Genomic DNA, 57,671 nt, shown 5'->3' with positions numbered 1-57,671 from the left:
TCTGATCACCACCGCCGTGGTCTATGCGTTGTCGCGGTCGAACGGCCGCACCGAGGTCGTCACGGTGATTCTCACCGGTGTCGCCGTGAACGCGGTCGCGGGTGGACTCATCGCGCTGTTCACCTTCGTCGCCGATCCGGCGGCCCGCGATCAGATCGTGTTCTGGCAGCTCGGCAGCCTCGGCGGCGCCACCTGGGAGATCGTGTCGATCGTCGCACCGCTGGCGCTCGCCGGGATCGCCGCGGCGATCGTGCTCGCCCCGAAGCTGGATCTGCTGTCGCTGGGCGAATCCGTGGCCCGGCATCTGGGTGTCGACGTCGAGCGTGTACGGCAGGCCGCGATCGTGATCGTCGCGGTGCTGGTCTCGGCGGCGGTCGCGTTCACCGGCATCATCCTGTTCGTGGGGCTCGTCGTGCCACACCTGATGCGCATGGTCCTCGGGCCCGCGCATCGGCGCCTGATCTGCGCGAGCGCCCTGTGTGGCGCGGCGACGCTGCTCGCCGCCGATCTCGGTGCCCGCACCCTGGTCCCCAACGCCGATCTGCCGCTGGGCATGCTCACTGCGCTGGTCGGCGGTCCGGTGTTCTTCTGGATGCTGCGCCGCACCCGCGCGAGCCAGGGAGGGTGGGCGTGAGCGGGCCTCGCCTGTTCGGCCGGTGGCGCGACGACCGGCAGGTCCCGGAACGGTCCGGTCCGGGCTCGGTGACGACGCGCGCGACCCGTGTGCGGCTGCAACGCGGCGACCGGCAGATCCTGCACGATGTCGATCTCGAGGTGCGGGTCGGCGAGGTGCTCGCGCTGGTCGGACCGAACGGCGCCGGCAAATCCACGCTGCTGGCCGCCCTCACCGGTGATCATCCGATCTCGGCCGGGCGTGTCGAGGTCGACGGGCGGCCGCTCGACGACTGGGTACCGGTCGCGCTGGCCCGCCGCCGCGCCGTGCTCCCGCAGCAACACACGGTCGGCTTCCCGTTCACCGCCGGTGAGGTGGTGCGGATGGGACGCGCGGCGTGGGCACGGACCGCGCGGCAGAGCGACGACGACGCCCTGGTGGCCTCCGCCCTGGCCGAATGCGACGTCGCGCACCTGGAGGACCGCCCGTTCCCGGCCCTGTCCGGGGGTGAACGTGCCCGGGTCGCGTTGGCGCGGGTGCTCGCGCAGGACACCGAGACTCTGCTGCTCGACGAGCCGACCGCCGCTCTGGATCTGGGGCATCAGGAAGCGGTGATGCAGGTGGTGCGGGCACGCGCCGATCACGGGCACGCCGTCGTCGTGGTGCTGCACGACCTGGGGCTCGCCGCGGCGTACGCCGACCGGGTGTGTGTGCTCGAGCACGGCCGGGTCGTCGCGGACGGGCTCGCAGGCGAGGTGCTCACCGAGGAGCTGCTCAGCCGCGTCTACGCGTATCCGGTGCAGGTGAGCACCGACCCCGCCACGGGCACTCCCCTGGTGCTGCCTCGGCGGGATCGGCCGGGCCCGTCGATCGCGGTCACCGGCTGAACCCCGGCTCGCGTCGCCTCCGTCACATTCGACGGGGCCGCGCCGAGGCGGCTTCGGTGCCCGCGAGCCGATCAGGAACACTGGAGCGAGGCGCGTCTCCCGTCGGGGTGGCGCGCGTCGGGTCGACGGTGACAGCGAGGAGCAACATGATGGGTAGACCGGCAGTGCGTGCGACCGCGGTGGCGGTGGGACTTGCGGTCGCGCTGGTCACCGGTTGTTCCTCGGACACCGACACGGAGAAGGTGCCGACCCGCGAGCCGGCGACCCCGCTGGTCGCGCCCGTGCCCACCGCACCGCCGGCGGGCGCCGTGCAGCAGGTGGGCACCGGTGTCGCTGCGCTCGCACTGGCACCCGGCACCGATGTCGTCGCCCTGCTCGTCGACGAGGGCACGCGGCTGCTGCTCACATCCTCCGCGACCGACAGCGAGCCGCGCCCGGTGACGCTGCCGCGGAACGCGGTGACGGTGGTCCCGGGGCCGGACGGTCAGGTCCTCGCTCCCGCTGCGGGGGCGGTGCTGCGCATCGACGCCGAGTCGGGTGAGGTCACCGAGGTCCCGGTCGAGGGCGCCGCCCAGGCGGTCACGGTTCTGCCGGACGGTCGCTGGGTCGTCGGCACCGCCGACGGCACCGTCCGCATCCTCGATCCGGAATCCGGGACCGTCGAGTCCACGATCACCGGTCTCGTTTCCGTCGACGTGCTCGTCGCCGCCGGTGACGACGTGGCGGCGCTGGACCGGCATCAGACCTCGATCACCGAACTGAACCTGGCCGACGAGCGACTACGGTTGGCGCTGCGGGCCGGTGAGGGTGCCACCCAGATGGTGTCCGACCCGTTCGGCCGGGTCGTGGTCACCGACACCGAGGACGACGAACTGCTCGTCTACACACTGGACACGCTCGTGTTGCGGCAACGCTATCCGGCCGGCGCCGGCGTCTACGGCGTCGCGTACGACGAGGCGCGCGATCTGGTGTGGGTGACGTTGACCGGAACCAACGAGGTCGTGGGCTACGATCTGTCGACCGGGATCCCGAGGGAGAAGCAGCGCTATGCGACGGTGCGGCAGCCCGACTCGGTATCCGTCGATCCGGACGATGCGGTGTTGGTGATCGGCTCGGCGACCGGTGACGGTGTGCAGCGGATCCCGATCGGGGGCGAGTCATGACAGTTGCCGGACGCCGGTTCACCCGGCTTCCCGTCGATTGGGACACCAGCAACGACACCTACGAGTACGTTCCGTTGCTGTTGCCGCCGGACGTGTCGAGGGTCAGTGCATCCATGCGGTTGGCGATCTCGGCCGAGTTCCACGGCTGGGAGTTGAGCCGGGTGCGGTTGTACCCGGACGGGAGCCGCCGGGTGCTGCTGCGCCGCCGCAAGACCGATCATCACGTTCCCGAACCGACCGTTCGTTGACACCGACCCCGGACCGTGCCGGCCGGGTTTGCAGGGAGTTTTCGTGTATCGCTATGTCCTGAAACTGATGTTCCTGGTGCCGCCGGAACGCATTCACCATCTCGCGTTTCTCGCGATGCAACTGGTGACGCGTTTCGCGCCGCTGCGGACGCTGGTGTCGAAGGTCCTCGTCGTGAACGACCCGGTGCTGCGCAACACCGTGTTCGGTGTGCCGTTCCCGGCACCGCTGGGTCTGGCCGCGGGATTCGACAAGGACGCCACCGGCGCCGACGTGTGGGGTCCGCTCGGGTTCGGATTCGCCGAGATCGGCACCGTCACCGCGCAGGCGCAGCCGGGCAATCCGGCGCCGCGGCTGTTCCGGGTGCCCGAGGACCGCGGTCTCATCAACCGGATGGGCTTCAACAATCACGGCGCCGGGGAGGCCGCCAACCAGCTGCGGCAGCGTCTGCGGACCGTGCCGATCGGCGCGAACATCGGCAAGACCAAGATCGTGCCCGCCGACGAGGCCGTGGCCGACTACACGGAGAGCGCGCAACTGCTGGGTCCGCTCGCGGACTTCGTCGTCGTCAACGTGTCCTCTCCCAACACCCCCGGTCTGCGGGATCTGCAGGCGGTCGAGTCGTTGCGTCCGCTGCTCTCGGCGGTGCTGGCCACCGTGACCGTGCCGGTGCTGGTGAAGATCGCGCCCGACCTGTCGGACGAGGACGTCGACGCCGTCGCCGATCTGGCGGTCGAGCTGGGCCTGGCCGGCATCGTCGCGACCAACACCACGATCCGCCGTGACGGGCTGCGCACAGACGCCGCACGGATCGAGGAGATCGGCGCGGGCGGGCTGTCCGGGGCGCCGGTCGCGGAGCGCTCCCTCGAGGTACTGCGCCGCCTGCACGCCCGCGTCGGTGACCGGCTGGTGCTGGTGTCGGTCGGTGGTATCGAAACGGTCGAGCAGGCGTGGGAGCGAATCCTGGCCGGGGCGTCGCTGATCCAGGGCTACACCGGATTCATCTACGGCGGCCCTTTCTGGACACGCCGCATCCACAAGGGCCTGGCCCGCAAGCTCCGGGCCTCGGGCTACGGGTCGATCGCCGAGGCGGTCGGCGCGGGGCGCTGATCCCTGCCGCGTGCGCCGTGGCGACCTCGTCGACACGTGGTCGCCACGGCGCCGCGCCGGAGACGAATCGGCCGGCGACGAGACCGGGAGCAGGGACACTGTCCCCATGCTGCACCTACGGATCCTCTCGCCGACCGATCTGACCGAGGACACGGTTCGTATCCTCCGCGACGACACCGGGGTCAGCGGCCTCGCGGTGTTGCACGGCGCTGCGCTGCGCCCGGCCGGCGACGTCGTGCACGCAGACGTTGCGCGGGAGGCGGCCAACGACCTGATCGAGCAGTTCCGGGCGATCGGGCTGCATCGCCTCGGCACGATCGAGATCGAACCGGTGCATGCCTGGCTTTCGCGCAGCGGGTTCGACGCGGAGTTGCGCACTCCGGGGAGCAGTGCCGACGCCGTCGTGTGGGCGGAGGTCGCGCAGCGTTCCTACGAAGACGTCGAGCTGAACTGGACCTATCTCAGCTTCATGACCATGGCCACGCTCCTGGCCGGCATCGCGATCATCACCGATTCGCAGATCCTGGTCATCGGTGCGATGGTGCTCGGACCCGAGTTCGGTGCGATCGCCGCTCTCGGCGTCGCTCTGGTCAAGCGCCGCTTCGTCCTGCTGGCCACGGCAGTACGCACCCTGGTGGCCGGGTTCGTGGTGGCGATCGCCATCACCGCGCTGGCCGCCCTGGCCGGACGATTACTGGGCTGGGTGACGCTCGAGGACATCACGGGACCGCGACCCGAGACGGCCTTCATCTACACCCCGGACAAGTGGTCGTTCATCGTCGCGATGATCGCGGCGGCGGCAGGGGTGCTGTCGCTGACCTCGTCCAAGCTCGGTGGGTTGTCCGGTGTGTTCATCTCGGTGACGACGGTCCCGGCGGCGGGCAACGTCGGCCTGGGTCTCGCGTTCGGCGCCGGCGAGGAAATCTGGGGCAGCACGCTGCAGCTCGGTCTCAACCTGTCCGGAATGGCGCTGGCCGGCTGGGCCACTCTGGCCGTTCAGCAGGCCGCATGGTCGCGGGTGTCCGTGCGCCGCTTCCATGCCCTCGATCGCCGACGCCGAATGTTGTGACCCGCCCGGCCGGTGGCCCGGCCGGGCCGGGTCGTGCTCTGTTCGACACAGAGCACGACCCGTCATCACGGCCGTGCCGTCTGTCGCGGACGGCCCGGTAAACGGGCTACTTCACCTCGTAGGTGCCCGTCAGCAACGCGCGCGCGACGGCGTGCCCGAAGACGTTGAAACCGAGGAACGCCGGGCTCGAGTCGGCGGTCAGCCCGTCGATCGTCTCGACGTCCAGAGCGTGCACGGCGACGATGTAACGGTGATGGCCGTGACCGGCCGGCGGGGCGGCACCGATGAAACCGGGGGCGCCGCCGTCGTGGCGGAGCGTGACCGCCTCGGCCGGCAGCCCCTTCCCCTCGGCGCTGCCGGCGCCCGCAGGCAGCGCGGTGACCGTTGTGGGGATGTTCGCGACGGCCCAGTGCCAGAAGCCCGACGCGGTCGGCGCATCGGGATCGAACACCGTCACCGCGAAGCTCTTCGTCTCGGCGGGGAACCCGGACCACGACAGCTGCGGCGACACGTCGCCGCCGCCCGGGATCCCGAACGCGCCGCTGGCCTGTGCGAGCTTCCACTCCTCACCTTCGGCGAAGTCCTCGCTGGTCACCTGGAACGTGGGCAGCTTCGGGAGAAACTCGTACGGGTCGTAATCGAACGCCATCGGGGGTCCTTTCCTTGTGGGGCGGGGTCTTCAGGAATGCAACAGGAAGTGTTCCATGACGCGGGTGCCGAACCGCAGAGCTTCGACCGGGACACGCTCGTCGACTCCGTGGAACAGCGCCGCGAAGTCGAGATCCGGCGGCAACTGCAGCGGCGCGAACCCGAAGCACCGGATGCCGAGTTTCGCGAACGCCTTGGCGTCGGTGCCTGCGGACAGCATGTACGGCACGGTCCGGCCCAGCGGGTCGTGCGCCAGGATCGCCGCATTCATGGCGTCGACGAGATCGCCGTCGAAGCTCGTCTCGTAGGAGTCGAGGCTTGTGATCCACTCGCGTGTCACGTCCGGGCCGATCAGTTCGTCGACGGCGCGTTCGAACTCTGCGAGCCGGCCGGGGAGGATGCGGCAGTCGACGACGGCCTGCGCGGTCTGCGGAATCACGTTGGCCTTGTAACCGGCCTGCAGCATCGTCGGGTTGGCGGTGTCGCGGAAGGTCGCGCCGATGATGCGGGCGATGGAGCCGAGCTTGGCGAGGGTGCCTTCGATGTCCGGGGAGTTCGGGTCGAAGTCGAGGCCGGTCTCCTCCGACGCGGCGGCAAGGAACTCGGCGACCGAATCGGAGATCACCAGCGGGAACGTGTGGCTGCCCAGGCGTGCGACGGCCTGAGACAGGATAGTCACCGCGTTCTCCTCGTGCAGGAACGATCCGTGCCCGGCCCGCCCCTTGGCGGTCAGCCGCATCCAGCCCAGCCCCTTCTCCGCGGTTTCCACGAGGTAGAAGCGGCGCTCCCCGCCGTCTCGCCGGGGCACGGTCAGAGAGAAACCACCGACCTCCCCGACGGCCTCGGTGATGCCGTCGAACAGGTCGGGGCGGTGCTCGACGAGCCACTGGCAGCCCCAGGTGCCGCCGGCCTCCTCGTCCGCGACGAAGGCGAACACGAGATCGCGGGGCGGGACGATGTTCTCGGCCTTGAAACGGCGTGCCACGGCCAGCATCATGCCGACCATGTCCTTCATGTCGACGGCGCCGCGTCCCCACACGTAACCGTCCTCGACGGCTCCGGAGAACGGGTGCACGCTCCAGTCGGCGGGTTCGGCGGGCACGACGTCGAGGTGACCGTGCAGCATGAGAGCGCCGCGGCTACGGTCCGCCCCGGCCAGGCGTGCGAACACGTTGCCCCGGCCGGGTTGCCCGGACTCGACGTATTCGGTTTCGTAGCCCACTTCCTCGAGTTGCGCCGCGACCCACTCGGCACAGGCACGTTCGCCGCGGGTGGTCGCCGGGTCACCGGTGTTCGAGGTGTCGAACCGGATGAGCTGCGAGACCAGGTCGACGACCTCGTTCTCGGCTCGGGACGGAAGGTGGGCGCTCACGTGTTCGGCCATGTCTGCATGTCTACCACCGGCGGTTCGCATCTGCGCAGGTGAAGGGGACGATTTGGGCGCGTGGACGCCGTGGGTTACTCTTTCACAGCACCCACGGAAGCGGGTGCGAACAATTCAGTCCGAGTGGCGGAATGGCAGACGCGCTAGCTTGAGGTGCTAGTGTCCTATTAACGGACGTGGGGGTTCAAGTCCCCCCTCGGACACTCTGAGTTGAGACAGACGACGAAGGCCCCGAACCGACAGGTCCGGGGCCTTCGTCGTTCTCGGCTTCCTTCCGCTCGTGCGCGCTTTCGGTAGCGGCCGTTGCCGGAACCGCGCACGAGTCCCGGGGTATCGCGCGACATCGGCACCCGAATTGGGGAATTGCGCATCCATGCGCTACTGTTCTCGTCAGCGCCCGCGGGAGCGGGAGCTACCGGCATGTCCACGCACATCCCGGTCCGAGTGGCGGAATGGCAGACGCGCTAGCTTGAGGTGCTAGTGTCCTATTAACGGACGTGGGGGTTCAAGTCCCCCCTCGGACACATCGGCGGTTCCCGGAACTGCACATGCGAGGTCACGAACCCGACAGGGAATGTGACCTCGTTTCTCGTTGCGGCACAAATCATTACACTCGCGAGACGATCGTCTGGATCAACGGCGCATTCGGTGCGGGCAAGACGCTTCCCGCGTCCCCTCAGTTCTGTGTGGATTCATGTTCGCCGGACGGATGAAAATCCACACAGAACACAAAATTCCGTTGCCCGGATGTCGTGCGCGCGCTCCACTGTGACGTTCACTTCGACAGAGCGAAGGGGGGAGAAATGACCGCAACGATCCAACGCGCCGACGGCACCAGCATCTACGGGCCCGGCAAGTTGCCGGACGATCGCCTGCAACACGAATTGGCGTTGCGCCGCCGCGCGCAGCGCATTCCGTCACGTCGCCGCCACGACGGCAAGGGTGGGCGACGCCAGCAACGGCGCGCCGCCGCGCAGTCCTGGTGACGTCAGTTCAGTCGCGTGTGGTGAGGCCGGGAGCCAGCCGACGATCGCGACAGCCGTGTCCACGGTGGAGACGCGGACAGCACGCCCTGGGCGGTGCCGCCGATCGCGGCGAGGACGGGTTCGGCGTCGAGTTCCGGATCTCCGACGCGGGCGGTAAGTGCCGCGCGGATCCGCGACCGACTTGCGGCGGCGGAGATCGGATCCAACCCGAGGTCGGGCACGACCTGCTCTGGACGAATACGGAGCAGGACGTGCCACGGTTCCTCGCCTTCGTCGATCGTCACGACGCGGGGTGAGGACTCAACGACGGGCCTTCTTCCGGGACTTCCTCCCGGCCGGGTGCGCGCCCGGTTTCGGGGCAGCTGCCTGCCGCATTTCCTCCCGGCGGAGATGCTCGGCCGCGTCCTCCCGGTCGAGGCGGGCGTGGACGATCCGCTGCTGCACGTAGGTCCAGATGTTGTTGCTCACCCAGTACAGCAGGATCGCGATCATCAGGAACGGTCCGCCGACGAGGGCACCGAGCGGGAACACCCAGAGCATGATCTTGTTCATCACGGCGCTCTGCGGATTCGCCGCGGGGTCCGGGTTCCCCTGTGGCAGCGCCGCGCGCGCGTTGAAGTGGGTCGCGAGACCCGCGATCACCATCAACGGAACTGCGACGGCCGCGATCGTGCCGAGCGCCGGGATGCCGCCGAAATGCACGAACGACACCAGTGTGTTCTCCGGCGTGGTGATCGCGGCGGAGATCGGGGCACCGAACAGGCGGGCACCGAGGAACGATTGCACGTCGGCCGCGCCGAAGAGGTAGTTCGCGGTGTTCGCGTTCTCGTCCGGTGTCATTCCGGGCCGGCCGAGTCCGGTGCCGGTGCGGTTGAACGATCGCAGGACGTGGAACAGGCCGAGGAAGACCGGGATCTGCACCAGCGCAGGCAGGCAGCCCATCAGCGGGTTGAATCCGTGTTCCTTCTGGAGTTGCTGCATCTCGAGCGCCATGCGGGAACGGTCGCCGGCGTACTTGCGTTGCAGGGCCGCGATCTGCGGTTGCAGCTTCTGCATCCGGCGGGTGGTGCGGATCTGCCGGATCGCGGGGGTCAGCAGGACGAGCCGCACGGTGAAGACGAGGAAGATCACGGCGAGCGCCCACGCGACGCCGTTGTCGGGGCCGAGCACGGCGCCGAACGCCTTGTGCCAGAACCACAGGATCGCGGAGACGGGATAGTAGACGAAGTCGAGCATCGAGCACCTTCCGGCACGATGCGGCGGCAGGCGCGGCATCGTGCGGGTGACGGGCGCGGCCGGTCCTGTCGGGACGGCGGCGCTTCGGGTAGGGCTGCGCGTGCCGCGGGCTCTCGGGAGCGTTACGCGGCGAGCAGGTCCCGCCCGGGTGCTCGTGGGCGCCGGGGGCGCCCGGGGGTGTTCGGGGCGCTCTGCCTGCGGAACGCGCCGCGCAGGCGGCGTTCCTCCCGGGGCGGCCCGGCCGACGATGCCGTCAGCGCACGCAACGCCGGCAGAACGCTGTGCCCGGCGACCGCGACGATCAGGACGATCGCGACTGCCGCCGCGGCCACCGCCGTCGGGGCGTCGATCGCGGCGGTGACCGTGACGAGGATCGCGAGCACCGACAGCCACGCGAGCTGAACGACGTTCAGCCGCTGCGCGAGTCCGTCCACGATGCGTGCCACAGAGGCAAGAGTACCGGGCTCATCCGCGGAATCGGTCGGCGTGTGCGGTGAGATGCTCGTGCAGTCGCGCCGCCGGGGGCGACAACTCGCGGGTGCCCGTCGCCAGTCCGATGATGCGGTCGACGACGCCGCGCACCGGCACGGTGGCAGTGCCCGCGACCGGGGTTTCGGCGGGTGGCAGCAGCGCGACACCGAGTCCGTGGGCGACGAGGACGCGGACCGTTTCGAACTCGCTGATCTCGAAGGCGATGTGTGGGGCGAACCCGGCTTCCGCACAGCAGGTTTCGAGGACCTCACGGATGTGATAGCTGGGCGGGCCGGCGATGAAGTGTTCGTCGGCCAGGTCGGTGAGGTCGACGGTGTCCCGGCCGGCGAGACGGTGCGCCGTCGCCACGTGCAACCGCAGCGGCTGGCGGCCGAGGACGGTGGCGGGCAGATCGACGGGAGGCGGAATCATCACGGCGAGGTCGAGACGGCCGTCCCGGACCATGTCGGCCAGGGCCGCGCCGTGCGCCTGGACGAGATGCAGCCGGATCCGCGGTGCGGCGCGGTGGAAGTCGGCGAGCAGGGACGGAACGCTCACCGGCCCCAGTGTCAGCGGGAATCCGAATCGGACCACGCCGCTGTCGGGGTCGGCGTGCCTGCGGACGGCGCCGATCGCGTCGTCGAGGTCCCGGATCAGGTCACGGGTGCGGTCGTGGAGTTCGCGGCCCGCGGGGGTGAGGGCAACGCCGCGGCCGACCGGCTGGAACAGCGACAGCCCGACGGTGTTCTCGAGGGTTTTGATCCGCCGGCTGACCGACGACTGCGGCACTCCGAGCCGGTCGGCGGCGTGGGTGATGTGTCCTTCCCGGGCGGCGGCGTCGAATGCGGCCAGCAGCGGCGCGACTGCGGCGGCTTCCTCGGACAAAAACCATTCCATATTCGGATCATATAGACCCTGTTTCATCGTTGGACGGATCGAATTCCGGGGTGGACGCTGAGGAGACATCCACACGGGAGAAGGTGAACTGTCGTGAACGACTTCGAAACCGACAGCGGGACAGAAGTTCTCGATCGTGAGTACGACGCCGTCCTGATCGGCGCCGGCATCATGTCCGCAACCCTGGGAGCTCTGCTGGCCCGGTTGCAGCCCGACTGGTCGATCGTCGTCCTCGAACGCCTCGACCGGGTCGCGCAGGAGAGCAGCGCCGCCTGGAACAACGCCGGCACGGGGCACGCCGGGATGTGCGAACTCAACTACATGCCCGACCCCGCCGACCCGTGCCGCGCGGAGCAGATCGGTCGGCAGTTCGAGCTCACCCGCCGGTTCTGGGACTCGCTCGTGGACTCCGGCGACCTGGCCGGAACGTCGTTCGTGAACCCGACACCGCACATGAACGTCGTGTTCGGCGATCGCGACGTGGCCTACCTGCGGCAACGATTCGAGACGTTGCGGCGGTCACCGCGGTTCGCCGAGATGGAGTACAGCGAGGACCCGCGAGTGATCGCCACCTGGGCGCCGCTGCTGATGGCGGGCCGCACGGGCGACGAAACGGTCGCCGCGACCCGCCAGCCTGGCGGGACCGATGTCGACTTCGGCGGCGTGACTCGCGCGTTGCTGAGTGGGGTGCGCGCTCGTGGTGCCCGGGTGGTCACCGGTCACGAGGTGCGGAGGCTGCGCCGCGAACCGGACGGACGGTGGATCGTCGGCGGACGTGCAGGCGGCGAACGGTTCTCGATGCGGACACGCTTCGTCTTCGTCGGTGCCGGCGGACACGCGCTCACGCTTCTGCAGAAGGCGCGGATCCCCGAGGTGCGCGGCTACGGCGTGTTCCCGATCGGCGCGCAGTTCCTGCGCACCGACGACCCGGACATCGTGGCCGCACACCGCGCGAAGGTCTACAGCCAGGCCGACGTGGGTGCGCCGCCGATGTCCGTCCCGCACCTCGACACCCGAATCGTCGACGGGAAGGCCTCGTTGATGTTCGGCCCCTACGCGACGTTCAGCACCCGGCTGCTGAAGCACGGACGCCTCACCGACCTGTTCGCGACGATCCGGCCGCACAACATCGCGCCGCTGGTCGCGGTCGCTGTGCAGAATCTGCCCCTGCTCGGCTACCTGATAGGGCAACTCGCGGCGTCGCGCGGCCGGAAGCTGCAGCAGCTGCGGCGGTTCGTGCCCACCGCCCGCGACGGCGACTGGGAGCTGGTCGACGCCGGGCAGCGCGCCCAGCTGATCGTCCCGCACCCGCGGAAGATCGGTGTCCTCACGTTCGGCACCGAGGTCGTCGTCGGCGCGGACGGCACCATCGCGGGTCTGCTCGGCGCCTCCCCCGGCGCTTCGATCGCGCCCGCCGTCATGATCGATCTGCTCGGCGCGTGTTTCCCGCAGCACCGCGCGCGGTGGGCGCCGATCCTGGATCGGTTCTGTGTGGATTCGTGATCGCCGGGCGGACACGAATCCACACCGAACGCGATCGTTCAGGCGCGGCGGCCCTTGCGGAAGTACCAGACGGGACCCACGAAGTTGATGAGGGTGATGAGCGCCCACTTGCCCTTGCTGCCGTTGACCTTGTCGGCGGGCCGGGTGGCGAGGTCCGCCCACGCCGAAGCCGCCAGCGACAACTGCACACTCGCGAGTGTGAGGACCACGGCCTTCTGCCACGGGGCGAGGTCGGCGAACTTCTTCTTGGCGGCGCTCATGGTCCGGTGCTCCTCGGGTGTGTGGACGGACGCACCTGCTGCGCCCGATACCATCTATTGCTACCGCACGACTTCCGGAAAAGGTTCATGAACTCCCACTGCGACACCCCGGCCGCGGATGCCGCCGCCGTCCCGACGAGCGCGATCGACCCGGCCGACCTCGAAACCTGCCTGCGGGTTCTCGATCTCGCGGCCGGTCTGGACGCCGACGATCCCGACGCGATCGCCGTACAGCGGGCCGTCGGCCACATGTTCAAGAAGTTCAAGCGGCTGCGCCGCAACGAGGCGCGGACACGGAAGGTCGAGGCCGACCGCGACGTGCTGGCCGCGACCGCGACCGGCTCCCCGACCCGCATCGACGACGAGACCGCCGGGCTGACGCTGACGTCGACGACGCGCGGCGCGTCCGCGGGCACGCTGCTGCGTCCCCGGCACTGCTACGTGTGCAAGGACAAGTACACCCGGGTCGACGCGTTCTACCACCAGCTGTGCCCGAACTGCGCGAGCGAGAACCACGCCAAGCGCGACGCCCGGACCGATCTGTCGGGTCGCCGTGCGCTTCTCACCGGTGGTCGCGCGAAGATCGGCATGTACATCGCGTTGCGTCTGCTGCGCGACGGGGCGCACACGACCGTGACCACCCGGTTCCCGCACGACGCGATCCGCCGGTTCTCGGCGATGGAGGACAGCGCCGACTGGATCCACCGGCTGCGGATCGTGGGGATCGACCTGCGTGATCCGGCGCAGGTGGTCGCCCTCGCCGACGACGTCGCCGCGCAGGGGCCTCTCGACATTCTCATCAACAACGCCGCGCAGACGGTGCGCCGCTCCCCCGGTGCCTATTCGGCGCTGGCCGACGCCGAGTCGGGGCCGCTGCCCGCCGGTCCCCGGCCCGAGATGATCACCTTCGGCAAACCGTCGGACGCGCACCCGGCGGCGCTGGCCGGGTCGCTCCCGACCGAACTCGCCGCACACGCTCTGACACCGGAGTCGGTGACGGCGCTGGCGATGGTCGCCGGGTCCGCGACCCCGGAGCGGATCGCTGCGGGTGTCGCGGTCGACGCGGGCGGATTGCTTCCGGATCTCGTGCACACCAACAGCTGGGTGCAGGCGGTCGGCGAGGTCGAGCCCCTCGAACTGCTCGAGGTGCAGCTGTGCAACTCGGTGGCGCCGTTCATCCTGGTCAACCGGCTGCGGCCAGCGATGGCCGCGGCCCCCGCGCGCCGCAAGTACGTGGTGAACGTCTCCGCGATGGAAGGGCAGTTCGCCGGTCGCCGCTACAAGGGCGCGGGCCATCCGCACACCAACATGGCCAAGGCTGCGCTCAACATGCTCACCCGCACCAGTTCGGAGGAAATGCTCTCCGACGGCATCCTCATGACGGCGGTGGATACGGGGTGGATCACCGATGAGCGCCCACACCACACCAAGATGCGGCTGGCCGAGGAGGGCTTCCACGCTCCGCTCGACCTGGTCGACGGCGCGGCACGGGTCTACGACCCGATCGTGCAGGGCGAGGCGGGTGTCGACCTGTACGGCTGCTTCCTGAAGGACTACAAACCGGCACCGTGGTGAACCACAAATGACATCCGTGGTGAGCCACGACTGAGACGCATCCGACACGAAAGAGCAGGTCGAGACCGGTTCCACACCTGCTCGACGGTGCCCCGCCGGGTCGGTGCCGGGATACTGGAGGCAGCCCCGTCGACCCGTCCAGGAGCAGCACATGACCGTCGCAGTAGTTCATGCCGAGACCCCCGAGGGGCGCGCCGCGCTCGTCGCCGCCGTCGACGAGGCTGCCCGGCGGCACGAGAATCTGCTGGTGTTGCACGTGCTCGACGACGACGGTCCGGCGGCCGCGGCGGAGGCCGAATCGGTGCGCACCGCGGTGCGGCGGATCGCCGGGGACGGGGACTGGGAGGTGCGCTCCGCCGTGCACGACGGCGATCCGGTGGGCACTCTCGTCGAACTCGTCGTCGACAGCGGCGCCGACCGGGTGGTGGTCGGCAGCCGGGGCCGTAATGCTCTCGGTAAGTTCCTGCTGGAACGTCCGTTGCAGCGGCTGCTGATCGAGGTTCCGGTACCGGTTCTCGTCGTCAAGGATCCCGAGGACCGGTAGTCGACCTACGCTGGAGCCATGCCTTATCGGGTACTGGCCGACGGCATCGCGGTCACCCACCTGATTTTCCTGCTGTACGTCATGTTCGGCGGGTTCGTGGCGTGGCGGTGGCCGCGCACGATCGCGTTGCACGTGTGCGCGGTCGCGTGGGGGCTCGCGTCGGTGCTCGTCGGTTTCGACTGCCCGCTCACGCATGCCGAGAACTGGGCGCGGCATCGTGCCGGTGAGGCCGGTCTGCCGCCGGCGGGGTTCATCGACCACTATCTGACCGGGGTCGTCTACCCGGAGTCCGCGCTCGGTCCGGTCCGCGTGCTCGTGGCCGTCTGCGTCCTGGTCTCGTGGGTGGGCCTGTGGCGACGGCTGCGTCGTGTGAGTTACGTCGCATCCGGAGTTACCCGACAGTAGGGTGGGCGGCATGACTGCTGCCCCACGCGAGTTCGACATCGTCGTCTACGGAGCCACCGGGTTCGTCGGCCGGCTCACCGCCGCCTATCTGGCCGAGCATCTCCCCTCCGGCCTGAAGGTCGCCCTGGCCGGGCGGTCCCGCACCCGCCTCGAGCAGGTCCGCGCGGAGCTCGGCGCCGCGGCCGCGGACTGGCCGCTGGTCGAGGCCGACGCCGGACGACCCGAGTCCCTGGCCGCGCTGGCCGCGTCGACCCGAATCGTGCTCACCACCGTCGGTCCCTACGCCAAGTTCGGGTTGCCGCTGGTGCAGGCGTGCGCCGAGGCGGGCACCGACTACGTGGACCTCACCGGGGAGGTTCTGTTCCACCGCGAGAGCATCGACCGGTTCGACGAGGTCGCCCACCGCACCGGCGCCCGCATCGTGCATTCGTGCGGCTTCGACTCGATCCCGTCCGATCTGGGTGTGCACGCGTTGTATCGGGCGGCGCAGGCCGACGACGCGGGTGAGCTCACCGACACCACGCTGGTCGTCACCGCGTTCCGGGGCGGCATCAGCGGCGGCACCATCGATTCGCTGCGCAATCAGATCGATGTGGTGCGCAAGGACCCCGCCCAGCGGAAGGTCGCGGCACGGCCGTATTCGCTCAGCCCCGATGTGTCGCAGGAACCGCAGCTCGGCCGGCAGAACGATCTCGCCCTCGTCGACGGCAAGACCATCGCCCCGGAACTGTCCGGCTGGAAGGCTCCGTTCGTCATGGCGTCGTACAACACCCGGATCGTGCGCCGCAGCAATGCCCTGACCGGCTGGGACTACGGCAAGTCCTTCCGATACCGGGAGGTCATGAGCGTCGGCACGTCTCCCGTGTCGCCGGTCCTCGCCGGGGGTGTCGCGGCGGGTCTCGGGGCGCTGGTGCTCGGGCTGTCGTTCCCGCCCACCCGGTTCCTGCTCGACAAGGTGCTGCCCGCACCCGGCGAAGGCCCGTCGGAATCGTCCCGCGAGCGGGGGTTCTTCACCATCGACCTGTACACCACGACCACCACCGGCGCCCGCTACACCACCCGGTTCGCCGCGCAGGGCGACCCCGGCTACAAGGCGACCGCGGTGATGCTCGGCGAATCCGCGCTGTCGCTGGCCGTCGGCGGTTCCGCGCTGCATGCCGGGGGCGGCGTGCTCACCCCCGCGGTCGCTTTCGGCGACGTGCTCACCGATCGGTTGCGAGCGGCCGGCTTCGAGATCACGACTCGCCGGCTCCCCTGACACTCGCGCGGGACGACACGACGCGGCACCGAGGTGTCGTCCCGCACGGGATCCGGCTATGCTCGACCGGTCGCCGTGTCCTCGGCGACTTCTCCGACGAAGGACGACAGACGTGCAGACGACGAGCATCGAGGCCGCACCGGCCAGCGTGCTTGCGCTGATGCCGTTCTGGCCGACGCGTCGCGGCGCCTGCTTCGACGGCGCGTGTTGTTGCCGGGTGTGTTGCTGAGCGGTTCTCCGCTCCCCTTCCCCTTCGGTAACCACGTTCGCGGTCGGAGCATGCCTTGTTCAATCTGTTGATCTTCACCCTCGTCGGGATCGGCGCACAGCTCGTCGACGGTGCACTCGGGATGGCTTTCGGTGTCACCGCGACCACGCTGCTGATCTTCAGCGGGGTCGGTGCGGCTCACGCCAGCGCGGCGGTGCACCTCGCCGAGGTCGGCACCACCCTGGCCTCCGGCATCTCGCACTGGAAGTTCCGCAACATCGACTGGAAGGTCGTGGCGAAGCTCGGCGTGCCCGGCGCGATCGGCGCGTTCCTCGGCGCGACGGTGCTGTCGAGCCTGTCCACCGAGGCCGCCGCTCCGGTCACCGCGGGAATCCTGCTCGCGATCGGTGTCTACGTGGCACTGCGGTTCTCGGTCCGACCGCCCGCGGTCGCGCACGCCCGCACGTCCCCGCACACCGCGAAGTTCCTGTCGCCGCTCGGATTCTTCGGCGGGTTCGTGGACGCCAGCGGCGGAGGCGGATGGGGACCGATCACCACCAGCACCCTGCTCTCCCGCGGCAAGACCGCGCCGCGCACCGTCATCGGGTCGGTCAGCGCGTCGGAGTTCATGGTCGCGGTCGCGGCGAGCATCGGCTTCCTGATCGGTCTCGGCCGCGAGTCGGTGGGCAATCTGCTCGTCGTCGCGGGCCTGGCCCTCGGTGGTGTGATCGCGGCGCCGCTCGCGGCGTGGCTGGTCAGCCGGGTGCCGGCGACGCTGCTCGGCACCGCGGTCGGCGGCATCATCGTCATCACCAACGCGCAGAAGCTGTTCAAGTCCTTCGACGTGTCCGGCACCGTCGCGATGCTGGTGTATCTGCTGATCGCGGCGGGCTGGATCGCGCTGCTGTCCGTATCGTGGCGGCGCTCGCGCCTCACGCGCGCCGAGTCCGCCGGGTCGCTCGACACTCTGCAGGCACCGGTCACCCCCGCCCTGCGCGAAGAAGTGCGCTGACGCCCTCGGGGTGCCTTTGTGGCGCCCGGAGCCGCCACAAAGGCACCCCGGCGGCGGAGCCGCACTGCGGATAGGATCCGTCGATGAAGTCTCCGATCCCCGACTATCTGCACGAGGTCGTCGAGGCGTGCAGCGGCGACAACCCCGGGTCGACAGCCGACTACATCCCCGAACTCGCCCAGGCCGACCCGGACCGGGTCGCGGTGTGCCTGTCGACAGTCGACGGTGTCGTGTACTCCGCCGGGGACGCGGACGCCGAGTTCTCGATCCAGTCGATCTCAAAGCCGTTCGTGTATGCGCTGGCGCTCGCCGAGCACGGCCTCGACCATGTGCTCGCCCGCGTCGGGGTGGAACCGAGCGGTGAGGCGTTCAACGAGTTGTCCCTCGACAGCGACTCGGGCCGGCCGCTGAACCCGATGATCAACGCCGGCGCCCTGACCGCCCACGCGCTCGTCGGACCGGAGTCCGCCACCACCGACGAACGGGTCGAGCGGGTCCTGCGCGGGCTCTCCGCGTTCGCCGGCCGCGACCTCGACGTCGACGAATCGGTGTTCGAGTCGGAACTGGGCACCGCCTACCGCAATTCGGCGATCGCGAACATGCTGCGCAGCTACTCGGTGATCGACGGCGACCCGGCCGAGACGGTGCGCGGATACACCCGGCAGTGCGCGATCACCGTCACCGTGCGCGACCTCGCCGTGATGGCCGCGACCCTCGCGAACGGCGGCGTTCAGCCGCTCACCGGACAGCGCGTCGTGCCACGGCCGGTGGTGCGGCAGGTGCTCAGTGTGATGATGACGTGCGGCATGTACGACGCGGCCGGCGACTGGATGTCGACCGTCGGGATCCCCGCGAAGAGCGGGGTGTCGGGCGGGGTTCTCGGGGCCCTTCCCGGGCAGGTCGGCATCGGCGCCTTCTCCCCTCGCCTGGACCCGCACGGCTCGAGCGTGCGCGGTGTGCGCATGTGCACCCGCCTGTCGGACGACATGGGACTGCACATCATGGACGGCCCGGAACCGGCCCGCTCGGCGATCCGCCGCGACCGCACCCTGCGCGGTCCGCAGGGTCATACGGTCCGGGTGTGCAGCCTGCAGGGCACCCTGCAGTTCAGCGGCGCCGAACACGTTCTGCGCGCCCTCTCGGACGAGGACGCGGCAGATCGGCTCGACCTGGTCGTGCTCGATCTGCGGCGGGTCCACTCGGTCAACGACGTCGCCGACCGGATGCTGCGCGAAGCCGTGCGGCGACTGCGCCTGGACGGTTTGCGGGTGACGGTGGTCGACCCCGAACGGGTCCTGTACACCCACCCGGCCCGAGGCGACGAGAGCGCGGACGAGGTGGTGCCGACGCTCGGCCCGTTCCTCGGCTACGAGCGCGTCGGAGGGGGTGGGCAGGCCGCGGGTGTCTGAGGAGCCGCACCCCGTGACCTGCACCGATCCCCAGGAATACCGGCAAAGGGGACCAAGATCAACCGGCGTCGGGGTGACCTATACCATGCACCGGTGACTCGAACTCGACTTCTCGCCGCACCGGTCGCTCTCGCCTGCGCGCTGCTGCTGCCCGCCTGCTCCTCCGACGATTCGTCCGCCGATTCCACCCCCTCGGGTTCGGCGTCCTCGGGTTCCGCCGAGGAGTTCACTCCCGGAACCCTCGACGAGGACATCCTCGCGCGCTTCTCGAGCTGCGCCGACATCGAACCGTTCGTCGCCGACTACATCGACGGTCTCGAGGCCGCCCCGTCGAGCGAGGCCGGCGAGAACGGCGCCTACTGCCAGTGGGAGACGCCCGATTCCGCGACCGATCCCGACGAGATCCGCACTGTCGGGATCACCCTCGAACCCGGCACCGGCGTCGTGTACTCGGCCGATCAGATGGGCGGCTCCGGCCTGACGGTGATCTCCGACGCCGATATCGAGGGCGCCGGCGGCATCGCCTACACCCTGGAGCAGGAGATCGCCGTCGCGTCCGTCGCCGTGACCACCGTGACGCTGCCCGAGGTGTCTGTGACGGTCACCGGTGGTCGCTGGGGCGATCTACCGGCTCTCGACGGGCCCGCGTCGGTGACCGTCGCGAAGGAACTGATCGGGATCTGACGGGCGATCCCCCGGCTCGGCGACCGCACGGGCACCGACCGCGATGAGCACCTGCGCCGCGATGTAGGTGGACATCACCGCGAACCCCGGCACGGCCAGATCGGTGAATGCTCCCAGGGCGATCAACGCATCGGAGACGACGAACAGCACCGCACCGGTCGCGACGACCGCGGACACGCCCGTCGCCGACACCGCCGTCGTCGCGAGCAGCACGCCGTACACGACGACCGGGACGAGCAGCGTCCCGGCGCCCGGCGCGCACACCGCGATCAACGCGACGACGGCGGCCACCGGGATCGCCAGCGCCCAGCGTCGCGTGCACAGAATGCTCGACGACCGGTACGGCACGAACGCCACGAGGTAGACGACCTGGGCGCACAGGAAGAATCCGACCATCACCAGGAACGACGCGTCCCCGTCGAACAGGTCGGGAGCGGTGTCCCCCAGCCAGGACAACCCCAGGGCGACGAGCACCAACCGCACCAGCCGGGTACGCGGCGGCCGCGTCGAGGCGGCCAGCGCGGCCGCGAGCAGCGGCATCAGCAGCCACTGCGAGATGTCGGTGAACGACGACTCCGGTGCCGCCGCCTGCGCGATCAGATGCGCGACGGCGACGACCGCGAACGCCGCGGAAGCAACGATCGCGGTCGGCCGTCCGGTCATTCGGTGCCGTCGAACGCGGCGAGCAGCTGCTGTGCGGCCAGGGCCGCCGTCAGCGACCCGTCGCGCACACCCCGCTCGACGTCACCTCGGATCGCCTTGACCCGCGGGTTCGTCTCGAGGCGCCGCAGCAACTGGTCGTGCACCATCGTCCAGGTCCAGTCGACCTGCTGGCGGCGCCGGTTCTCCTCGAACTGCCCGGCCTCGGTGAGCACCTCGCGGTGCTTCAGGACGGTGTCCCAGAACGTGTCCAGTCCGTTGCCCTCGAGACCGCTCATCGTGATGACCGGCGGCTTCCAGATCGCGTCGTGCGGGTGGACCAGGCGCATCGCGCCGGACAGCTCGCGCGCGGCGACCCGCGCGTCGCGTTCGAAATTCCCGTCCGCCTTGTTCACCGCGACGAGATCGGCGAGCTCGAGCACGCCCTTCTTGATGCCCTGCAGCTGATCCCCGGTGCGGGCGAGGGTCAGGAACGTGAAGCAGTCGACCATGTTCGCGACCGTCACCTCGGACTGGCCGACACCGACGGTTTCGACGAGGATCACGTCGAAACCGGCGGCCTCGAGCAGCACCATGGTTTCGCGGGTGGCCTTGGCGACACCGCCGAGTGTGCCCGCGGTCGGGGACGGCCGGATGTAGGCGTCGCGTTCGACCGACAGCCGCGCCATGCGCGTCTTGTCCCCGAGGATCGATCCCCCGGTGCGGGTCGACGACGGATCGACCGCGAGCACCGCGACACGATGCCCCTTGCCGAGCAGATACATGCCGAGCGAGTCGATGAAGGTCGACTTGCCGACACCGGGCACCCCGGTGATGCCGACACGGATTGCGTTGCCCGCCTTGGGGAGCAGGCGCAGCAGCAGTTGCTGCGCCTGCTCCCGGTGGTCGTCGCGGGTGGACTCGACCAGGGTGATGGCCTTCGCCAGACCGGCGCGCCGGTTGGCGAGCACGTCCTGTTCGAGCACATCGAGATCGACCGGAGGTCGGCCCATTCCGATCAGGCCTCCGCGTCGTGGCCGAGCTGCTCGGAGAGCTTGCCGAGCAGGCCGACGGCCGCATCGGCGATGACGGTGCCGGGCGGGAAGATCGCCGCGGCGCCGCCCTGGTACAGCTCGTCGAAGTCGCCCGGAGGGATGACACCGCCGACCACGATCATGATGTCGGGCCGACCCACCTCCGCGAGCGCCTCCCGAAGCGCGGGCACCAGCGTGAGGTGTCCCGCGGCCAGCGACGACACGCCGATGACGTGCACGTCGTTGTCGGCCGCCTGGTTGGCGACCTCTTCGGGGGTCTGGAACAGCGGTCCCACGTCGACGTCGAAGCCGAGGTCGGCGAAGGCGGTGGAGATCACCTTCTGGCCGCGGTCGTGTCCGTCCTGACCCATCTTCGCGACCAGGATGCGGGGGCGGCGTCCCTCGGCCTGCTCGAACTTCTCGACGAGCTCGGTTGCCGTGCTGATGTTGCCCGCCTTTCCGGCCTCGTCCCGGTACACACCGCTGATGGTGCGGATCTCGGCCTGGTGACGTCCGTAGACCTCTTCGAGCGCGTCGGAGATCTCGCCGACGGTGGCCTTCGCACGCGCGGCATCGATGGCCAGGGCCAGCAGGTTGTTCTCCATGCCACCTTCGCTCGAGGCGGCGGCGCGGGTCAGCGCAGCGAGGGCGGCGCGGGTGGCCACCTCGTCGCGGTCGGCGCGCAGCTTCTCGAGCTTGGCGATCTGCTCGGCACGCACCTTCGAGTTCTCGACCTTGAGAACCTCGATCTGCTGGTCCTCTTCGACCTGATACTTGTTGACGCCGATCACCGGCTGACGGCCGGAGTCGATGCGCGCCTGGGTGCGGGCCGCGGCCTCCTCGATGCGCAGCTTCGGGATGCCCTCGGAGATTGCCTGCGCCATGCCGCCGGCCTCCTCGACCTCGGCGATGTGGGCGCGGGCCCGGTTCGCAAGTTCGTGGGTGAGCCACTCGACGTAGTAGGAACCACCCCACGGGTCGATCGGCCGGGTCGTGCCGGACTCCTGCTGGAGCAGCAGCTGGGTGTTGCGGGCGATGCGCGCGGAGAAGTCCGTCGGCAGCGCCAGGGCCTCGTCGAGCGCGTTGGTGTGCAGCGACTGGGTGTGGCCCTGGGTCGCGGCCATCGCTTCGACGCAGGTGCGCGCCACGTTGTTGAACACGTCCTGCGCGGTGAGCGACCAGCCCGACGTCTGCGAATGGGTGCGCAGCGACTTCGACTTCGCGGACTTCGGGGCGAACTTCTCGACGAGTTCGCTCCACAGGAGGCGCCCGGCCCGCATCTTGGCGATCTCCATGTAGAAGTTCATGCCGATGGCCCAGAAGAACGACAGGCGCGGCGCGAACTTGTCGATGTCCATGCCGGCGTCGAGACCGGCACGGATGTACTCGATTCCGTCGGCGAGCGTGTAGGCGAGCTCGAGGTCGGCGGTGGCTCCGGCTTCCTGGATGTGGTAGCCGGAGATCGAGATGGAGTTGAAGCGCGGCATCTTCGCCGACGTGTACGCGAAGATGTCGGAGATGATCCGCATCGACGGCTTCGGCGGGTAGATGTACGTGTTGCGGACCATGAACTCCTTCAGAATGTCGTTCTGAATGGTTCCGGCCAGCTGCTCGGGGGTGACGCCCTGTTCCTCGGCGGCCACGACGTACAACGCGAGAATCGGCAGCACCGCGCCGTTCATCGTCATCGACACCGACACCTGCGACAGGTCGATGCCGTCGAAGAGCTGACGCATGTCGAGGATCGAGTCGATCGCGACACCGGCCATGCCCACGTCACCCTGCACGCGCGGGTGATCGGAGTCGTAGCCGCGGTGCGTGGCCAGGTCGAACGCCACCGACAGGCCCTTCTGGCCGGACGCGAGGTTGCGGCGGTAGAAGGCGTTCGATTCGGCGGCGGTGGAGAATCCGGCGTACTGACGGATGGTCCACGGCTGGTTGACGTACATGGTCGGGTACGGGCCGCGCACGAACGGCTCGATGCCCGGGTAACCGGCCAGCGGGTAGCCGTCGGCCTCGACCGCGTCGCGGTCGGCCTTGGTGTAGACGGGCTTGACGTCGATGCCCTCGGGCGTCGACCACACCACGTCGTCGACGGTGTAGTTGTTCGCGGTCGCCACGGATTCGACGAGCGCGGCGGCCTGCTCCGGGGTCGGCGCGGACGGGGCCGGCGACGCCGGATCCGTCAGCGGGACATCGGCGAAGCTGCCGATCTGGTGTTCGATGCTCACTTACGCTCCCAGGGTGTTCAGCAGGTCGGTCAGCGCGGCGATCGCGTCGATCTTGGCGGTGAGGAACCCGTCCGGCCGCGCCTCGCCTTCGGCGTCACCGACGGCCTTCTCCGGCCCCGCGAGCAGGACGGTGGAGATGCCCGCGGCGCGCAGCGCGGCAACCGCGGGACCGGCGTCCTCGCCGTACCGCTTGTCGGTTCCGCACAGGACGGCGACGGTCGCGCCGGTATCCGTGACGGCCTGCGCGATCGTGTCGAGGGCGAGCGGACCCGGGTTGACCGCCTCGATACCGCCGGCGGCGAGCAGGTTCGCCGCGAACGTCGAGCGGACGTTGTGCTCGGCGACGGGACCGAGCGGAGCGAGCAGCACCGTCGGGCGGGCGCCGTGGGCGGCCAGGTACGCGTCCGAGCGGTCGCGCAGCGCCTCGAACGGCGCGGCGTAACGGGCGGCGAACGCACCGGAATCGGCGACGTCGGCGGGCAGCGGCGCCTCGCCGAGATTCGGGAACTCGTTGACACCGGTCACCGAGGTGCGACGATGCGCGATGTCGGCGTCGCGGCGGGCGCGGGTCGCGGCGATCCGGTCGGAGATCAGACCGGCGTCGAGCGCCGCGCGGTAACCACCGGCCGCCTCGATCTGCTGGAAGAACTCCCACGCCTTGCCGGCGACCTGCGCGGTGAGTTCCTCGACATACCAGGAACCGGCACCCGGATCGAGGACGCGGCCCAGGTTGGACTCCTCGAGCAGCAGCAGCTGGGTGTTGCGGGCGATGCGCTCGGAGAACGCCTCGGACACGTCGAGCACCCCGGCAGGCAGTGCCACGTCGAACGGCAGCACCGTGACCGAGTCCGCGCCGCCGACGCCGGCGCCGAACGCGGCGAGGGTGGTGCGCAGCATGTTCACCCACGGATCGCGCTGGGTCATCATCGCGGCGGACGTGACGGCATGCTGCGGAGCGGTGCCGGCGTCGGCGGCGCCGACGACCTGGGCGACGCGCGCCCAGAGCCGGCGGCCGGCACGGAACTTGGCGATGGTCTGGAACTGGTCGTCGGTGGCGGCGAGCCGGAACTCGATCTGGCCGAGTGCACCGGCCGCGGTCCGTCCCGCGGTGACCAGTTCGCGCAGGTACTCCAGACCCGCGGCGATCGCGGCGCCGAGTTCCTCGGCGTCGGAGGCGCCGGCGTTGTGGAACGCGGTGCCGTCGACGGTCAGGGCGCGGACACTCTCGGCGCGCTCGGACGCGGCTGCCGCGAGGGCGATGGCGTCGGCGACGGAGACGTCGTCGCGACCGGAGAATGCGCTGGTCAGCGGTGCGGCACCGAGCGCGATCCGGACGGCGGCACGGTCCGCGACGTCGGTGCGGGCGTCGAGCAGCGCGTACAGCGCGTCGGCGGCCGCAGCGGTGTCGGCGCCGGCGTCGAGGGTGATCGGCGCGAGGTCGAGCAGCACCTGGTCGAGCACGGCGGGCAGGGCGTCGGCGGGCAGCGCCTCGGCGCCGACCTGCAGCCAGAGCGCGCTGACGCCGCTCTCGAGTGCCGAGAGGATCCGCTCGTTGGCGGCGGCGGCGTCGGTGCCGCCGAACTGCGCGGACACGAGCCAGCCGGCGTTGACGTCGCGGGTCGCCGAGGTTCCGCGCACGTACGGGAACTCACCGGGCAGCGGCGCCTCGGGGAGCTCGTCGCGAATCCCGTAGAGGGGATTGACGGTGACGTCGTCGTACGTGGTGGTCTCGAGCAGTCGCTGCGGCTCCGGGCCGAGTTCGGTGGGCTCGACGCGGCGTGACTTCGCGAGCACGCCGGCCACCGCGTTCTGCCACTGCGCGTACGCGCGCGCGGCGTCCTCGGCTTCTGCAGCTAATGACACGTGCGGTTCCTCTCCTACGCTGCGGATTGTGGTGCAGGCTGATGGTGCAGGTTCTCGGCCTGTGTGGCCGTGGATACCTTAGGCGGATTCTCGTGTGATGCTAGCCGCATACACGCCGGGACTATTGTGGGGATCACCACAGTTTTTCTAGCGATCGTTAATAGCGTTGTCGCAGGGCAATCTACCCGCCGCCGCAGGCCAGGTGGGCACCGGCCGGTCCGCCGGACCGCCCGGTATCGTGGACGCTCGTGACGAGGCTCCTGAACGACCGCAGAATCCTCGGGCTCCTCGCCGCACTCGTTGCCCTGGTCGCAGTGGCCGTGGCCGCCACCCTGCTCCCCCACCCGTCGATCGGGGAGATCCGTGGCTGGTCGGAGGCGATCGGACCATCGTTCCTCCTCGTGTTCTTCCTGGTGCACACCCTCGTGACGATCGCGCCGGTGCCGCGCACCATGTTCACCCTCAGCGCTGGCGTGCTGTTCGGGGCTGGCACCGGGATCACCGTCTCCGTCGCAGCGACCACGGTGAGCGCGGTGCTCGCCTTCCTGCTGGTGCGCCGGATCGGCCGCCGGGCGGTCTCGTCGTATCTGACGCATCCGGCGGCGAAGGCGGTGGATCTGCGGCTCGCGCGGCGCGGCTGGCTCGCGGTCGGATCGCTGCGCCTGATCGCCCCGGCACCGTTCTCGGTGGTGAACTACTGCTGCGCGGTGTCGTCTGTGCGCCCGGTGCCGTACACGCTGGCCACGCTCGTGGGAATCCTGCCCGGCACGATCGGGGTGGTCCTGCTCGGTGACGCGTTGACGGGACGGACCGATCCGGCGCTCATGGCCGTGACGGTCGTGTGCCTGCTCGTGGGAGTCGCAGGACTGTGGCTCGAGGCGCGGCTCCCCGAACCCGCGGGTTCCGCACTCGACGCCGTCGACGACACCGATCGGGACCCGACGAAGGCGTCCTGATCACCGCACCCGTCACGATCCGCCGGGGCGCGCGTCGAGGTGGCCGGCCAGCAGCGGCCCGAGCGTCGCGAGCGTATCCGGGGTCATCATCTGCAGGTGGTCGCATCCGATCGTGTGCTCGGTGATCGTTCCGGTCACGAGCGGCCGCCACAGCGCGGGTGAGGCGCCGTCGGGCCCGTCGAGGGATCGCGCGGCGGCGAAGAAGAGCAGGTCCCCGTCGAACGAGCGCAGCGCGAGGTTCGGCGCATCCGCCCGGCCTTGCGTATACGCCGCCATGATCCGCTCGAGGTCACGGGCAGTGAGTCCCGTGTCGTGCCCGACGGCCCGATCGACCGCACCGACGGCGTCCTCGTAGGACAGCGTCTCTCCCCCGTCGCCGGGGATCTCGATTCCCAGTCCGGTGAGCATCTCGGCGAGCGTGAGGGTTCGCCGGTCACGTTCGGTCGGGTAGTAGTCCAGGATCACCAGGTCGACGGTCTCGCCCGCGTCGCGCAGCTCGACGCCCATGTGGTGGACCATCAGTCCCCCCTGGGACCAGCCGAGCAGGGTGTACGGCCCGCGCGGCCGGACGGTCCGCAACTCCTCGACGTACCGGTGCGCGAGCGCGGCGGGCGTCGCGTAGGTGGGACCGCCGGACAGGAACGGCAGTTGCAGTCCGTACAGCGGACGGTCCGGCAGGTAGCGCAGGAGCCCGGCGTACACCCAGGAGATGCCGATCGCGGGATGCACGCAGAACACCGGTGTCCGGTGCCCGCTCCCACGAAGGGTGATCATCACGTCGAGGGTCCCGGACGGCACGGCGATGGTCTCCGCGGCCGTGTCGTCGAGGCGCCGGGCCAGACCGGCCGGTGTGGGATCGAGGAAGATCAGCCCGAGCGGGAGATCCCGGCCCAGCTCGCTGCGCAGTGCCGACGCCACGGCGGCAGCTGCCAGCGAGTTCCCGCCGAGGTCGAAGAAGTTGTCGTCGAGACCGACGCGGTCGCGGTCGAGCACCGCGGCGAACGCGGCTGTCGTGGCACGTTCCCTCGCGGTTCGGGGTGGACGGTATCGGGCAGGGGCGGGCGCGGCGGCGGGCAACGCCGCACGGTCCACCTTTCCGCCGGTGGTGACGGGGAGTCCGTCCAGCACCACGAGTGCCGTCGGGACCATGTACCGAGGCAGCACTTCGGCCGCGCGGCGCAGCACGTCCGCGGTGTCGATCATCGGTGCACCGTCCGCGACCACGTAGCCGACCAGCCGGTCGCCGCCGCCGTCGTCGCGCACCACCACGGCGGCGCGGGTGATCGCGGGATGGCGCAGCAGTGCGGCCTCGACGTCCTCGGGTTCGATGCGCAGACCGTGCAGCTTGACCTGGAGGTCCGCGCGTCCGACGAAGCGGGGTTGGATGCGACCGGACACGACTGTTCCTCGCATCAGGTCGCCGGTGCGGTACGCCCGGGCGCCGGGCTCCCCGAACGGGTCCGCGACGAAGCGGGTCGCGGTCGTGCCGGGCTGCCCGAGATAGCCTCGTGCCAGCCCGGGTCCGGAGAGGTACAGCTCCCCCACCGCGCCGGCCGGCACCGGCTGCAGCCGCCGGTCGAGCATGGTCTCGGTGAAGCCCGGCATCGGCGCACCGACGGTGACGGCCGCGCCGGGGGCGAGCGGGTCGAGCACGTTCGACATCACCGTAGCCTCGCTCGGGCCGTACCCGTTGACCATGTGACGGCCGGGCGCCCAGGTCGTCACCAGCGACGGCGGGCACGTCTCGCCCCCGACGCTCACGAACGTCAGGTCCGGCAGTGCCACCGGGTCGAGCGTCGCCAGGACCGCGGGGGTCGTGTACAGGTGGGTGATCCGCGCTGCGGCGAGGAAGTGCGTGAGGTCGGCCCCGGCACACACCTCGGGCGGCACCACGACGAGCTGCGCTCCCGCCGCGAACGCCACGAACGATTCGAGCAGCGACACGTCGAAGTTCGGCGACACGGACTGCGCTATCCGCGACGTCCGGTCCGCGACGTCCGTCAGCCGGCCCGCCAGGTTCGCGATGCCGCGGTGGGTGACGACGACACCCTTGGGCTTTCCCGTCGACCCCGAGGTGAAGATCATGTACGCGCCGTTGTCGGACCGAACCGGGGCCGCGCGGTCGGTGTCGGTGACCGCCGATGCGGCGAAGCGGTCCAGGTCGGCGTCGCCGACGGACACGACCGGGATCGTCCCGGGCAGATCGATCCCGGTGTCGCGGGTGAGCAGGCACAGCGGATCGACCGCGGCAAGGATCTCGGCCAGCCGATCGGCGGGATGGCCGGGGTCGACAGGTACGTACACGCCGCCGGCCCGGACGACGGCGTGCATCGCGACCAACCCGTCGAGCGAACGCCGCATCGCCACGGCGACGGGGGTTTCCGGGCGGACTCCGCGGGCGAGGAGCAGCCGCGCGAGCCTGTTCACCTGCCGGTCGAATCGGGCGTAGGTCCATCGCTGCCGTCCGTCGACCACCGCGACGGCGTCGGGAGTCCGCCGGGACCAGGTGTCGAGGATCCCGGTCCAGGTCCGGTCGGGCTCCGCGTCCGGGCGGGCTGGCGTGGTCAGGGTGTGCGGGGTGTTCCTGCCGGCGACCCGGAGGCGCCCGAGCGGCAGGTCCGGTCGGGTGACGACGGTCTCGAGGACCCGGGCGACCCGCGAGACGATCTCGTCGGCCGTGCTGCGCGCGAACAGATCCGGCCGGTAGCTGAGGCGCAGATGCATCCGGTCGTCCAGGTGCGCGATCAGGGTCAGCGGGTAGTGCCCCGAGTCGCGGGCGGTGACCTCGCGGACCTGCAGGCCGGCGAGGTCGATGGCCGCCGACAGCGCGGGGCGGTCGACCGGATAGGACTCGAACACCGTCAGTGTGTCGAAGGAGGCGGCGGGACCGCTCGCATGCTGGATCTCGGTGAGCCCGAGGTGATGCCGGTCCAGCAGGTCGGTTTGCTCGGTGCGGATCCGCTCGACCAGCGACCCGAGCGTCTCGTAGGGATCGAGGCGGACCCGGACGGGGACGGTGTTGACGAACAGCCCGATCATCTCTTCGATGCCGGGTACGTCTGCGGGTCGCCCCGAGACGGTGGTTCCGAAGACCACGTCGTCGTGCGAGGTGAGTCCGGCCAGCACGATCGACCACGCGACCTGCATCAGGGTTCCCGCGGTGACCGCGCGTTCGCGGGTGTATGCGCGCAGGCGCCGGGTCGCGGCGGTGGTGAGCGCGCAGGTCGATTCCTCGGACAGTGCCGACACGGGCGCGTCCTGCGCGGCCGCCGCGACGAGGGTGGGCCGGTCGAGCCCGCCGAGGTAGCGTGCCCACGCGGTCCGGGCGGAGACGTCGTCCTGCTGCACGAGCCAGCGCAGATAGTCCCGGTAGGGCCGCACGGGCGGGAGTGCCGCGGTGTCCGTGTCGTTCGCGTAGAGGACGAGCAGTTCCTTCAGCAGCAGCGGCGCGGACCAGCCGTCGAGCAGCAGGTGGTGGCCGGTGAACACCAGCCGCGCGTCGTCCGGTCCGAGGATGACCAGGGTCAGCCGGAGCAGCGGCCCGCGGGCCGGGTCGAATCGCCGGGTGCGGTCGGCGGTCTGCAGGTCGCCGAGCTCGCGGTCGCGGGCGGCGGCGTCGAGTCCGCTGAGATCTCGCTCGAGGAGGGGAATCCCGAGGCCGCCGTGCACGATCTGGACCGGTGGCCCCGCTGCGTCGAGATCGAAGGTGACCCGGAGGTTGGGGTGTCGCGTCGCCAGGGTGTCGACGGCTCGCCGCAGCCGCGGGGCGTCGACCGTCCCACCGAGGCGCAGGGTCAGTTGCACCGTGTACGCGTCGATCGAATCGGATTGCAGGGCGTGGAACAGCAGTCCGGCCTGTAGCGGGGTCAGCGGCCACACGTCCTCGAGTGCGGGACAGCGCAGTTCCAGATCGTCGATACGGTGCTGCGGCAACTCGACCAGAGGAAAGTCGGACGGGGTGTGTCCGCCCGCTCCGGGGCGGGCGACGTGGCGCGCGAGACCGGTCAGCATGGTTCGCCACCGGTCCGCGAGTGCGGCGATCTCCTCTGCGCCGACGACACCGGTGGCGTAGGCGAAGTCTGCGCGCAGGACGGTCCCGTCGGGGGTGTCGACCGCAGCCGTGTTGATCGTGACCACGGCCGGTAGCGGCTGGTGAGGGTCGAGACCCCCCGCGGGCACGGGGTCGAGACCCTGGGGCGGAACAGCGTCGAGACCATCGGACGGAACGGCATCGGCGGCCGCGGCCGGGATCGGGGTACCGATCCGCCCCAGGTAGTTGAACGCGATCTGAGGCCCGGGGAACGGTTCGAGCACCGCGCGGGTCGTCTCGTCGAGATAGCGCAGGATGCCGAATCCGATTCCGTGGTCGGGGATCGCGAGCAGTTGTTCCTTGACGGTCTTGACCGCTGCCGCCGCCGCGGCGTCGCCGCGCGCCATGCCGGCGGGGTCGATGCCGGCGAGGTCGACTCGCACCGGGTACGAAGTGGTGAACCAGCCGATGGTCCGAGACAGGTCGGCGCCGGGCATCACCTGTTCTTCCCGTCCGTGTCCTTCGAGGCCCACCAGGACCTCTGCGAGCTGGGTGCCGTTCTCTGCGCGCCGGGCGATCACCGCCGCGGCGAGGGCGGCGAGGAGACCGTCGACCGCTCTGCCGTGGAACGCCTGCGGAACGGTCGTGAGCAACACCGCGGTGGTCGGGGCGGGAATGTCGACGGTCCGGGTGCCGATCGTGGCGCCGACGTCGATCCGGGGATCGAGCGGTCTGGTCCCGAGCATCGGATCGGCACCGGTCAGCGTTGCGCGCCACCGGTCCAGTTCGGCGGTGCGGGTCCCGCGGCGAGCTTCCTCGGTCAGGCCGTGCGCCCATCGGCGCATGGATGTGCCGACCGGGTCGAGATCGGGCTCGAGGCCGTGCGCGAGTCGCTCCCATGCGGCGGCGAGGTCGGTGGCCAGGATGCGCCAGGACACTCCGTCGATCACCGTGTGGTGGGCGACGAGCAGGAGACGGGAGTCGGTGTCGGCGTCGAACCACACGCTCTGCAGCATCACCCCGGCAACGGGGTTCAGCCGGTCCGTCGCCGCTGCGCACTGTGCCGCGGCGATCGACGTGAATCCCGGTCCGGTGGTGGTCTCGACCGGGATGCGCTGCACGATCTCCCCGGCGGGGACCGACCCGATCGGCCGGGTCTCGAAGTGCCATCCGGGTGCGTCGCCGGCATCGGTGTAGAGCCGGGCGCGCAGCATGTCGTGCCGGTCCACGACGGCCTGGAGCGCCGCGCGCACGGTGTCGTCCCGGAGGCCGGTCGGGAGCGGCAGCAGTACCGCCTGCCGGAATCCGGGACGGCATCCTCCGGTGTCGAGCAGCCATCGCAGGATCGGGGTGAGCGGGACGTCGCCGATTCCTTCGCCGGGCAGTTCCGCGAGTGCCGGCGCCGCGGGGGCAGGTGCCGTGACTATTGCCGCGAGCGCGGCGACGGTCTTGTGTTCGAAGACGTCGCGCGGCGTGAACACCAGGCCGGCGGTCTTGGCCCGCGCGACCAACTGGATCGACATGATCGAGTCGCCGCCGAGCGCGAAGAAGGAGTCGTGTGCACCGACGGTGTCGATCCCGAGCACCGTCGCGAAGATCTGTGCCAGGGTTTCCTCGGTCGGTGTGGACGGCGCCACGTATCCGTGGCCGGTCGCGGCGAAGTCGGGGGCCGGCAGCGCCCGACGGTCGAGTTTCCCGTGCGCCGTCACCGGCAGCTCGGCCAGTGTGACGAGCGCCGCCGGGACCATGTAGTCCGGCAGCCGGTGCGTCAGGTGGCGACGGATGCCGGTGATGCGGACGTCGTCCGGGGGCACCGGTTCGCCGGGGACTACCGGTTCCCTGTTCAGCACCACGTATCCGACCAGCTGTTTCCGGCCATCGTCACCGGGGGTGTCCCGGGCCACCACCACGGCGTGCGCGACATCGGGATGTCGGTTCAGCGCCGCTTCGATCTCGCCGGGTTCGATCCGGAATCCGCGCACCTCGATCTGATCGTCGGTGCGGCCCGTGAATTCGAGGTAGGGGGCGGGTGCTCGATCGTCGGTGCGATTGCGGTGAACCCAGCGCACGAGGTCGCCGGAGCGGTACATCCGTGCCCCGGGGTCGCCGAACGGGCATGCGACGAATCGGGAGGCGGTCAGGGCCGCGCGACCGGTGTATCCGCGGCCCACGCCCGCACCGGTGATGTACAGCTCGCCGGGGACACCGACCGGCACCGGCAGCAGACCGGTGTCGAGCACGTAGACCCGGACGCCCGGGAGGGGACGGCCGATCGGCACCGTTTCGTGCGGGAGATCCGGTTCGTCGGACCCGGTGGTCCCCGGCATCTCGTGGGTCGTAGCGCAGACGGTCGTCTCCGTCGGCCCGTATGCGTTGACCACCGCCGTCCGCGGGTGCGCGGCGCGGAATCGCCGGAGGACGGCGGTTGAGAGCACGTCGCCCCCGGTGACCACCCGGTCCACCCGGTCCCACATCCGGGCCGGCACGACCGCGGGATCTGCCAGGGCGTGGAACAGCGGTGTCGTGGCGAACATCCACGTCACGTCCTGCGTGGTCACCACCGTCGCCGCGGTCGACGGATCGATCGGTCCGGGTGGGGCGAGCACGAGTTCCGAGCCGGTGAGCAGCGCCGGCCAGATTTCCAGCACCGACGCGTCGAATCCGGGCGAGGAGATCGTGGACATCCGCTTCCGGTCGCGGTTCGACAGTGGGCTGTGCACCACCAGGTGCGCGAGGTTCCCGTGGGTGATCGCCACTCCCTTCGGCACGCCGGTGGAGCCTGAGGTGTAGATGACGTACGCCGTGTCGGCGGGGCGGAGGGGGCGGATCCGGTCGTCGTCGGTGACCGGCCGCGCGTCGTCGGGCGCACGGTGGGACCGCGGGACTCCCTCCGTGTCGAGGACCAGGTGGGGGCGGTGGCCCGGCACGGACGAGTGCCGGTCGTCGGTGAGCACCATCCGGGGCGCCGCGTCGGTGAGGAGGAAGTCGGTGCGTTCGCTCGGGTAGTCGGGGTCGAGGGGAAGGTACGCACCGCCCGCGGCGGTGATCGCGAGGAGCGCGACGATCAGCGCGGGCGACCGTCCCACGACGACGGCGACGACGGATTCGGCGCCCACCTCCAGTTCGACGAGCAGGCGCGCGAGCCGGTTGGCGTTCGCGTCGAGCTGCCGGTACGTCCAGCTGCGGGTGCCGAAGGTCAGCGCCACGGCGTCCGGTGTCGCCGCTGCCTGCTCGGCGAACAGCGCGGCGACGGTGCGCTGGGGCGCGGACACCGCGGCACCGCTCCACTGCTCGACGAGGTGGTGCCGCTCGACCGGGTCGAGCAGGTCGACGAGGCCGAGCGGGTCGCCCGGGGAGGTCACCGTCGATTCCAGGACGCGCAGGTACCGGGTGGCGAAGTGTTCGACGGTGTCCCGATCGAACAGGTCGACGGCGTATTCGATCGTCCCGTGCAGGGCCCCGGCGTCCGGTGCGGTCGTTCCCGACAGGGTGCTCTCGGCGAGGCCGACGTACAGGTCGAAGCGGGCGATCTCGGTAGGGATCGGGACGACCTCGACGTGCAGGTCGGGAAGGTCGAGCCGCGGCACCGGGTTGTTCTGCAGCGCGAAAGCGACCTGGAACAGGGGGTGGTGCGCGGTCGAACGCTCCGGGGCGATCAGTTCGACGAGCCGCTCGAACGGCGCATCCTGGTTCTCGTAGGCGGCCAGCGCCTTGTCGCGGACGCGGTCGAGGATCTCGGCGAACGACCGGTTCCCCGCGATGTCCTCCACCCGGAGCACCCAGGTGTTGACGAAGAAACCCACGAGGTCCGTGAGCGCTTCGTCGGTGCGGCCGGCGACCGGCCCGCCGAGGGTGATGTCCGGCCCGGCGCCGAGTTTGTGCAGCAGCACGACCAGTGCCGTTTGAAAGACCATCGACGCGGTGGCACCGTGCGCCCTGGCGAGGTCGTCGACCGCGGCCCGCAGGCGCGCGGGCACGGTGAACTCGACCTGCCCGCCGCGGGAGGACTGCATCGGGGGGCGGGGACGGTCGAATGGCAGTGTCACGCATTCGGGCACGCCGGCCAGTTCCCGCTGCCAGTAGGCGAACTGGGCGTGCATCGGGCTGCCGGGGTCGTCGTTGCCGCCCAGCACGGCGCGTTGCCACAGCGTGTAGTCGGCGTACTGCACCGGGAGGGGTTCCCAGTCCGGTTCGGCCCCGGCCGAGCGTGCCGCGTAGGCGCGCAGCAGATCGCGCACGAGCGGCACCATCGACGCGCCGTCGCCGGCGATGTGGTGCAGTACCAGCACGAGCATGTGGTCGGCGGGTCCGGTACGCAGCAGCGCCGCACGCACCGGGATGTCGGTGGACAGGTCGAACGGCCGCCGTGCCTGTGCGCGGATCGCGTCCGTCACGTCGTCGGGCGGGATCGTCGACACCGGCAGCGTCGCCGGGGCCGGCGGCAGGATCTGCTGGAAGGCGACTCCGTCGATCTCCGCGAACACCGTGCGCAGGCTCTCGTGCCGAGCCACGACGTCCCCGAACGCCGCCTGCATGGCCGCGACGTCCACTCGCCCGGTCAGCCGGGCCGCCATCGGAATGTTGTACGTCGCGGACGGTCCTTCGTAGCGATCGATGAACCAGAGCCGTGATTGCGCGTAGGACAACGGGATTCGTTCCGGTCGGGACTGCGGAACGAGCGGCGTCCGGGCGAGGCCGCAGTCGGCGAGCCTGGGCGCGAGTTCCGCGACGCGCGGCGCCTCGAAGATCACCCGGATCGGTACCTCGGCCTGCAGCACGGCCCTGATGCGGGCCACGGCTCCGGTGGCCACCAGCGAATCACCACCGAGTTCGAAGAAGTCGTCGTCGATTCCGATCCGGTCGGGTGGGAGGTGCAGCACCTCCGCGAACACGCCCACCAGCGTGCGCTCGATCCGGGATCGGGGGGCACGGTACACCGCGCCACGCAACGTCGGTGCCGGTAGAGCGGCGCGGTCGAGTTTGCCGTTGGCGGTGAGCGGCATCTCGGCCAGCGGCACGACGGTGGCCGGCACCATGTATTCCGGCAGCATCGCCGTGACCGAGGCGCGGAGCGCCACCGGGTCCGGCATCCGCCCGGGCACGGGCACCACGTACGCGACCAGGCGTTCCCGGCCCTCGTCCTCCCGGACGACGGCGACGGCCTGCGACACCTCGGCCAGGCTCGCCAGTGCCGCCTCGACCTCGCCGAGTTCGAGCCGACGACCGCGCACCTTCACCTGCAGATCCGCGCGACCGAGGTAGGCCAGCACCGGTTCCGGCCGGGTTCCGGCGGATCCGTCGTCCCCGTCGTCCCATCGCATCAGGTCCCCGGTTCGGTACATCCGCGACCCGGGCGGCCCGAACGGGTCGGCGACGAATCGGACGGCGGTCGCTCCCGGGCGTCGGTGGTATCCGCGGGCGAGCCCGGGACCGGCCGCGTAGAGCTCACCGACGACGCCCACCGGCACGGGGTGCAGTCGCGGATCGAGGACGACGGCGCGGAATCCGGGGCCCGGCCCGCCGACGGTGACGGAGGTGCCGGGCGTGAGGTCCGCCGAGGCCATCTGCACGGTGATCTCGCTGGGCCCGTATCCGTTGACCATCCGGCGGCCGCGCGCCCATCGATCCACCAGCCCGGGTGGGCAGTCCTCACCGCCGACACTGACGAAGCGGATCCCCTGCACGTGGTCGGGGTCGAGTGTCGCCAGGACCGCGGGTGTGGTGCAGAGGTGGGTGACGTGCGCGGCGTCCAGTTCCCGCGCGAGTTCCTCGCCGCCGAACACGGTCGTGTGTCCCACCACGAGGTGCCCGGCCGCCCCGAACGTCACGAGCAGTTCGAACACCGCCAGATCGAAGCTCGGCGAGGTGCCGTGCCACACCCGGGAGTCCGCGGTGGCGAGGGTGCGTGTGTGCGCGACCAGATTCGACAGGCCGCGGTGCGCGACGACCACACCTTTCGGCGTGCCGGTGGAACCGGAGGTGTAGATCAGGTAGGCGGGCTGGTCGGGGCGCACGATGGCTCGACCGTCCGCAGCGGTCACCGTGCGTTCCGGGTACCGGGTCAGGGTCGCGATCACCCGCGGATCGTCGAGCATCACCCACCGGACCCGGTCGGAGAGCCGGCTCCGCTGCTCGACCGTGGTCAGTCCGAGCACCGCGCCGCAGTCGTGGAGCATGAAGTCGATCCGGTCCTGCGGGTAGCCGGGATCCACCGGCACGAATGCGGCCCCGGTCCTGGTGACCGCCCACACCGCCAGCACGGATTCGACGGAGCGGGCCATTCCGATGGCCACGAAACGTTCGGGTCCGGCTCCCGCCTCGACGAGCAGGCGCGCCAGCCGCGCGGAGGTCGCGTCGAGCTCCCGGTAGCTCATCCGGACCTGCCCGCACGTGACCGCGGTCGCGTCGGGATCGACCGCGACTGCCGCGGCCAGGATCTCGGGCAGCGTGCGGTCCGGGACCGAGGGCGGTCCCGTCACGGGGGCGAGGACTCGGCGCTCGGTGACGTCGAGCAGGTCGACGTCACCGATCGGGATCGCCGGGTCGGCCACGGCCGCCGCGAGGAGCCGGTGCATCCGGTGTGCGAACCCGGCGATCGTGCCGGCGTCGTGGACGTCCGGGTCGTACCGGATCCGGAGGGCGGCGTCGGCGGTCGCGGCGGACGGTCCGGTGAGGCCGATCCGCAGATCGACGGCGCCGAGGGCCGTGTGTTCCGCGGAGGCGGCGGCCGCGGCGGCGTCCCGTTCGACCGTCACCCCGAACAGCGGTGTGTGGGATCCGTTCCGCGTCGGTGCCAACGCGTCGAGCAGCCGCTGTCCGGGGACTGCGGCGTGCTCGAAGGCTTCTCCATCCACTCGCCGTACGTCGTCGAGCAGCGCCGCCATGCCGGTCGCACCGCGAACGCGGGTGCGCAGGGGCACGAATTCCGCGATGGCGGGTGCGCTGTCGCCGGTGGCGGGCGGGTCGGTGCCGACAACGACGTCGTCGGTGCCGGTCAGCCGGGCGACGAGGATCGCCGTCACGGCGTGGAGGACGGTGAAGGGATCGGTGCCGTGCCGATCGGCGAGCGCGACGATTCCGCGGTACAGGTCGGACCCGAGCGGGTGCACGGCCTCCGCCCATCGGCGCCCGATCGCGGTCGGGCCCGCCGGCCGGGCGACCGCGCTCCGGTCGGGGGAAAGATTCGGTGGCGCCGGTGTTCCGGCGAGCACTTCGGTCCAGTGGGCCAGCAGCTCGGTCGCCCGATAACGGGGTGCCGCCGCGACCGCGCTCGGGGGATGGACGGACGTGAGCGGAGTCCGGGGATCGACGGTCAGGAATTCTTCGAGAACCTCGGCGATCTGCGCGCATTGTTCGGCCGCCTCGTCCACGCGGTAGCGGTTGGGGTTGGCGCGGAATTCGATCGTCGTCCCGGCCGGGGTGCCCGTGCGGGAGACGGTGATCAGCCGGTCCCCGACCGGCCCGCGGGACAGAACGTGCGGGATTCCGACGAGGTCCCCGAGCCGGGGTTGCTGATCGAAGAGCATCACGTTGACCAGTGGCACCGAGAACCGGGACATGGGCGCGACCGACGATCGGCGAATGTCCTCGATGCCGCACGCCTGGTGCCGCAGCGCCCCGACCAGTTCGAGGTGCGTGCGCTGCACCAGATCCTCGATCGGCTCGTCCGGCACGATCCGGATCCGCAGAGGCACCACGTTCACCAGCATCCCGGCGGATCGTCGTAGTTCGGCTGTCGTGCGCGCCGACACGGGAATGTGCACGAGAACCTCGCATCGACCGGACAGCCGCGAGAAGCAGCACGCGAAGGCCGCGAGGATCACCGCGGCCGGGGAGGCACCCCCCGGCGCCGACGGATCGGTCAGGCGGGCGTCGGTTGCCGCGGGCAGTTCGGCCCGGGTCGTGATGGTCCGGACAGCGGGCGGCACCTCCGAGACCTCGGGCGACTCGGCGAAGTCCCGGACTCGTTCCCTCCAGTAATCCCGGTCGGCGACGAAGCGGCGCGAGTCGCGGTACTGCCGGTCCTTCTCGTACAGGGTGCGCAGGTCCGCCGGCGGCTTCCGCTCGATCGTGCGCCCGTCGAGTGCCGCGGTGTACATCGCCGCGCTTCGTTCGACCAGGATCATGGCGCCGTATCCGTCGAGGGCGATGTGGTGCGCCTTGATGTACACGAGGAAGTCCTCGGGACCGACTCGGAGGACGGCGATCCGGCACAAGCGATCGGCGAGCAGGTCGATCGCGGTTTCCACGTCACGCCGGAGCCAGGTCTCCGCGGCCGCCTGCGGGTCGTCCGCATCGCGGAAATCGAGGACCTCGGTGTCGAATCCGAGGTCCGGGTCGATCATCTGGAACGGCCGGCCGTCCACTTCGATCAGGCGGAGAAACACCGTCTCGAACTCGCGCCCTGCGCGCGTCGCCACGGCGCGCACGAGGTCGAGGTCGAGGTGGCCGTGGAACTCCACGTACTGGGCGATCACGTACGGGACGTCGGGGGCGAGCTGCTGGGCGAGCCAGATGCCGTACTGTGCGGGCGACAACGGGAATGCGCCCTCCGGGATGTGCTCGTCACCGGTATCGGCTTCGCTGTGGATGACGGGAGTGGCCATTGCGGCCCCCTTCAGGTGGAGACTGCGATCCGTGTGCGTGGTCGACGCCGGAGGCGCATGCCTGCCGGGTTGCCGTCTCGCCTGCGCTCGTCGTGATCACCTGCGGCGCAACTTTTCCTGGAGAACGGGGTGCGGGCCGGCGGCAGGGCCTCGAAATGTATCCGACAAGCGTAGGCGCGTACGGCCGTCTGCGGCAACGCTTCGCGCCGGACGAGCGGCGTGGTGGTCGACCGCTGCGCGCTGCGTCACCTGCGATTCGCCGCGGCCAAACGACCCGTAAAACAATCCCATAGTTTGTTTTGGCCCATAGATCCGATCTTGAGCCCGTTGTATGCTGTCGAAACGAACTCCAGCTCCACCGTCGGCGCTTCGCACCACGAAAGGATTCTCCACTCCGCTGCACACTGCCCGGCCGGAGAGCGGGAGCACCGTCACGACCGGCCCCGCTCCCCCAGGCGCCGTGGATGTTACGAACTCCACGCGAGCGTCTCGTTCAATTTCGTTGCGGTCCAGCGGTTCCGCGCCATCGGTGCGACGTGCGGGCAGCGCGTCAGCGACCTCGGCGTCCACACCCGATGCGCCTGTGGCGCCGATGAATCTTCTTGCAAAACAATATGTTCCAACATATCGGCCACATCGGCACAGACAGCCGTTCGCCTTTTCGGGAGCGAGGAAACCGCCATGCCGATCCAGAAGTGCGTGGGAACCCGGTCCGGCACAGTGTGGGTGGACCTCTTCGGAGACACGGTGGAGTATGCGCACGAATCGAGTGCACACCAGCTGAGATCGTGGGCGCGTGAGTATCTCACCGCACCCCATCCCGACCTCGGCCGGGACGGGCCGGTGTGCCCGTTCGTCCGCCCGTCCATCACCAGGCAGCTCTTCGCGGCGGCGTTCGTGCACGGACAGGAACTCGACGCGACCCTCCTCGGCACGATCGTGGCCGACCAGTTCGAGATCTATCTCGAACTCGTACGCCCGGCCGACAAGGATCGCTGCCTGAAGACGTTGGTCACGGTGCTGCCGGATCTCGCGGACTGCTCCGTGATCGACGTCGTGCACGCGGAATACAAGTCCCGGTTCGTCGACCGGGGATGCATGCTCGGCCAGTTCTATCCCGGATGTCCGCAGCCGGGGCTCTGGAATCACGACTTCCGCCCGCTCGACGCCCCGCTCCCGATGCTCGTCGCGCGCTCCATGATGACGACGGACTTCCCGTTCCTCATGGGCCGCCAGGACTGGCTGCGGGCCTATTTCAAGAACTTCGCCCCCGGCCTCCCGTCGATGCTGCGGGTCGCTCTCGCGCAGCGGATGGCCTACGACGGGGACGCCGTGGACGCGATCACCGCGCATCATGCCCTGACCGGGGACGAGCCCGCCCGTGCGAGCGAGCCGCACCCCCGCATGCAGACAAGGTTTCAGGCTTGATTTTCTCTCATCAAGGTTTCACACTTGACCAGTGTTCGTATTGACGGTCGACCAACGCGGCAGCCGCCGAGACGTCGACCGTGTCGCAGGGCTGCTCACCGACCTCCACGATCCGAGGCTGGCCCGTCCGTTCGACCGGACCGCCGGGGACGAAGTCCAAGCCGTCACCGACGACCCCGGGGCGGTCGTCGATCTGGTTCTCGAACTGCTCCGACGTGAGCGGTGGAGCATCGGCATCGGTATCGGACCCGTCGAGACCCCACTGCCGGCACAGACCCGCGCGGGGCGCGGACCGGCCTTCGAACATGCCCGCCAGGCCGTCGAACGCGCCAAGAACGCCATCGGGCAGCTCGCCGTCGACGGCTCCGACGCACCCGCGGCGGCCGACGCCGACGCCGCACTCACACTCCTCGCGACCGTTGTGCTCCGCCGCTCCCCGCAAGGCCACGAGGCGGTGTCACTCGCCCGGACCGGACTGACCCAGGCCCGGATCGCCGCGGAACTCGGCATCAGCAAACAAGCCGTGTCCCAGCGCCTGTCCGCCGCCGGATGGCAGGCCGAACTCGCCGGATGCACCCTCGCCCGTCGACTCCTCGAAAGGGCCGATCGTTGACCGTCCTCTCGCTGGCACTGCTCGCCGTCGTCGCCCTCGCGCCCGTGCTGAGCCTGCGCCCGAATGCGCCCGTCTGGCCGGCGCCGGTGATCTCGACGGCCGCGCTGATCGGGGCCGCCACCGCCGCGTCGGCGACGACCGCGGTGCAGGGGTTCGTCTACGCCGCCACCCTGGTGCTGACGATGCTCGCGGCGATCACCGGCGGCGGGCCGGCCGTACTCGCCGCGTTCCGCATCGCGCGCCGCCAACCCGACGCCGGTCCCGAGCCGGCCGCGGCGGCGCCCGGAGGGGCACCGGTTCCGGGTCCGTTGCGCGGTGGCCGGGTCATCGGCATCCTCGAACGCGCGGCGGTGGCCGGTGCGGTGCTGGCCGGCTGGCCCGAAGGCATCGCGATCGTCCTGGCGGTCAAGGGCCTGGCCCGCTACCCGGAACTGCGCGAGCCGCAGGCCTCCGAGCAGTTCATCATCGGAACCGGCACCAGCGTCCTGTGGGCACTGGCGGTGTGTGGCGTCGGCTGGTCGCTGCTCACCTGACCGAGGGACCCGGTGCGGTCCCGTCCGCGCGGCTGAGCCGAACTTCGGCCCCCGGTGCGTGGTTTCGGTAGCGGGCGCTACCGAAACCACGCACGAGCCGGACGGCCTCCTCGGTGGAACTCAGCCCTCTGCGCCGAGGATTCGGTCCAGGTCGTCGAGCACCGTCATTCCACCCAGGGGTCCGACGCCGGTGATCCAGTAGGACTGGTCGACGAGGTGCAGATTCGGGAAGTACTGCGCGTTCGCGGTCACCGCGGCCGGCATGGTCGCCGGATCGTCGGGCTGCGCGCTGGTGACGACGACCAGGTCGGCCTTGGCCTCCGCGGCCAGTTCGGGCGACAGGTCGACGGAGATCGAGTTCTCCCAGTCCCGCGGCGGAATCGTCAGACCCGCGCACTCGAGGGTGCTGCCGGCGAACGAGGTGGGCCCGTACAGGGTGAGGTTGTCGTTGCGGGGCCGGATGAGCTGCGCGGTCCGGCCTTCGGTGCGGTGCTCGGTCGCGATCTCCTCGCACCGCGCGGTGTAGTCGTCGAGAAGGGTCTGCGCCGCGTCCTCCTTGCCCAGGACACCGGCGACGAAGCGGACGTTGTCCTGCCACGGGTCGGCCTGCGAGGCCATGAACACGGTCGGTGCGATTCCCGCGAGCTGCTCGTACAGATCGCCGTGGCGGGTCTCGGTGCCGAGGATCAGGTCGGGCGCCAGCGCCGCGATCGCCTCGACGTTCGGTTCCGCGACGGTACCGACCGTTTCGATTCCGGCGGCCTCCTCGCCGAGATAGGCCGGAACGCCGGTGGCCTCGCTCAGCACGGCGGCACCGACCGGTGTCGCGCCCAGGGCGATGGTGGTGTCGAGCTGGACCGGTTCGAGGACGACGACCCGCTGCGGGCTGTCCGGAACCTCCGCCACGCCGTGCGCGTGCTCAACCGTGCGCGTCGTGGCCGCGGCAGTATCGGACTCGTCACCGCCGCCGCTGCTTCCACACGCGGTGACCGCGACCGCCGTGGTGGCCGCGACCACGCCGAAGAACACGCGATTCATCCGTGTCGCAATCCGTCCCACTTCACTCTCCTGAAGACATGCCGACGGCCGGGCGGTTCCTGCGCTGCCCAGCCGTCCGGCTAGCATCGAACAAATATTGGTGAGCCTAACCTACAAGGAGTCGCCGGTGTCCACGGAGCGGATCCACACCTGCACGGAGCCGGCCGATGCGCTCACCAGTCGGCGCGCCGACGCCTGTTCCCGGCAGTCGTCCTCCGCGGGCGAGCCGATGGTCGCACGGGCCGGGAGAACCCGATTGTGGGTCCTGATCGAGCACCCGGGACCGTGGCCGTATTCCGCCCCGGAGGGAGTCCTGCCCCCGGCGCTCGTCGACCGCATCGACGCCGCGCCCGGACACGTTCGCCTGGCGCTGATCCGCCGGCCGCGCGCCCGGACGGCCGACCGGCCGCGGTGGATCCTGGCCTGGTCCGACGGCACGCGCCACTGGATGCGGGAGGGAACCGCGACCGGCTACGACGAACTCGCCGGCCTGCCCTTCGCCGCGTGCGCGGCGGGCATCGAACCGGATGTCGGGGCGCCGCGGCACGTCCCGTTGTTCGCCGTGTGCACGCACGGGAAGAAGGACGCGTGCTGCGCGGAACTGGGCCGGCCGATCGTGTCCGCGCTGACGCCCGTCGACGATGCCGACGTGTGGGAATGCACCCACATCGGCGGCGACCGGTTCGCCGCGAACATGGTCGTGCTGCCCGAGGGGCTGTACTTCAGCAGGCTCGGAACGGAATCGGCACGCGATGTCGTGCGCGAATATCGTGCCGGCGTTCTGCCTCTCGATCACCTGCGGGGACGGGCCGCGTTGTCCCAAACCGCGCAGGCCGCCGAGCACGCGGTCCGCTCGGCCACCGGCATCGTCGCGGTGGACGCGCTCGAACACCTCACGGAGACGTCGGCCGATTCGGTCACCGTCGTCGAGCTACGGATGAGCGCACGGAATTTCCGGGTCGCCGTGCAGGCCGGTGCGCCGCAGCCGTCCTTCTCCCACGGATGCCGGTCGGGCGGCACGGTGACGTGGAGCAGCTGGATCGTCGATTCGATCGAGGAACTACCCGCCCCGTGAAGCCGGCCCGTGCGTGGATCCGGTAGCCCCTGCCACCGAATCCACGCACGAGCGAGACGTCACTCCTGGCGGTGCCTCGGCTCGTCGGGCGCCGTCGGTGCCGCGGAGCCCTCGGCGGGGGGCACCCACCCCGCCTGCAGGGGCGACGACGGCGGCAGCTCACCGGGCTTGTCGAACTCCGGTGCCCCGGCCCGCTCCGGGGTCGTGCGCACCGCCGGGTCGACGGGTTTGCGGGCGACGGCTTCCGCCTCGGCGACCGCCTGCGCGACCTCCGGGTCGCGAGCCGTGGTGAACCAGTCGGCGACCTCCGCGCTGTCGTCCTCCGGCCGGGGCAGTTCCTCCTCGACCGGCGTGGCCTCGAACCGGAACACCCCGTCGTCGCCGGGCGCACCGAGAGTCTTCGCGAATCCCTTGAGCGCATCCCCGAAGTCGCTGGGTACCAGCCACACCTTGTTCGCATCGCCCTGCGCCATCTGGGGCAGCGTCTGCAGGTACTGGTACGCGAGCAGTTCGGGGGTCGGCTTGCCGGACTTGATCGCCGCGAACACCTTCTCGATGGCCTTCGCCTGGCCCTGCGATTCGAGGTACTTCGCGGCCCGATCGCCCTGTGCCCGCAGGATCCGCGACTGGCGTTCGGCCTCGGCCTCGAGGATCGCGGCCTGCTTCGAACCCTCCGCCGAGAGGATCCGCGACTGCTTGTCGCCCTCGGCGGTCTTGATCGCGGCTTCGCGGTGGCCCTCGGCGGTGAGGATCATCGCGCGCTTCTCACGATCGGCCTTCATCTGCTTCTCCATCGATTCCTGGATCGACGGCGGCGGATCGATGCTCTTCAGCTCGACCCTGGCGACCCGCAGGCCCCACCGGCCGGTCGCTTCGTCGAGCACCCCGCGCAACTGCCCGTTGATGGAGTCGCGCGAGGTCAGGGTCTCTTCGAGGGTCATCCCGCCGACCACGTTGCGCAGCGTCGTCACCGTCAGCTGCTCGACCGCGGCGATGTAGTTGCTGATCTCGTAGACGGCGGCCTGCGGATTGGTGACCTGGAAGTACACGACGGTGTCGATACTCAGTGTCAGGTTGTCCTGGGTGATCACCGGCTGCGGCGGGAACGACACCACCCGCTCGCGCAGATCCACCTTGGCGCGGATCCGGTCGACGAACGGCACCAGGAACGTGAGCTGCCCCGACGCGGTCCGGTAGTAGCGACCCAGCCGTTCGATCACCGCGGCCTCGGCCTGCGGCACCAGGGCCACCGACTTGACCACGACCAGGACCACCAGTGCCACCAGAACGGCGAGCACGATCAACGCTTCCATCGTCAGACACTCCTCCACACGACGGCCGTCGCGCCGTCGATCTGCATCACCGTCACGGTCGTTCCCGGTTCGTACACCTCGGTGTGGTCCAGCGGCCGCGCCGTCCAGACCTCACCGTCGATCTTGACCTGTCCGGAATGTTCGGCGACCTGCTCGAGAACCAGCGCGTGTTTGCCCGGCAGGGCCTCGACACCCGTGGTCAGCGCGGGCGGGGCCGCATAACGCCGCCGCAACGCCGGTCGCACCCCGAGCAGCAACACCAGCGACGACAGGGCGAACACCACAGCATCGACCCACACCGGCAGGTCCGTCGCGGCCGAGACACCCGCGGTCACCAGGGCCGCGCCACCCAGCATCAGCAGCACGAAGTCACCGGTCAGCGCTTCGGCCGCGGCGAGAGCCACACCCGCGATCAGCCAGATCAATGCCGTCACGTCACCCATGGAACCACAATTCGGACATGTGGGCAGATGCCCTGGCAGAGCGACCTTCGCGACCCCGGCACCGCACCGTCCCCGGGTCGGAAGAACGTGGATCCGACCGACCGGAACAGGTTCTTTCCACCGGGTGATATCGGCGTACCGTTCCCGGACCGTGGGTATCGTCCCGGTCCGGTCCCTGCTGGTCGGCGCACTGGCGGGCCGGAACGTCGACGTCGACCCCACCGACGCCGCGATCCTCGCGGCGACGATGCGCGTCTCGGTCGGTACGGTGTTCCGCCGTTTCGCACCACGGAAGAGTTGCTCGAGCATCGGACCGGACCATCACCGACGTCGGCGGCGTGGGCGCGGGACTGCCGGACGCCGGACCCACGCCCGCGGACGGTGGCCGCTGACCGGACGCTTCGGGTGGTCAGCCCTGCTCGGGTTCGGTGACGAAATCCACGAGACGTTCGACCGCGCCGATCAGCGGTGCCTCGAGATCCCGGAACGAGGAGACCGCGCCGTAGACGCGGCGCCAGCCGTCCTGCGGTGTTCCCCAGCCCAGTTCGTCGCACACCCCGGTCTTCCAGTCCCGGCCGCGCGGCACCGCCGGCCACGCCGCGATGCCCAGCGCCTTCGGCCGTACCGCCTCCCACACGTCGATGTACGGGTGGCCGGTGACCATGACGTGCGGTCCGAGGTTCGCGGTGAGGCGTTCCTCCTTGGATCCCGCGACGAGATGGTCGGCGAGCACCCCGATCCGGCGGCCCGGTCCCGGTTCGAACTCGGCGAGCCGTTCGGCGAGGTTGTCGAGACCCTCCAGTTGCTCGACCACCACACCCTCGACCCGCAGGTCGTGACCCCACACACGTTCGACGAGCGCGGCGTCGTGCACGCCCTCGACCCAGATCCGGCTGCCGCGCGCGACCCGGGCCTTCAGTCCCTCGACGCGGGTCGAGCCGGACGCGGACCGCGTCGGTGTCTGCGCGGCGGGGCGCGCCTTCGGACGGACCAGGGTGACGGGGCGGCCGTCGACGAGGAACGCGGCGGGTCGCATCGCGAACAGGCGGGTCCGGCGCTGCCCGTCCTCGAGGCGCACGAAGTCGCCGTCGTAGGTGCGTTCGAAACCCACGACCGCCCCGCACCAGCCGGAGGCGGCATCCTCGACGACGAGATCCTTCTCGGCCGCCATCTCGGGGACCGTCGGTTTGCGGGAGCGGGTGTGGCCGGCGTAGATGTCGCCGCCGTACATGTCGCGTGGGCTCACGTCCGACGACGTTAGGACACCGCGTCGCGCCGTGGGGGCTGCCACGCCGGGATGCCGCTGTGACGTGGCGCCGTATGCTGTGCCGATGAGTTCCGCCAGCCTGAGCCTGACGTTGTGGGCGGGCGTGTGGCTGTCCGGCGACGCCGCGCCCGACGAGGTGATCGATGCCCTGCACGCGTGGGCACCACTGCACCTGGTGTTCGCGCACGACGACGCGGCCGCATCGGCTGCGGGGCTCCCCGGTACCGGGCCCGCGACGGGCGCCGCGGCGCTGCTGACGGCGGTCCGTCGCGCCGATCCGGCCGACACCGCCGGACTCCGGCTCGTGCTGCCCGCACCCGGCGACGTCGGCGGGCTGCCGGCCGGGACCGCGTTCGCGGCTGCGGCGCTCGCTGCCGGCGAGGGCGTGCTGGCCGGGGCGCCCGGTACGCCGGGCATCGGCCTGGTCCCGGCTGTGGAAGGTCCGGATGTGTTGCGCTGGACCGTGTTCGCGGTGCCGGCACTGCCGGACGCCCCGGCACATCCCGGCCTCGGCGAGGCCGAGTTCGCGATGCGGGAGGCGGTGCGTGACGCTGCGGCCACGCTGACGGGGATCCCGACCGTCGGCACCGACGGTCGCCGCACCGATCCGCGCGCGGAGATCGCCGAAGCGATCGCCGAGCAGGCCCGGCACCGCTATCCGGAGAGTCTTCCGGATCGCGCCGTGCGAATCCTCGACTCGGCCGATCAGGTGTCGGCGATCCTCACCGTCGCAGCTCGGGGCGCCGGACTGCAGGCCGGATCCGTCTCGGCGGCGACGGGCCGCGAGGAGGCTCTGCGCCCGCTGCTGGCGGCGGTGCGGGCGGCCCGGCTCGGCGCGGTGGCCGCGGCACTCGACGCGGGTCGTCGGAGTCGTCGGAGTCGTCGGACCACCGGCGGCTGACGGGCGGCTCCGCCGCCCCTGCGCCTTTGTGGCGCCTCCAACCGCCACAACGACACACCGGGCCGAAGGCCACGGGTCAGCCGGTGCGACGCGCGGTCAGCAGCAGGTACTCCCAGTCCATCGCTCCCCCGCCCAGGTCGTGGCTGCGGGCCAGGTCGGCCAGCTCGCGGTCGAGCGCGGCGACGCGGTCGGGTTCGTCGGCGATCGCGCGGTAGACCGCGATGGTCGGCCCGTAGGTGGCCTTGAAGAAGTCCCGGAATTCGTCGCCGGTGGCGAAGCGATCGACCCGCAACATCGCCGTGCGTGCCTCCACGCCGGTGACCCGTTCACCGAGCAGCGATCGCACGTGGGACTCGTCTCCCCACAGCGGCGGCGGCTGCGCTCCCGGCGGGGGCGGTGGTGCATACGGTTTCATGGTGGCGAACATCCGGCCGATGAAGCCGCCGGGAGTCCAGCTGAGCAGGCCGATCCGCCCGCCGGGCCGGGTGACCCGGACCAGTTCGTCCGCCGAGACCTGGTGGTGGGGCGCGAACATCACGCCGACGCACGAGAGCACCACGTCGAAACTCGCGTCGTCGAACGGCAATGCCTCGGCATCGGCCTCCTGCCAGGTCAGAGCGGTGCCTGCCGCCGCGGCGTCGCGGCGGCCCACCTCGAACAGTTCGGGTGTCAGATCCGACGCGACCACGGTGGCACCGGTGAGCGCCGCGGGAATCGCGGCGTTGCCCGATCCGGCCGCCACGTCCAGGACCCGGTCCCCGGCGCGGACGTCGCACGCGGACACCAGGATCGGGCCGAGTGCCCGAATCACCTCGGTGGCCACCGCCGGGTAGTCGCCGAGCGCCCACATCGCCCGGTGCCTGGCCTTCAACGCACGATCGCCGGTGGGTGCTGTCGTCGATTCGCTCATGGTGTTCCGGTGCGCACGCTCCGGGTGCGGAAGGGCGGGGGCACCGGCCTCCTTTCTCCAGCTCCGGGATGCGTCCCGATTCGTGATCCGAGGAGGCGATCGGGCCGTAGGTCGACTGTAGGAACGGGCACTGCTCCGATTCCAGTACTGGATCTGTACCGCAGGTCCGGTGGTGCCCCGGACGTCGCGTTCACCGCGTGTCACCGGTGGCGACGGCCTAGCATTCGACCATGGGCTCGTCGTATCGACAGTTCTGCCCCGTCGCCAAGGCGATGGAACTGTTCGACGAACGATGGACGCTGCTCCTGGTACGCGAACTGGTGCTGGGCAGCGAACGTTTCAACGACCTGCGCCGGGGACTCCCGCGGATGTCGCCGTCACTGCTGTCCACCCGGCTGCATCAGCTGACCGCCGCCGGCATCGTCCAGCGGGTCACCGACGGGCGCGACATCCGCTACGTGCTCACCCCAGCGGGACGGGACCTCGAGGCGGTGGTGGAGACGCTCGGCGCCTGGGGATCGCGATGGACGGGACGGCTCGGCGACGAGGATCTCGATCCGAAGCTGCTGATGTGGGACATGCACCGCAACGTCGACCGGTCCGCGATCCCGCTCGAGCAGGTGGTGGTGCGATTCGCGTTCACCGACGCACCACTCGGGTCGCGGTCGTGGTGGCTGGTCATCACCGCGGACGAGGTCGATGTCTGCGACCTGGACCCCGGTTTCGACGTGTCCGTGGAGGTTACCGCGGACCTGCGGGCACTCACCGAGATCTGGCGGGGCGAACAGCGGTGGCCGGACGCGTTGCGTTCGGGGACCGTGGTGATCGACGGCCCGGTCATGTTGCGCCGGACGCTGCCGGGCTGGTTCGTCTCGCCGCTCGCCGCGAAGTCCGGCGGCTGACCCGGAGTCAGCGGGCGGGACGGGACGGCCGCGCGGGCGGCCGGCAGCATTCGACCGCGCACAACGTGCCGTTGCGACCGACGCCGAACAGCGGTTCGGTACCGAGCCGCTCGGCCTCTCGACCGACCGTGACTTCCTCGACGAGGGCGCGCACGAGCTGCGGGAAGCGGGCGTCGGCGCCGGCCGTCGCGGCCCGCACGAACGCCATGCCGAGCTCGTCGGCCTTCTGCTCCGCTTCGGTATCGAGGTCCCAGACGACCTCGAGATGGTCGGACACGAAACCCACCGGAACCACGACCACGGCGGTCACGCCGCGCGCGTGCAGCGCGTCGAGGTGATCGACGATGTCCGGTTCCAGCCACGGCACCTGCGGCGGCCCGGACCGGGACTGCCACACCAGATCGTGGTCGGCGACGCCGGCCGCTGCGGCGACGAGGCGGGCCGCCTCGGCGACCTGCCGGCTGTAGAGGTGACCGTCGCCGTCCGCGGGTCCGCCGGTGCGATCCGCGGACAGCGGGATCGAATGGGCGGTGAAGACCACCCGCGCGGTGTCGCGCACCTCGGCCGGCAGTTCGGCGCGGGCGACCCGGAGGGCGTCGGCGACGGCACCGACGAACAGCGGATGGTCGTAGAACTGGCGCAGTTTCGTCAGTGTGGGACCGTCCGGGACAGTGGCACGGGCACGCGCGATGTCCTCGTGGTACTGGCGGCAGCCCGAGTAGCCGCCCCACGCCGAGGTCGGGAACACCAGGGCGTTGGCGACGCCGTCGTCGCGCATCGCGGCGACGGTGTCCTCGATCATCGGATGCCAGTTGCGGTTGCCGAAGTACACCGGCAGCGTGATGCCGGCAGCGGCGAACTCCGTGTCGATCCGGGTGATCAGATCCCGGTTCAGGGCGTTGATCGGCGAGACACCCCCGAAGTGCAGGTAGTGCTGCACCACCTCGTCGAGCCGCTCCGGGGGCACGCCGCGACCGCGGGTGACGTTCTCGAGGAACGGGCGTACGTCCTCGGGGCGTTCGGGACCACCGAACGACAGCAGCAGCAGCGCGTCGTACGGCTCGGGGGTGTTCGCCATGATCGGTCCTCCGCTCAGGCGCCGAAGCCGACCTGCGAGTGGAAACCGCCGTCGACGTAGACGATCGAGCCGGTGGTGCCCGGCAGCCAGTCCGACAGCACGGTGCACACGGTCTTGGCGACGGGGGTCGGGTCGTCGACGTTCCAGCCGATGGGCGACGCCGCCGACCAGCCCTCGTTGAGGCGGTTCATCTCGGCGCCCGGCCCGGTCGCGTCACCGGCGATGGCCTTCGCGGCGAGAGTCTTGATGGGCCCGGCGGCGACCAGGTTGGAGCGGATACCGCGGCCGCCGACCTCCTTGGCGACGTACCGGTTGACGGACTCGAGGGTCGCCTTGGACACACCCATCCAGTTGTAGAACGGCATCGCGCGTGACGGATCGAAGTCCATGCCGACGATCGACGCGTTGTCGTTGAGCACCGGCAGCAAGGCCTTGGCGAGCGCGGCGTACGAGTAGGCCGACACCTCCAACGCCACAGCGATGTCGGACCAGGGCGCGTCCAGGAACGGGCTGCCCAGACCGGAGCGCGGCGCGAACGCGATCGAATGCACGACGCCGTCGATGCCCTCCGGGGCGAGTTCGCGGACCTTGTCGGCGAGCCCGGCGAGGTGATCGGCATCCTGCACGTTCAGTTCGATCACGGGCGGCACCGGCTGCGGGAGCCGCTGCGCGATCCGGTCGATCAGCCGCAACCGGTCGAAGCCGGTGATGATCACCTTCGCGCCCTGTTCCTGCGCGACCTTCGCGGTGTGGAACGCGATCGACGAGTCGGTGATGATCCCCGTGACGAGAATGGTCTTGCCCTCGAGCAGTCCGCTCATGAGTGTGTCGGTCCTCCAGTGAGTGTCGGATACGGTCGCGGCGCTCGGCGCCGACGGTGACATCGCGGCGCTCGGCGCCGACGGTGACATCGCGGCGCCCGGCGCCGACGGTGAGGTCAGTGCCCCATGCCCATGCCGCCGTCGACGGGGATGACCGCGCCGGAGACGTAGGCCGAATCCTCGGACGCGAGGAAGCTGACGACGGCAGCGACGTCCTCGGGGCTGCCGAGACGCTGCAGCGGGATGAACTTCTTCGCGGTGTCGCGCAGGTCGTCGGACAGCTCGGCGGTCATGTCGGTTTCGATGAAGCCGGGTGCGACGACGTTCGCGGTGATCGACCTCGAGCCGAGTTCGCGAGTGACCGATCGGGCCAGGCCGATGACGCCGGCCTTGGACGAGGCGTAGTTGATCTGCCCGGCCTGCCCGCCCATGCCGACGACGGACCCGAGGAAGATCATCCGGCCCCAGCGACCGCGCAGCATTGCGCGGTTGGCGCGCTTGGCGCACCGGAACGCGCCGGTGAGGTTGGCGTCGAGGACCTTCGTGAACTGGTCCTCGGTCATGCGCATCAGCAGCGTGTCGTCGGTGATGCCCGCGTTGGCGACGAGCACCTCGACCGGCCCCTGATGCTCTTCGACCTCCTTGAACGCGGCATCGACGGAATCGCTGTCGGTGACATCGCAGACGACGCCGAACAACCCGTCGGGTACACCGGAACCGCGGTGGGTGACGGCGACCTTGTGGCCGTCGGCCTGCAGGCGCCGGGCGACGGCCAGGCCGATGCCGCGGTTTCCTCCGGTGACGAGAACCGAGCGTGGGGTCTCGGCGGGGCGGGACGGGCCGGCGGGAGTGGAAACGTCTGTCGGTGCGTCGGTCATGGTGTCGAACCCTATCTGGTGGTCGATCGAGATCCGACGGGACCTCGAGGGGAAACGGGGAGCGTCAGGGCAGCCGCTGGCGCAGGACCAGCGCAACACCGAGACCCACCGCGGCGGCGAGCACACCGAGCACCAGCCACGGCCGGCTGGCGTCGCCACGGGTGGTTTCGAACCCGATCTGCTCCTCGAGCGTGTCGTAGGCGTCCTCGAGTTCCTCGAGACTGGACGCGGTGAAGAACGCTCCGCCGGACAGGTTCGCGATCTCCTTGAGCGACGGGTCGTCGACGGGGACCGGGATCCGTTCGTCCTCGATCGTCACCGTGCCGTATTCGGTGCCGAAGGAGATCGTCGACACCGGGATGCCCTTGTCGGCGGCCTGCCGTGCGGCGGTGAATCCGCCACGGGGATCGTCGGGACTTTCGGGCACGGTCTGTTTGCCGTCGGAGAGCAGCACGATCCGCGCGGGGGGCGCCTGATCGCCGCCACCGAGAACCGCGGCGAGGGTGTCGATGGATTGCATCGCAGTGAAGATCGCCTCGCCGGTCGCGGTGCGTTCGCTGAGGGTGAGCTGATCGATCGCCGACTTGGTGGCCTCACGGTTCGTGGTCGGCGACACCAGCACCGACGCGGTGCCGGAGAACGCGACCAGACCCAGGTTGATCCCCGGCGTCAGATCGTCGGCGAACTGCTTGGCCGCCTGTTGCGCGGCGGCGAGCCGGTTCGGCGCGACATCCGTGGCCTCCATGGACAGTGACACGTCGATGACCAGCACCACCGTCGCCCGGTTGCGCGGAACGCGTTGCTCGGCGGTCGGGCCCGCCAGCGCGACGGTGAGCAGCGCCAGCGCACACAACAGCGCGACGACCGGAATGTGCCGGGCCGCCCCGGGCCGGGCCGGCGCGACCTTCTCGAGCATCTCGAGATTACTGAAACGCAGTGCGTGTTTCTGCTTGCGGCGCTGCATCAGGATGTAGCCGGCGGCCAGTCCCGCGACGACGACGAGGAACAGCAGCCACCACGGGGACGCGAAATCGGAGAAGCTCATCGGACCCCCCTGCCCGGTGCGCCGTAACTGTGCCGGCGAGCGGCGACGAACCGGACGACGTCCTCGATCCAGTCCCGGTCGGTGCGCAGGGTCATCTGCGGGGCACCGCAGCGGCGCAGGGCCTGCTGCACGGCCGCGCGGTGCTCGGCGGCGGCCGCGGCGTAGTCGGCGCGCAACCGTTCCGTGGTGGTGAACTCGCGGGTCCGGCCGGTTTCGGGGTCGTGCAGCACGACGTCGCCCAGATCGGGGAGTTCGAGGTCGCGTGGGTCGAGCACCTCGACGGCCAGCAGGTCGTGCCTGCCGGACAGCGCCCGCAGGGACCGCTCCCAGTCGAGCGGGCCGAGGAAGTCGCTGATGACGACGACGAGGCCGCGCCGGCGCTCCGGCCGGCGCAGCGCCTCGACGGCACCGCGCAGGTCGCCCCGGGTGCCGTCGGGGGCGTGCGGGGTGGTCGCGATCGACCGCAGCATCGCCTGCGCGTGCAGGCGGCCGCCGCGCGCCGGGAAGCGCGTGGTGTCGTGGCCGGTGCTCACGACCGCACCGATGCGGTTGCCGCCGCCACTGGTCAGGTGCGCGACGGCGGCCGCCGCCGCGACCGCCAGGTCGCGTTTCTCGCAGACTCCCGTGCCGAAATCGAGACTGGCCGACAGGTCGACGGCCAGCCACGTCTCGAGTTCCCGGTCGGCGACGGATTGGCGCACGTGCGGATGCGTGGTCCGGGCAGTGACCGACCAGTCCATCTGCCGCACATCGTCACCCGGCTGGTATTCGCGGGCATCACCAGGTTCGGAGCCGGGCCCCGGGATCAGGCCGAGGTGATCACCGTGCAGCACGCCGTCGAGCCGTCGCCGCACGGTGAGCTCGAGGGTGCGCAGCGCAGCGGTCAGTGCGGGATCTCGCAACTCGCCGGACCGGAAAGTCGGCGGCGATCCGTGGGCGCGTGGGCTCACCGCTGCCCCGGACCTGCCTCGGGGCCGGCCGGGACACCCGCGGCCGGTGCCGCCGGCCCGGGAGCCGACGGGGTGGGCGCGTTGACCTGCGGGCTGACGTGCGGCAGGCCCACGGTCTGCAGGATGCGGTTGATGATCTGGTCGGCCGTGACCTCGTCTGCGAGCGCGTCGTACGAGAGCACCAGGCGGTGCCGCAACACGTCCGGGATCACGTCGAGAACGTCCTGCGGGACCACGTAGTCGCGGCCCCGCACCAGCGCCAGCGCGCGGGCCGCCGAGATGATGCCGAGGGTCGCACGGGGCGAGGCGCCGTAGGCGATCCATCCGGCGACGTCGGCGAGGCCGACCTCGGCGGGGGCACGGGTCGCGAAGATCACCCGCACCACGTAGTCGACGAGCGCGTGGTGCACGAACACGCGGCTGGCGGCGTCCTGCAGGCGCAGCAGCTCGGCGTTGTCGAGGATCTGCTTCGGTTCCGGCGCGGACACGCCCATGCGGTAAACGATCTCGCGTTCCTCCTCGACCGACGGGTAGTCGACGAGGACCTTGAACAGAAAGCGGTCGCGCTGCGCCTCGGGCAGCGGGTACACACCTTCGTTCTCGATCGGGTTCTGGGTGGCCATCACCAGGAACGGTTCCGGCATCGGGAACGTCTTGCCACCGATGGTGACGTGTCGTTCCGCCATCACCTCGAGCAGCGCGGACTGCACCTTGGCGGGCGCCCGGTTGATCTCGTCGGCGAGCACGAAGTTCGCGACCACGGGGCCGAGTTCGGTGTCGAACTCCTCACGGCCCTGCCGGTAGATGCGCGTGCCAACGAGGTCGGTGGGCACCAGGTCCGGGGTGAACTGGACGCGGGAGAACGACCCGCCGACCACCTTGGCGAACGTCTCCACGGCGAGGGTCTTGGCGACGCCCGGAACACCCTCCAGGAGCACGTGGCCCTTCGCGAGGACTCCGACGAGCATCCGTTCGACGAGCCGGTCCTGCCCGACGATGACGCGCTTGACCTCGTAGATCGCCTTCTCGAGGACACGCACGTCCGGCACCTGATCGGTCGTGGCGGGCGGCCTCGTGCCGTCCTTCGTCAGGGTCGGGGACTTCGCTCCCGTGCCCTGGGCGTTCGAGCCCTGAGTGTTCGTGCCCTGGGTGTTCGTGCCCGACGTCCCACCCTCACGTGAGGTCACCAAGAATCCACCGCTTTCGCCTAGGTCGTTCCGCTGGAGATCACATTCGGGCACCACTATTCCAGGTGTGGCGACCCGGCGCCGCCACCGTGCCGCTCGGGTGATGCGCGGACCGGCGGGCGGGCAGCGAAACGCGAGGTCACACGGCCGTCACGACACCATACGCACGACGTACGGCGTCATCCCGGACCAGCGGACCGGCGAGATCTTGACGTGCGAACCCGACTGCGGGGCCTCGAGCATCTGCCCGTCACCGAGATACAACCCGACGTGCTGGCTCGCGTTGGGTCCGTAGAAGATCATGTCGCCGCGCTTCATCTCGGCCGACGGCACCTGGGTGCCTGCGGTGTACTGATACCCGGTGTAGTGCGGCAGTGAGATCCCGATGCCGGCGAACGCGTAGATCATCAGTCCCGAGCAGTCGAACCCGACCTTGTTGTAGTCGCCGTAACTGTCGGCGACTCCACCGTCGCGGATGCCGCGGGTCGGTCCGTTCTCGTCGCCGCCTCCCCACGCGTAGGGCACACCGATCTGCGACATGGCGCGATCGATGACGGTTTCGACTGCGGCGGGGCCGGTGATCGTCGCTCGCGGAGTGGTGCGCGGCTTGGACTTGGGTGTCGACGGCGACACGGAACTCTCGCCGGTCGGGTCGCCCGGGTCCTGGTTGCCCCAGTCGCGGCCGCTGCTGCTCGGCTCGTCGCCGTCCTCGTCGCCCGTGCCGCCGTCGCTGTCCCCCTCCGACGGATTCTCGGACGTCGAATCGTCGGTCGGTAAATCCCCTGCAGCGGAATCGCCGGCCGACGAGTTCCCTGTCGTGGAATCGCCCGTCGTGGGATCCCCTGTCGAGGAGTCAGCCCCGGACGACGCGCCCGCCGCCGAATCGCTCGCCGACGGGTCGTCCTCCTCCGTTGCGTCCCGGAGTGGAGTTTCGGCGCCGGACCAGTCGCCGGGGTCGACCCGGTAGCCGTCGATCTGGGTGTGCGGACGCTGACCGTTCGCGAGCTCGGCGGCACGGGCCCGGGCCGCGGCATCCGCGGCGACTCGCTGGGTCGCCTCCACCGCGGCCTGTTGCGCTGCCGCCTCGGCGGCCGCGCGGGCCGCCTCCTCTGCCTGTCGCTGCCGGTCCCACGCTGCGTAGTCGGCGCGCTGGTTCTCGAGTCCGGCGACGTTCTGCCGGGCCGTATCCAGCTCGGTCTGCGCCGCCGCACGTTCGATCTCGATCCGCTGTTTGTCCGCAGCCTGCTGATCCAGCGCGGAACGGGCCTGCGCGATCGCGGATTCGGCGTCGATCTTGCGCTGCTCGGCTGCCTGCGACGCCGCGTCGGCCTCCTGTTTGGCCGCGCGCGCCCGCGAGTTGTTGTTGGCCTCCTCGGTGCGAGCGCGTTCGAGAGCGTCGAGCACAGCGGTGCGCCCCGACGACAGCAGTCGCATCACCTGGGCGCGATCGAGAAGGTCGTCCGGGCCGGTCGAACCGAGGAAGGACGCGAGGGACGCGGCGTTGGTGCCGCGGGTGTAGCTGCTGCGCGCGAATGCGTCGAAGTCGTTCTGGGCCTGTTCGATCCGTGCACCGGCGTCGCGGAGTGCCTGCTGCGATTGCGTGACGGCGTACGCGGCCGTGTCGGCGGCATCCCGGGCGTTCTGCAGGTCCACCAGGGCCCGGTTGACGTTCTCGCGCTTGATCGCGACCTGGTTCTCGAGTTCGGCGAGCTGCTGATCGGCGGAAGCGATGCGCACGATCAGGTCGCCGACGCGGTCGATCCCGGTATCGACGGCGGCGCCGGCTGCGGCGAGAGCATCGTCGCTCGGGTTCGGCGGTGGATTCGGTACCGCACCCACCGAGGCCGCGGTCCCCACGAGCAGTGTGACGACGAGCCCGAGCCCCAGGACCAGCCGTGGTCCGGCCGACATCGGTGTGCCGGCTCCCCCGCCCCGGCGATGTCGCCGTGACCCGGATCGTCGCGTATCCCCCCCGTGGAAACCGAAGCGCCTCACATCATTTCTCCCTCGGTGGTGTCACGGACTGAACCGATCCGCCGCGCCGAGGGAAGGACTGCACGCTGCATCGGATCGCGCGCCGCGCGATCTTTCCGCAGATCCGTTCCAGCCGCCGTGAACTGCGGTCCCACGACGGCAAGTGCGACACTCCTTCCCCAAGAGCGCCAAGGGCACCGTACGACACATCGCACCCGTTTGGCGCGACAGTCACAAATAAAGCCGCAAAAAATTGTCCGTGTCGACGAATCCGGCGCCCCGGACGCGGGGCGCAGGTGAAGGCACGCAGGGCGGAGCCCACCGCCGCGGCGGACCGGGCGGTGGGCTGGGGAATCGGGCTAGCGGAGGCCGGGCGCGGCGCTCGCGT

The 57,671-nt window shown here is 70.4% G+C and carries 47 protein-coding genes and 2 tRNA genes (2 of these 49 cut by a window edge); 24 read left to right on the top strand and 25 right to left on the bottom strand.

Annotated features, from left to right (window positions below; all coding sequences use genetic code 11):
• From A8G15_RS07355 to A8G15_RS07330, 6 genes are all read left to right on the top strand, one after another.
• On the top strand, positions 1–634 hold the 3' portion of the coding sequence (locus tag A8G15_RS07355) for a FecCD family ABC transporter permease (protein WP_068157287.1). Its footprint begins 452 nt before the window's first position; 634 of the gene's 1,086 nt are visible here — the last part of the coding sequence; the start codon falls outside the window, past its left edge; the stop codon is at positions 632–634.
• A complete protein-coding gene (locus A8G15_RS07350) occupies positions 631–1,500 on the top strand; it encodes a heme ABC transporter ATP-binding protein (RefSeq protein WP_245687746.1) in 870 nt (289 codons plus the stop codon). Before A8G15_RS07355 ends, A8G15_RS07350 begins: the two co-directional genes overlap by 4 nt.
• A 149-nt stretch (positions 1,501–1,649) precedes the next feature.
• Complete coding sequence (locus A8G15_RS07345) at positions 1,650–2,663, top strand: Vgb family protein (protein ID WP_068157398.1); 1,014 nt, start codon at positions 1,650–1,652, stop codon at positions 2,661–2,663.
• The gene (locus A8G15_RS07340; protein ID WP_068157284.1) at positions 2,660–2,911 is read left to right on the top strand and encodes a DUF5703 family protein; all 252 of its coding nucleotides are present in this window, start codon (positions 2,660–2,662) and stop codon (positions 2,909–2,911) included. Before A8G15_RS07345 ends, A8G15_RS07340 begins: the two co-directional genes overlap by 4 nt.
• A 43-nt stretch (positions 2,912–2,954) precedes the next feature.
• Positions 2,955–4,019, top strand: coding sequence for a quinone-dependent dihydroorotate dehydrogenase (locus A8G15_RS07335; protein ID WP_068157281.1), 1,065 nt, complete (start codon positions 2,955–2,957; stop codon positions 4,017–4,019).
• Positions 4,020–4,125: 106 nt separating this feature from the next.
• Positions 4,126–5,088, top strand: a complete 963-nt coding sequence (locus A8G15_RS07330; RefSeq protein WP_068157396.1) for a DUF389 domain-containing protein — start codon at positions 4,126–4,128, stop codon at positions 5,086–5,088.
• A 106-nt stretch (positions 5,089–5,194) separates the two neighbouring features.
• On the opposite strand, the gene A8G15_RS07325 is transcribed toward A8G15_RS07330, so the two are convergent.
• A complete protein-coding gene (locus A8G15_RS07325; protein ID WP_068157278.1) occupies positions 5,195–5,737 on the bottom strand; it encodes a YbhB/YbcL family Raf kinase inhibitor-like protein in 543 nt (180 codons plus the stop codon).
• A 30-nt stretch (positions 5,738–5,767) separates the two neighbouring features.
• Complete coding sequence (locus tag A8G15_RS07320) at positions 5,768–7,120, bottom strand: M20/M25/M40 family metallo-hydrolase (RefSeq protein WP_068157275.1); 1,353 nt, start codon at positions 7,118–7,120, stop codon at positions 5,768–5,770.
• Positions 7,121–7,237: 117 nt separating this feature from the next.
• Between A8G15_RS07320 and A8G15_RS07315 the strand changes: the two genes are divergently transcribed.
• The 3 genes from A8G15_RS07315 to A8G15_RS07305 all read left to right on the top strand — a co-directional run bounded on the left by A8G15_RS07315 (position 7,238) and on the right by A8G15_RS07305 (position 8,106).
• Positions 7,238–7,323: transfer RNA gene (locus A8G15_RS07315), tRNA-Leu, on the top strand.
• Positions 7,324–7,558: 235 nt separating this feature from the next.
• Positions 7,559–7,644 (top strand) — tRNA-Leu (locus tag A8G15_RS07310).
• Positions 7,645–7,923: 279 nt separating this feature from the next.
• Complete coding sequence (locus A8G15_RS07305; RefSeq protein ID WP_068157271.1) at positions 7,924–8,106, top strand: hypothetical protein; 183 nt, start codon at positions 7,924–7,926, stop codon at positions 8,104–8,106.
• Positions 8,107–8,108: 2 nt separating this feature from the next.
• Here A8G15_RS07305 and A8G15_RS07300 read toward each other — a convergent pair whose 3' ends face one another.
• From A8G15_RS07300 to A8G15_RS07285, 4 genes are all read right to left on the bottom strand, one after another.
• Positions 8,109–8,390, bottom strand: a complete 282-nt coding sequence (locus tag A8G15_RS07300) for a hypothetical protein (RefSeq protein WP_068157267.1) — start codon at positions 8,388–8,390, stop codon at positions 8,109–8,111.
• 16 nt (positions 8,391–8,406) lie between these two features.
• Positions 8,407–9,342 (bottom strand): membrane protein insertase YidC, encoded by a 936-nt coding sequence (yidC, locus tag A8G15_RS07295; protein WP_082899710.1) that lies wholly within the window; start codon positions 9,340–9,342, stop codon positions 8,407–8,409.
• A gap of 122 nt (positions 9,343–9,464) precedes the next feature.
• Positions 9,465–9,788 carry a DUF6412 domain-containing protein gene (locus tag A8G15_RS07290; RefSeq protein WP_082899709.1) on the bottom strand — a complete coding sequence of 108 codons (324 nt, stop codon included), beginning with the start codon at positions 9,786–9,788 and terminating at the stop codon, positions 9,465–9,467.
• 19 nt (positions 9,789–9,807) lie between these two features.
• The gene (locus A8G15_RS07285; RefSeq protein ID WP_211270125.1) at positions 9,808–10,710 is read right to left on the bottom strand and encodes a LysR substrate-binding domain-containing protein; all 903 of its coding nucleotides are present in this window, start codon (positions 10,708–10,710) and stop codon (positions 9,808–9,810) included.
• 93 nt (positions 10,711–10,803) lie between these two features.
• Between A8G15_RS07285 and mqo the strand changes: the two genes are divergently transcribed.
• Positions 10,804–12,213, top strand: a complete 1,410-nt coding sequence (gene mqo / locus A8G15_RS07280; RefSeq protein WP_068157263.1) for a malate dehydrogenase (quinone) — start codon at positions 10,804–10,806, stop codon at positions 12,211–12,213.
• Between the two features lie 38 nt (positions 12,214–12,251).
• Here the strand turns inward: mqo and A8G15_RS07275 are convergent, their stop codons facing one another.
• Positions 12,252–12,473, bottom strand: coding sequence for a hypothetical protein (locus A8G15_RS07275; RefSeq protein WP_068157388.1), 222 nt, complete (start codon positions 12,471–12,473; stop codon positions 12,252–12,254).
• 87 nt (positions 12,474–12,560) lie between these two features.
• Between A8G15_RS07275 and A8G15_RS07270 the strand changes: the two genes are divergently transcribed.
• The 7 genes from A8G15_RS07270 to A8G15_RS07240 all read left to right on the top strand — a co-directional run bounded on the left by A8G15_RS07270 (position 12,561) and on the right by A8G15_RS07240 (position 19,568).
• Positions 12,561–14,048: an SDR family NAD(P)-dependent oxidoreductase gene (locus A8G15_RS07270; protein WP_068157260.1), complete on the top strand. Its 1,488-nt coding sequence runs from the start codon at positions 12,561–12,563 to the stop codon at positions 14,046–14,048.
• Positions 14,049–14,199: 151 nt separating this feature from the next.
• Positions 14,200–14,592, top strand: coding sequence for a universal stress protein (locus A8G15_RS07265; RefSeq protein ID WP_068157258.1), 393 nt, complete (start codon positions 14,200–14,202; stop codon positions 14,590–14,592).
• 18 nt (positions 14,593–14,610) lie between these two features.
• The gene (locus A8G15_RS07260; protein WP_068157256.1) at positions 14,611–14,997 is read left to right on the top strand and encodes a DUF2784 domain-containing protein; all 387 of its coding nucleotides are present in this window, start codon (positions 14,611–14,613) and stop codon (positions 14,995–14,997) included.
• A gap of 10 nt (positions 14,998–15,007) precedes the next feature.
• Positions 15,008–16,255: a saccharopine dehydrogenase family protein gene (locus A8G15_RS07255; RefSeq protein WP_068157385.1), complete on the top strand. Its 1,248-nt coding sequence runs from the start codon at positions 15,008–15,010 to the stop codon at positions 16,253–16,255.
• A 284-nt stretch (positions 16,256–16,539) separates the two neighbouring features.
• Positions 16,540–17,475: a sulfite exporter TauE/SafE family protein gene (locus tag A8G15_RS07250; RefSeq protein ID WP_068157253.1), complete on the top strand. Its 936-nt coding sequence runs from the start codon at positions 16,540–16,542 to the stop codon at positions 17,473–17,475.
• Between the two features lie 83 nt (positions 17,476–17,558).
• Positions 17,559–18,884: a glutaminase gene (locus A8G15_RS07245; RefSeq protein WP_068157250.1), complete on the top strand. Its 1,326-nt coding sequence runs from the start codon at positions 17,559–17,561 to the stop codon at positions 18,882–18,884.
• A gap of 93 nt (positions 18,885–18,977) precedes the next feature.
• On the top strand, positions 18,978–19,568 hold the full coding sequence (locus tag A8G15_RS07240) for a hypothetical protein (protein ID WP_068157247.1): 591 nt from the start codon (positions 18,978–18,980) through the stop codon (positions 19,566–19,568).
• Here A8G15_RS07240 and A8G15_RS07235 read toward each other — a convergent pair.
• From A8G15_RS07235 to mutA, 4 genes are read right to left on the bottom strand one after another with little or no spacing between them, the layout of a single operon-like run.
• Positions 19,509–20,231, bottom strand: a complete 723-nt coding sequence (locus tag A8G15_RS07235) for a lysoplasmalogenase (protein WP_068157245.1) — start codon at positions 20,229–20,231, stop codon at positions 19,509–19,511. The genes A8G15_RS07240 and A8G15_RS07235 overlap by 60 nt on opposite strands.
• On the bottom strand, positions 20,228–21,220 hold the full coding sequence (gene meaB / locus A8G15_RS07230) for a methylmalonyl Co-A mutase-associated GTPase MeaB (RefSeq protein WP_068157242.1): 993 nt from the start codon (positions 21,218–21,220) through the stop codon (positions 20,228–20,230). Before meaB ends, A8G15_RS07235 begins: the two co-directional genes overlap by 4 nt.
• 5 nt (positions 21,221–21,225) lie before the next feature.
• Entirely contained in the window at positions 21,226–23,472 is a 2,247-nt protein-coding gene (scpA, locus tag A8G15_RS07225; protein ID WP_068157241.1) for a methylmalonyl-CoA mutase, read from the bottom strand.
• Positions 23,473–25,335, bottom strand: coding sequence for a methylmalonyl-CoA mutase small subunit (gene mutA / locus A8G15_RS07220; RefSeq protein ID WP_068157238.1), 1,863 nt, complete (start codon positions 25,333–25,335; stop codon positions 23,473–23,475).
• A 248-nt stretch (positions 25,336–25,583) separates the two neighbouring features.
• On the opposite strand from mutA, the gene A8G15_RS07215 reads away from it, so the two are divergent.
• A complete protein-coding gene (locus A8G15_RS07215; protein ID WP_068157235.1) occupies positions 25,584–26,291 on the top strand; it encodes a TVP38/TMEM64 family protein in 708 nt (235 codons plus the stop codon).
• A gap of 12 nt (positions 26,292–26,303) precedes the next feature.
• On the opposite strand, the gene A8G15_RS07210 is transcribed toward A8G15_RS07215, so the two are convergent.
• Positions 26,304–38,927: a non-ribosomal peptide synthetase gene (locus tag A8G15_RS07210; RefSeq protein ID WP_068157233.1), complete on the bottom strand. Its 12,624-nt coding sequence runs from the start codon at positions 38,925–38,927 to the stop codon at positions 26,304–26,306.
• 681 nt (positions 38,928–39,608) lie between these two features.
• Here A8G15_RS07210 and A8G15_RS07205 point away from each other — a divergent pair.
• The 3 genes from A8G15_RS07205 to A8G15_RS07195 are packed head-to-tail and all read left to right on the top strand — an operon-like array spanning position 39,609 to position 41,501.
• Positions 39,609–40,355 (top strand): DUF6875 domain-containing protein, encoded by a 747-nt coding sequence (locus tag A8G15_RS07205; protein WP_068157230.1) that lies wholly within the window; start codon positions 39,609–39,611, stop codon positions 40,353–40,355.
• A gap of 31 nt (positions 40,356–40,386) precedes the next feature.
• Complete coding sequence (locus A8G15_RS07200; protein WP_068157226.1) at positions 40,387–40,968, top strand: hypothetical protein; 582 nt, start codon at positions 40,387–40,389, stop codon at positions 40,966–40,968.
• Complete coding sequence (locus A8G15_RS07195) at positions 40,965–41,501, top strand: hypothetical protein (RefSeq protein WP_068157223.1); 537 nt, start codon at positions 40,965–40,967, stop codon at positions 41,499–41,501. The genes A8G15_RS07200 and A8G15_RS07195 overlap by 4 nt, the downstream gene beginning before the upstream one ends.
• Positions 41,502–41,621: 120 nt before the next feature.
• On the opposite strand, the gene A8G15_RS07190 is transcribed toward A8G15_RS07195, so the two are convergent.
• Positions 41,622–42,539 carry an ABC transporter substrate-binding protein gene (locus tag A8G15_RS07190; protein WP_068157219.1) on the bottom strand — a complete coding sequence of 306 codons (918 nt, stop codon included), beginning with the start codon at positions 42,537–42,539 and terminating at the stop codon, positions 41,622–41,624.
• Between the two features lie 127 nt (positions 42,540–42,666).
• Between A8G15_RS07190 and A8G15_RS07185 the strand changes: the two genes are divergently transcribed.
• A complete protein-coding gene (locus A8G15_RS07185; protein ID WP_245687745.1) occupies positions 42,667–43,614 on the top strand; it encodes a ferredoxin family protein in 948 nt (315 codons plus the stop codon).
• Between the two features lie 59 nt (positions 43,615–43,673).
• Here A8G15_RS07185 and A8G15_RS07180 read toward each other — a convergent pair whose 3' ends face one another.
• The 3 genes from A8G15_RS07180 to A8G15_RS07170 all read right to left on the bottom strand — a co-directional run bounded on the left by A8G15_RS07180 (position 43,674) and on the right by A8G15_RS07170 (position 46,601).
• Positions 43,674–44,927, bottom strand: a complete 1,254-nt coding sequence (locus tag A8G15_RS07180) for an SPFH domain-containing protein (protein ID WP_068157379.1) — start codon at positions 44,925–44,927, stop codon at positions 43,674–43,676.
• Between the two features lie 2 nt (positions 44,928–44,929).
• Positions 44,930–45,361 (bottom strand): NfeD family protein, encoded by a 432-nt coding sequence (locus A8G15_RS07175; protein ID WP_211270127.1) that lies wholly within the window; start codon positions 45,359–45,361, stop codon positions 44,930–44,932.
• 418 nt (positions 45,362–45,779) lie between these two features.
• Positions 45,780–46,601, bottom strand: a complete 822-nt coding sequence (locus A8G15_RS07170; RefSeq protein ID WP_068157217.1) for a DUF3097 domain-containing protein — start codon at positions 46,599–46,601, stop codon at positions 45,780–45,782.
• A 100-nt stretch (positions 46,602–46,701) separates the two neighbouring features.
• Here A8G15_RS07170 and A8G15_RS07165 point away from each other — a divergent pair, with 100 nt between their 5' ends.
• Positions 46,702–47,538, top strand: a complete 837-nt coding sequence (locus A8G15_RS07165; protein WP_068157214.1) for a hypothetical protein — start codon at positions 46,702–46,704, stop codon at positions 47,536–47,538.
• A gap of 76 nt (positions 47,539–47,614) precedes the next feature.
• Here the strand turns inward: A8G15_RS07165 and A8G15_RS07160 are convergent, their stop codons facing one another.
• Entirely contained in the window at positions 47,615–48,448 is an 834-nt protein-coding gene (locus tag A8G15_RS07160; RefSeq protein WP_068157211.1) for a class I SAM-dependent methyltransferase, read from the bottom strand.
• 230 nt (positions 48,449–48,678) lie between these two features.
• On the opposite strand from A8G15_RS07160, the gene A8G15_RS07155 reads away from it, so the two are divergent.
• The gene (locus tag A8G15_RS07155) at positions 48,679–49,350 is read left to right on the top strand and encodes a winged helix-turn-helix transcriptional regulator (protein WP_068157207.1); all 672 of its coding nucleotides are present in this window, start codon (positions 48,679–48,681) and stop codon (positions 49,348–49,350) included.
• A 7-nt stretch (positions 49,351–49,357) separates the two neighbouring features.
• Here the strand turns inward: A8G15_RS07155 and A8G15_RS07150 are convergent, their stop codons facing one another.
• The 8 genes from A8G15_RS07150 to A8G15_RS07115 all read right to left on the bottom strand — a co-directional run.
• Positions 49,358–50,428: a ferrochelatase gene (locus A8G15_RS07150; protein WP_068157204.1), complete on the bottom strand. Its 1,071-nt coding sequence runs from the start codon at positions 50,426–50,428 to the stop codon at positions 49,358–49,360.
• Between the two features lie 14 nt (positions 50,429–50,442).
• On the bottom strand, positions 50,443–51,249 hold the full coding sequence (gene inhA, locus A8G15_RS07145) for an NADH-dependent enoyl-ACP reductase InhA (protein WP_068157373.1): 807 nt from the start codon (positions 51,247–51,249) through the stop codon (positions 50,443–50,445).
• 116 nt (positions 51,250–51,365) lie between these two features.
• A complete protein-coding gene (gene fabG1, locus A8G15_RS07140; RefSeq protein ID WP_068157201.1) occupies positions 51,366–52,127 on the bottom strand; it encodes a 3-oxoacyl-ACP reductase FabG1 in 762 nt (253 codons plus the stop codon).
• Positions 52,128–52,191: 64 nt separating this feature from the next.
• Positions 52,192–53,172 (bottom strand): VWA domain-containing protein, encoded by a 981-nt coding sequence (locus tag A8G15_RS07135; RefSeq protein WP_068157198.1) that lies wholly within the window; start codon positions 53,170–53,172, stop codon positions 52,192–52,194.
• Positions 53,169–54,122, bottom strand: coding sequence for a DUF58 domain-containing protein (locus tag A8G15_RS07130; RefSeq protein ID WP_068157195.1), 954 nt, complete (start codon positions 54,120–54,122; stop codon positions 53,169–53,171). Before A8G15_RS07130 ends, A8G15_RS07135 begins: the two co-directional genes overlap by 4 nt.
• On the bottom strand, positions 54,119–55,309 hold the full coding sequence (locus tag A8G15_RS07125; RefSeq protein ID WP_082899708.1) for an AAA family ATPase: 1,191 nt from the start codon (positions 55,307–55,309) through the stop codon (positions 54,119–54,121). Before A8G15_RS07125 ends, A8G15_RS07130 begins: the two co-directional genes overlap by 4 nt.
• Before the next feature lie 150 nt (positions 55,310–55,459).
• On the bottom strand, positions 55,460–57,220 hold the full coding sequence (locus A8G15_RS07120) for a DIP1281 family NlpC/P60 protein (RefSeq protein WP_068157192.1): 1,761 nt from the start codon (positions 57,218–57,220) through the stop codon (positions 55,460–55,462).
• Positions 57,221–57,642: 422 nt separating this feature from the next.
• A protein-coding gene (locus tag A8G15_RS07115; protein ID WP_068157189.1) for an Rv1476 family membrane protein crosses the window boundary here: on the bottom strand, positions 57,643–57,671 show its final stretch. It continues 505 nt past the right edge of the window; the window shows 29 of its 534 coding nt (coding positions 506–534); the start codon falls outside the window, past its right edge — the gene reads right to left on this strand; its stop codon occupies positions 57,643–57,645.

It is taken from the genome of Rhodococcus phenolicus, from assembly GCF_001646785.1.
Taxonomy (GTDB): Bacteria; Actinomycetota; Actinomycetes; order Mycobacteriales; family Mycobacteriaceae; genus Rhodococcus; species Rhodococcus phenolicus.
Note: the sequence above shows the minus strand (reverse complement) of the source record. Positions and strands in the feature narration are given on the sequence as shown.

Excerpts from the sequence above, each read along its gene's own strand:
- A8G15_RS07320 (WP_068157275.1), bottom strand. The coding sequence starts at position 7,120 with ATGGCCGAACACGTGAGCGCCCACCTTCCGTCCCGAGCCGAGAACGAG.
- A8G15_RS07270 (WP_068157260.1), top strand. The coding sequence starts at position 12,561 with ATGAACTCCCACTGCGACACCCCGGCCGCGGATGCCGCCGCCGTCCCG.
- inhA (WP_068157373.1), bottom strand. The coding sequence starts at position 51,249 with ATGAGCGGACTGCTCGAGGGCAAGACCATTCTCGTCACGGGGATCATC.
- A8G15_RS07170 (WP_068157217.1), bottom strand. The coding sequence starts at position 46,601 with ATGTACGGCGGCGACATCTACGCCGGCCACACCCGCTCCCGCAAACCG.
- A8G15_RS07120 (WP_068157192.1), bottom strand. The coding sequence starts at position 57,220 with ATGTCGGCCGGACCACGGCTGGTCCTGGGGCTCGGGCTCGTCGTCACA.
- fabG1 (WP_068157201.1), bottom strand. The coding sequence starts at position 52,127 with ATGACCGACGCACCGACAGACGTTTCCACTCCCGCCGGCCCGTCCCGC.
- A8G15_RS07305 (WP_068157271.1), top strand. The coding sequence starts at position 7,924 with ATGACCGCAACGATCCAACGCGCCGACGGCACCAGCATCTACGGGCCC.
- A8G15_RS07275 (WP_068157388.1), bottom strand. The coding sequence starts at position 12,473 with ATGAGCGCCGCCAAGAAGAAGTTCGCCGACCTCGCCCCGTGGCAGAAG.
- A8G15_RS07345 (WP_068157398.1), top strand. The coding sequence starts at position 1,650 with ATGGGTAGACCGGCAGTGCGTGCGACCGCGGTGGCGGTGGGACTTGCG.
- A8G15_RS07165 (WP_068157214.1), top strand. The coding sequence starts at position 46,702 with ATGAGTTCCGCCAGCCTGAGCCTGACGTTGTGGGCGGGCGTGTGGCTG.
- A8G15_RS07180 (WP_068157379.1), bottom strand. The coding sequence starts at position 44,927 with ATGGAAGCGTTGATCGTGCTCGCCGTTCTGGTGGCACTGGTGGTCCTG.
- A8G15_RS07155 (WP_068157207.1), top strand. The coding sequence starts at position 48,679 with ATGGGCTCGTCGTATCGACAGTTCTGCCCCGTCGCCAAGGCGATGGAA.
- A8G15_RS07260 (WP_068157256.1), top strand. The coding sequence starts at position 14,611 with ATGCCTTATCGGGTACTGGCCGACGGCATCGCGGTCACCCACCTGATT.
- A8G15_RS07330 (WP_068157396.1), top strand. The coding sequence starts at position 4,126 with ATGCTGCACCTACGGATCCTCTCGCCGACCGATCTGACCGAGGACACG.
- A8G15_RS07245 (WP_068157250.1), top strand. The coding sequence starts at position 17,559 with ATGAAGTCTCCGATCCCCGACTATCTGCACGAGGTCGTCGAGGCGTGC.
- A8G15_RS07190 (WP_068157219.1), bottom strand. The coding sequence starts at position 42,539 with ATGAATCGCGTGTTCTTCGGCGTGGTCGCGGCCACCACGGCGGTCGCG.
- A8G15_RS07205 (WP_068157230.1), top strand. The coding sequence starts at position 39,609 with ATGCCGATCCAGAAGTGCGTGGGAACCCGGTCCGGCACAGTGTGGGTG.
- A8G15_RS07235 (WP_068157245.1), bottom strand. The coding sequence starts at position 20,231 with ATGACCGGACGGCCGACCGCGATCGTTGCTTCCGCGGCGTTCGCGGTC.
- A8G15_RS07265 (WP_068157258.1), top strand. The coding sequence starts at position 14,200 with ATGACCGTCGCAGTAGTTCATGCCGAGACCCCCGAGGGGCGCGCCGCG.
- A8G15_RS07150 (WP_068157204.1), bottom strand. The coding sequence starts at position 50,428 with ATGGCGAACACCCCCGAGCCGTACGACGCGCTGCTGCTGCTGTCGTTC.
- A8G15_RS07285 (WP_211270125.1), bottom strand. The coding sequence starts at position 10,710 with ATGGAATGGTTTTTGTCCGAGGAAGCCGCCGCAGTCGCGCCGCTGCTG.
- A8G15_RS07160 (WP_068157211.1), bottom strand. The coding sequence starts at position 48,448 with ATGAGCGAATCGACGACAGCACCCACCGGCGATCGTGCGTTGAAGGCC.
- A8G15_RS07135 (WP_068157198.1), bottom strand. The coding sequence starts at position 53,172 with ATGAGCTTCTCCGATTTCGCGTCCCCGTGGTGGCTGCTGTTCCTCGTC.
- A8G15_RS07340 (WP_068157284.1), top strand. The coding sequence starts at position 2,660 with ATGACAGTTGCCGGACGCCGGTTCACCCGGCTTCCCGTCGATTGGGAC.
- yidC (WP_082899710.1), bottom strand. The coding sequence starts at position 9,342 with ATGCTCGACTTCGTCTACTATCCCGTCTCCGCGATCCTGTGGTTCTGG.
- A8G15_RS07255 (WP_068157385.1), top strand. The coding sequence starts at position 15,008 with ATGACTGCTGCCCCACGCGAGTTCGACATCGTCGTCTACGGAGCCACC.
- A8G15_RS07210 (WP_068157233.1), bottom strand. The coding sequence starts at position 38,927 with ATGGCCACTCCCGTCATCCACAGCGAAGCCGATACCGGTGACGAGCAC.
- A8G15_RS07325 (WP_068157278.1), bottom strand. The coding sequence starts at position 5,737 with ATGGCGTTCGATTACGACCCGTACGAGTTTCTCCCGAAGCTGCCCACG.
- meaB (WP_068157242.1), bottom strand. The coding sequence starts at position 21,220 with ATGGGCCGACCTCCGGTCGATCTCGATGTGCTCGAACAGGACGTGCTC.